The following is a 57671-nucleotide window of genomic DNA, read 5'->3' as shown; positions in this document are numbered from 1 at the left end:
ACGCCATCACTCTGAAGCTCTTGTTGTTCATGCCTGAAAACGACACTTTGGGCGACTGGTATCCACAAGGAAATGCCGATGATCTTTGAAACCTTCACCACATTCAACGGTATTTACCACGGGTATCGTGCCCCCCAAAGTGGCGCTCCAACGCTGGTCTTTTCAAACTCGCTGGGGACCGACCTAAGGGTTTGGGACCGCGTCATTCATCGCCTGCCAAACAGCTGGGGCATTTTGCGGTCCGACAAGCGGGGTCATGGACTTAGTACAATGGCTGAAACGCTGAGCATTGAAACGATGACAGACGATGTTGAAATCTTGTTGGATCACCACAACATTGGCCCCTTTATCGGCGTCGGTCTGTCCGTCGGTGGGCTGATCATGCAGCGCCTTGCGGTGCGCCGCACACAGGGCGCGCAGGCCATGACCCATCTGGTTTTGTCAGATACAGCCGCTCAAATCGGCTCACCCGAGGTGTGGAATCCACGTATAGAGACGGTTCTGACCGATGGGATTGCCGCGATTGGGGATACGATTTTATCGCGCTGGTTTGCCCCTGCTTATCGCGAGACCGAAGATTTCGCGATGTGGCGCATGATGTTAGAGCGCACCCCTGCCAAAGGTTATGCTCAGGTCTGCGCCGCCATTCGCGACGCAGACTATAGGGACGCGCTGGCAGATATCGCGCAACCCACGCTGGTACTTGTTGGTGCGCAAGACAGTTCGACTCCGCCCGCATTGGTGAAAGCGACTGCGGATGCCATTCAAACGGCAACATTTTGCGAAATTGACACCGCTGGGCATTTGCCATGCGTCGAACAGCCCGATGTTTTTGCGACCCTGTTGAAATCGCATATCGGCGCTTAAACTGGGCTTTCAACATCTGAGTTGAAACGACAAAGGCCCCGTCAGTCTAAACCTCTAGGGCTTGCATCTGCGCGACTATAATTGTGCTCATGGCCTTTCCAACATCAGTTAACGCATCTGGATCGCGGCAGAACAGCGAGAGCGATGTGGAAAAATGTGCCAGAGACAGCGGGATGAAACACAGCTCGCCCTTTTTGACCTCTTCACGCACATCTAACTCGGTCAAGATGCACAGCCCCATCCCGTCCTGAACCAAGGTTTTGATCGAAGCGATGGAATTTGCGCTGGCGATTTTGCGGACCGAGGCATGTTGGCGCAAGAAAATGCTTTCGGTCAGCGATCCGATGGTCAACGCAGGGTCAGCCGAGACAAAGTCTTGATCCGCGATATCTTCGATTTTTATAGATGTTTTAACTGCCAAAGGGTGTGACGGCGCGACAATAACGCCAAGCGCAAGGTGACTGGTGCACACAATACTGACCCCGCTGTCCTTGGGCGTGTTGAATGCCACGGCAAGATCGACCGTGCCTTTTTTAATGTGACCTAGGATCGCTTCTGTTCCGCCGACCAGCACTTCAAGTTTGACATGGGGAAACCGATTGCGCAGCTCGCGAAACGCCGATGGCAAGAATTCAGCAACCAAGCATTCCATAACACCAACACGAATTGTGCCGTTGTGGTCCGACCGCAATCCGTCAAGTTCCGCATCAATATTGACCGTTTCGAGCTGCCATTTGCGGATTTGTGTGATCAAAATTTTCCCTGCTTTATTGGGGCGCATACCGCGTGGCAGCCGGTCGAACAGCATCTGACCGTATTCATGTTCAAGATTAATAATTTGACGGTTTAAAGCTGAGGGACTGGTGTTCATCAACTCCGCAGCTTTGCGGATCGACCCATGTCGGGCAACCATTTCAAGAGAAATTGCAGCAGTGGTGAGCAGCGGCATAATAGGGTCCAAACTGTCCTAATTTTTAGCACAGTATGGTGCAATATGCATTCTGGTCAAGACAGTCAGATGCCCCTAGCCTTTTCATTAAGCAAAAGGAAAAACCATGACTATAGACATCGCAATCATCAACGGCACAGTGATGCCGATGGGATCAGCAGCGCCAATTGAACGCGGCACGGTGACCATCAAAGGCAGCAAAATCGTGGCGGTCGGCACCGCGGAGAGCATCGATATCTCAGGCGCGACCAAGGTGATTGATGCCAATAACTGTTTGGTTATGCCGGGGTTTTGCGACAGTCACACTCATATCGCATCTAATATGCTGCTGCGCGGCCTGCTTGAAGACGTGCGCCTGTTTGAATGGCTGTCCACCATGTGGCAGTTGAAACAAAACTTTGATCCCGAAACTCTATATTGGGCCAGTATGAACGGCCTTGTCGAGATGGTGAAATCTGGCATCACGTCATTCAACGAACATTTCGATGCTTACGCTGTCGCACCTCAAATTGAAGCACTCAAAGTGATCCCTTTGCGCGCCACGCTTGGCTATGGGTTTGCAGATCGAGGCATCTACGAATCCATCACAGACTGGTCTTGGCAAACCCTGCATGGCTTTGGCGATCTTGTCGTCAAACACCATCACAGCAACGACGGCCTGTTGCAGATCGGACTGTCCCCTCATGCGCCCTATTCGTGCGGCCCTGAGATGTACAAACTGGTGCGCGAAGTCGCGGATGCCCACAAAGTGCCGATCCACACCCATTTGGCAGAAGGTCCGCAAGAAATGGGTTATGTCGCTGAAACCTATGGTACATCCCCCGTGCGCTGGTTGCATTCGCTTGGGTTTTTACAGCCAGATGTCACAGCCGCGCATTGTACGCAACTTGACGATGACGATGCGCGCATTCTCGGCGAGACTGGCACTAAAATCGCCCACTGCCCCGTCTGCAATGCCAAGCTGGCATCAGGCACTTTGCACCTAAAATGCGTGCAAAAACATGGGGTGACGGTCGGTCTTGCCACCGATGGTCCGGCCAGCCACAACACGCTTGATATGTTCCAAGAGATGAAATTTGCAGGGATCATTCACAAAGACAAAACAGGAGACGCACAGTTCCTGAAAACAAGTGAAATTCTTGAGATGGCCACGGCAGAGGGCGCAAAGGCGATGAACAGACCAGAGACGGGCCAATTGGTGCCGGGTCTGGCCGCCGATGTGATCGTGATCAACCTTGATACGACGCACACCATGCCGCTGTACGACCCCGCTGCTGCACTGGTTTATTCAAGCCGTGCTGACGATGTAATCCACACGATTGTTGCAGGTCGCATTCTTATGGAAAACCGCGTGGTGGCAGGCATTGACGAGGCAGAAGTTCGAGCGAGATTTCGCGAGAAAGCACATGCCCTGCGCAAACGCAGCTTAGGGTGATCGGCGTGTCACGTGCCTGCAGTAATGCACGTTGCCTCATCCGCAGTTGAGGTCACTCAACATACACAAAGGATCACACTTATGCGGCGTCCGCTTTTGGCCCAGCAGACGTGCCATAAACACAGCCCTTTTCTTTCAACCAGCGCCGATACGCGATCGAAATAGCATCGGCGCGCGTTGGCGTTTCAATGCGCGGTTCAATCGGCAACAGCACGGGGCGTTGGTTTTCCAAAATGATACGATCTTGCAAAAAAATCACCTGTTGAAACGAAATCAAATCCGCATCACGCGCGCCATCATCAATCAAAAACATCACCGGATGCGCACGGCACAGGCCCGGCTGCATGGGTTGTACAAACAGAGCAATCACATCCCAACGTTCTGAGGCGACGGGGCAGGTTTTATACAGCACAGCCGCGAACGGCGTCGTGACCCGGTACATATATTCGGTTTCGATGGCCCCCTCGGCTGACAAAGCCGCCTTGGGTTGGGTGAATTTACAATCGGTGGCCCAAACTTCATCCACATCGCGGCGAATTTCAGCTTTGTAAGTTAGAACCTCAGTGTGGGGTTCTGACCCAAGAATATCTGTGTGAACGAACGGGAAATGCGCCATATCAAGAAAGTTTTCCACCACACGCGGCCCAGCGGCAGCGACGCGGATCGCACCGCAAGGCACATATCGGCGGTCCGTTTCAATGGTCTCAGGAATATCAAAGACATCGCCCTTTGGCGCACCAAGGCTCGTCCAGATATAGCCATAGCGCAGCTGTGTCGGCAGCGTGCGTCCCTGCGCCGAGACACGTATATCATCGCCATCACGGACAAGATAAATCTGCGTTCCCAGCAACATCGTCACGTCCCCATCAGGGCTAATATCGTCCACCTGCCCAATGCAAAACCACTGGTTCAGTGTTCCAAGGTCAATCGTTTCAGACAGATCATCAAGCATCGTAAATTCGTTCCAAATTGCGCGCATGATCATCCAGCGCCTTTTCAACATCCAGCCGTGTGAATTGCTTTTTCTCTATCACAGGTACGCCGTTGATAAAGGAATAATCGACCTCAAACGGACCACACATCACGAGCGCTGCAAGTGGGTCACGCTGTGTCCCCGCCAACCCCAGTTGGTTCAAATTAATGGCAATTACATCTGCAGATTTACCCGCTGCGATCTGGCCAATATCAGTGCGCCCCAGCAATTTCGCACCGCCGCGCGTTGCCATATTCAACACTTCGCGCACAGACATCGCGGCTGGCGTGCCGCCAAATCCGCCACGCCCCCCCGGAGCTTCGGACAGGTATTGATTGGGCGCAACACGTTGTAGCATCATCCCCATTCGCGCCTCTAGGAACATGTTCGATGTATCGTTGCTGGCCGATCCATCAACGCCAAGCCCCACCGTAACACCCGCATCCAGCATCTCGCGGGCTCGCATAATGCCAAGACCGCAGCGCATGTGGGCCGATGGGCAAAACGTGGCCCCTGTGCCGCTATCAGCAAAGGCTTTTATTTCGGCATCATTGAGAAAAATCGCATGGGCGAACCAAACATCATCACCAAGCCAACCAACACTTTCTGCAAATTCAACCGACCGCATGCCGTACATTTCGTTGCAATAGACCTCTTCATCCAGAACTTCTGCGATATGAGAATGCAAACGCACGCCGTCAAACGAGCGGGCCAATTGTGCTGCCTCTTTCATCAAACCCGGCGTGACGGAAAACGGCGAACACGGCGCCATCACAATGCGTGTCATCGCGTGCTCGGACATATCGTGGTACGTGTGGATCAGGCGCTCTGCATCCTTAAGGATCGCTTCTTCATTCTCGACACAGCTATCAGGCGGAAGCCCGCCCTGACTTTCACCACGCGACATGGCACCGCGCGCAGCATGAAACCGCAACCCCATTTCTTGCGCAACACGGATAGGCGTGTCCAAGGTGCAATCGTTGGGCATGATGTATTGGTGATCGGATGACGTGGTGCACCCAGATGCAATCAGTTCCGCCATCGCCATCCGCGACGTGGTTTCAATCGCTGCATCGTCAATATTGGCCCAGATGGGGTAAAGTGTTTTCAGCCAAACGAAAAGCGGATCATCTTGCACCATCACACGGGTGAGGTTTTGATAGAAATGATGATGCGTGTTCACCATGCCGGGCATAACAACATGGCCCGTCAGATCAATCACACGATCTGCAGTGATATCGGAAAAACCAGCCATCGGGCCGACTTTTTCGATCACATTGTCGCGCATCAAAATGCCAGCATCGGTCAGTTCTGTTCCTGCTCCGCCCGCGTCATCATTGAAACACGCAAGGTGAGAAATATTCTTAAGAAATGTTGTGGTCATCGGTCATCTCGGAAATAAGGTTGTGTCAGCCCTTCTGGGGCAGCCATGATGCGGCGCATTTTTTGCCACGCCAAAACAGGCAAGATCATCAAAGCGATTGTGCCCAAGTACGGCAGCATCGCTAAAACAGAGGCCGCCACAGGCCAATTGCGGGCTTGGCCAACGAACCCAAGGGCTGTGATAAAGCCGAACAGCAGCGCTGCCAGAACGACATTGATAGGGCGAAAGCCGGCGAAAATAACAAGTGCGACGGCGATCCACCCCCGTCCGGAAACGACGCCTTCCGACCAGCTTGGCACAAAGGCAAGCGTCAGATACCCGCCAGCCCCCGCCGCCAAAGACGCACCCAGAGATGTGTACCAAAACCGCATTTTCATGACGGAAATACCCGCGGCGTCCGCTGCGGCAGGGTTTTCACCAACAGCCCGCATGTTCAGTCCATGACGGGTGTAAAACATCACGTAGTGCACCAGAACAGGCAGTGCCAAAAAAATAATATAAACCAAAATGTTATGACTGAATAAGGCCCGCCCCCAAAAAGGTAAATCCGACAAAATTGGAATATCAACTTTGGCAAATGTAGCCGCCGCAGGTGAGCCGGAAAACGGCTTCCCAAGCGTTGCGGCCAGTCCAAGCCCGATATACGTCAAGGCAAGGCCCGCCAGCACCTGATTGGCGCGCACAACAACCGTTGCAAGGGCAAACACCATGCCTGCGACAAGCCCCACAAGCAAGGCGGCTGAAAAGCCAAGCCATGGGACGGGGGCCACAGAAACAACTGCGATGCCGGTCATTGCCCCCAACGCAATCAGCCCCTCAACACCGAGATTCACAACCCCAACTCGTTCGGCCAGAACTTCGCCAAGCGCAGCCAGCGCAAGGACACCGCCCGCAAGAAATGCTGTCTGAATAAGACCTGCCAGTACATCCATGTCCACAGTTCCCTTTGTTTTAATCTTGAGGTTGAATGGTGCGAAGCACGCGGTATCGCGCAAATTCATCACCGATTGCAGCGTACAAAAGGATCAACCCAGTCACGGCCAAAACAGTTTGCGTCGTCAGCCCTTGGGGCTGTAAAATGATCCCGCCATTCAAGACGACAGCCATAAACAAAGCGCTCACGATCACACCCAGCGGTGCAGCGCGCGCCAGAACGGCAACCATAATACCGATATATCCAAAGTTATTTGAAATGCCGCCCTGCAGGCGATGGACCGTCCCCGCGACTTCCATCACGCCGCCCAGTCCCGCAAGAGCGCCAGACAGCAGCATAACAAAGATCAAATGACGGCGTACAGGCATCCCCGCGTACAGCGCATTGCCCGGGTTTGAACCGCCGATGCGCACTTCATAGCCCCATTTGGTGTAGTTAAAGGCAATCGCCAAAACCACAGCCAACCCAAGTGCTACGGGTAATCCCCAATGCACGATATCCCAAATTTCCGGGATCGCCACAGGCAAGCGTGCGGTGGTGGCAAGCGCCATGCCCGAACTGTCAAGCCAAGGGCCAGTTGCGACAAAATACACCAACAAGGTCGCGACGAAATTCATCAAAAGCGTTGTGATCAGCTCACTGACACCCGCATAGGCGCGCGCCAAAGTGGGAATTAAAATCCACAATGCCCCGCCGATCATGCCCGCCAAAACCATCAGCGGCAAGATCAGCACAGGGGGCCCAGCAACAAAAAGACCAACACCCGCAGCTGAAAAAGCGCCAAGGTTAAACTGGCCTTCTGCGCCAATATTCCACACACCGACACGCATCCCGATTGCGACAGCAAGTCCACAATAAAGCAACGGCGAAAACAACAATGCGAGGTCTGCGATCCCAAAGCTGGACCCAAACGTAGATGATATCACCTTGGCACCAAGCGCGAGCGGTTCCATGCCTGCCAGTTTCAAAATTAGGCCCGCTGTCGCAAGCGCTGCTATCACAGACACCAGCCGAGCGGCAAAGGCGACGGCGGGGGATGCGGCGGGCAATCGTTGTAAACGATATGACATCATGTGTTGCGTCTCCCGCCCATCATCAAACCGATGTCTTCGATGTCGACACCTTCACCGGGCACAATGCCCATTATTTCTCCGTGGAACATCACGGCAATTCGATCTGCCAAATTCACCAGCTCTTCCAACTCTTCAGAAATCAAAATCACAGCTACGCCACGGTCCCGCAATTCCACAAAATAATGCATCATGGTGTTGATTGCGCCCACGTCCAATCCACGCGATGGATAGGCCGCGATCAGCACTTTATCCGCGATGCGCATTTCACGCCGCGCCACTAGGCGTTGCTGGTTGCCCCCTGACAGATTGCGTGCGGGCATGGCAAAATCAGGCACCATGACCTCGGCCAGTTTGGCGATTTCTTGGGCCAGATGCAGCGCCTGACGCGGAATATACCACGGCCCCTGGGCCAGTGGCGCGTCTGCGTATTCGCGCAGCACTGTGTTGTCGGTGATCGACAAAGCGGGCGACATGCCTGCGTGCAAACGATCTTCGGGGATATGCCCGACGCCCGCTTCGGCCATCGCGCGCGCGCCACTCATTGACACGTCCACCCCGTCCAGATGCACCTGCCCTGAACTGGGCACAGCCAGCCCTGTTAGCATATGACTAAGTTCGCGTTGCCCATTGCCCGCGACACCCGCGATGCCAAGCACTTCGCCTGCGTGTAAATCCAGCGACACATTTTTAAGCAGCATCGCACCGTGCGATTTTAAACTGACGTCTTTCAGGGACAAAACCGGTGCGCCAATGGTTGCCCCTTTGGGCCGCTCTCGCAGGTTATTCAAGACAATCTCACGTCCGACCATCATTTGAGCGAGACTTTTCTCGGTACAGCTTTCGGTCCATTCCGTCGCGACCTTACGACCACCGCGCAAAATTGTGACACGGTTGGAAATTTCGACCACTTCATCCAATTTGTGACTGATAAAAATAACCGCATTCCCGCGCGCTGTGAACGCGCGCAAAGCCACGAACAGCTCACGCGCTTCGGCGGGGGTCAAAACGGCGGTGGGTTCGTCCAAGATCAACACCTTGGCGTCACGGGCCAGCACTCGCAAAATTTCGACACGTTGCTGTTCCCCTGTGGACAGGTCCGAGACACGTGCGCTGGCATTCACCGTCAAACCTAAATCTTGTGACAGCTTTTGTGTGCGCGCCTCAAGCGTGCGGGCAGAAATGCGCGCGGGGGTTTGCGACCACCCAAGGTGGACATTTTCCGCAACAGTAAACGCATTGACCAGCTTGAAATGTTGGTGAACCATCCCGATCCCTGCTGCAATCGCATCAATCGGAGATGAAAATTCAGCAGTTTCGCCATCGCGCAAAATTTCACCAGCATCCGCTTGATAAATGCCAGTGAGAATGTTCATGAGAGTGGACTTGCCCGCACCGTTTTCACCCAAAAGCGCATGAATTTCGCCGGGGTAAATCGCGAGATCAACGTCTTCGTTTGCGATCACACCTGGAAAATACTTTGCCACGCCGCGCAAAGCCACCAAAGGTGGCGTCCCGGGGGCAAGCCCGAGACGCGATTGTATAGATACGGTCCCCATTGGATCAGCTATCGAGACCAAAGACGCCTTCGACGGACCAGTTCCAATGATACAGTTCTTGCTCTGTCATCGCCTGCCCTGCGGCGACTTTAACGTTGCCTTTGCTGTCTTTGATTTCGCCCACAAACGGGTTCCAACCCTCAGTCAGCATTTTGGTACGTGCCATATCAGCTTTGGCTGCGACTTCGGCAGGCACTGTTGCGCCCCAAGCATCACGATCCACACCACCGGACAATGGCAACAAATCGGCAGTTGGGGTCCACGTGCCTTCAAGACGGCGTCTGACTTGTTCAACGTAGAAGGCTTTGAAATCAACCATCACAGAGGTGATGTACGCATCTGGCCCATAGCGGCGCAGATCCGTGTTCCACATCACAGCCTTTGCGCCACGTTCTTGTGCCACCTGCAAATAGCCCGCTTCGTCCATAATCCCGAACAACACGTCACACCCGTTGTCCAACAAAGCCGTCCCAGCCTGCGTGGCGGCTTGTGGGTCGAACCATGAGTTGATGATGATCGTCTGCAGCGTCGCCTCAGGGTTGACTGTGCGTGCGCCCATCAAAAAGGCGTTGGTGCCTGAATAAACGGATGGCACGGGGAAAGACCCGATATAGCCAAGCTTGCCCGACGCAGACATCGCGCCTGCAGCGATCCCAGCAACGTAAGATGGGTACCAGTGCTGAACGTAATAGTTGCCAAGGTTGTCCAAAGGCGCACGCCCATCGCATTCATAAAATGCAACATCAGGTGCGCGCTTGGCAACGTCATACAAAAAGTCGCCATAGCTGGATGTTGCAAAGACCATGTTTGCGCCCTCAGACACAAATTGGCGAAAAATGCGGGTCGCATCAGCGGAATATGGAATGGATTCGACAAAAGTGGTTTTGATCCCCGGGAATGCCGCTTCGACGGCTTTCATCCCTTGGTCATGCGCCCATGTCCAACCTTCGTCAGATGTCGGACCCGTGTGTCCAAACGCGATCAATGCATCTTCTGCGGCGATAGGGGCCAGTGGGGATGCGGCAGATGCAGGGCGGATCAAACCTGTGCCAGAGAGCAACGCCCCTGCACCGGCCATAGCCCCCATGTTCAAAAAGCCACGGCGGGAAAGATCTTTTGTGCTAAACATTGATGATACCTCTTTGCTGTTGGTGCCTGCCCACTCAAGCGGCGATTTCGCCTCTTTTGGGATGCATAATTTACGGATGCCAAACGGGGCATGAACTGCCACTCTCATGGTCTCCCTCAGAGCTAGCGCAATTTTTTTGCAGGTGCCTAGTCCAGAAAAACCGACGGCAATGTTGCGATTGGCGCAACACTTGACCTTCTTGTGATCCGTTGAATAATTGAATCGAAACCCGTCAATCTTGGCGAAAAAACCAATTATTTAGCAGTTTTTCCCATGAAACCCTTCAAAAACGACAAGCGGAGCATTTGAAATGCAAATCGACACTGTGACGTTTACCTTTGGTGGCGACTTGCCTGTGGCCAGTTTTGCGGAATTCGCGCAACACCGAGCTGCCCGTTTATCGCTCACTTTGGAAACCGTTGCACAAAATTCAGACACAATGACAGTTCGCGTCCATGGGCCGACAGATTTAGTGGATGCTTTTGAGATGGCGATGAGCCTTGGACCTGCAGATTGCATCGTGTCCGATGTGCGCCGAACCGACAATAATCCCAACAGGAGTGAAACCTAATGACAATGACGGGATGGATTCCCCTATCGCTATCGCATGACATCGAAGCTGGCAGTTCAGCGGGCGCCGTTTTGAATGGTGCTGAAGTCGTGGTGTGGCGCGACACAGATGGCCGCCCCCATATTTGGGAAGACCGCTGCCCCCACCGCGGCATGAAACTGAGCTTTGGCTTTGTGCGCGGCGATCATATTGCGTGCCTTTATCATGGCTGGGAGTTTGGCGAGACAGGTCAGTGCCAAAAAATCCCCGCGCATCCAGATTTAGAGGTGCCCAAGTCAATCTGCGCACAGACATATTCAGTTGCCGAGGCTGCTGGCATGATCTGGGTCCATACCCCACTTGAAACTACAGAAGCCAATACATCGCCATCGCCCAGCGCCCCGACCAGTCGAGTGGCCCACTGTGTGCGGTCACTCTATCTAGATGTGCCTCTTGAGCGCGCTTTGGCAGCTTTGCCTGCGGCTTTTGGTGCATCGGTGAAAGTTGAAAACTCTGTTGCGTCCATTAATGCTCCATTGGTCGACCTGCACATCGGGCTGCACCCCGTCACGGACACGCAATGCGCCTTGCATATCACGGCCGAAGGACAGCCCGACACCGCAGTTTTGCTAGATATTCTTGCACGGGCTGAAAAATTGCGCGGATCACTTGAAGCCGAATTGGAAACAGCACGATGACTCTCCCCACCCTTTATAACTTTGATCTAGACGATCATTGCTATCGCCTACGCCTGACCGCATCCATCTGCGGCGTTGATCTGGACATCTTGAATATCAACACGTTTCCCGGGCACGATCATTTGGCCCCTGACTATTTGCTTAAAAATCCACTGGGTCGTGTTCCGACTTTGGAACATGATGGGCTGATTTTGCGTGAAACAGCAGCGATCCAAACCTATATAGCCGCCCTATCCAAAAACAAATCTTTCGTTCCTGAAAGCCTTGTTGAACAGGCAGCTATGACCGATTGGATGATTTTTGCAGACCGCGATCTTGCCTCTGCCAGCGCCGCCCGTGCAACGGCCCTGCTCGATGTGCCGGGGGATGGCCCTGCCCTAACTGCGACAGCGCGCAAGATGCTGCAGATCATGGAAGATCACATGACGCGGCAACGTGTTTTGGGCAAAGCCTTTTTCGTGGCGAACACTGTCACGCTTGCCGACCTTGCCCTGTTTCCGGCCTTTGCGTTGTCGCGTGACTTCAGCATTGATCATGACGCCTTTCCTGCGCTGCGCCGTTGGGCGCGCCAGCTGCGCACGGTCGACGGATTTATAACCATGCCCGGAATACCCGATTACCACTGATCGCTTACATCCCTTACCCCTTACAGGCAGTTTTATGACCCAAACGATCTCTTCCCCCCCTGCACAGAACCCCATCAAGGGACCACACCTCCCCCTCAGTGGCGCGGCACTTTTGGATGTTTGGGCGATCATCTGATGGAATTGCACCGTCTTGGCCTTGTTTCATCCGGCGTTCACCATTTCATGCTTGTTGCGCGCTTGAAATCTATTCGCCAAGCCGCGCTGTATCTCAATGTTGCGCCCTCTTCGATCAGCCGCTCTATCAAACAGTTGGAAGAAAACATCGGCATGCCGCTGTTCGAGCGAACGAAGCAGCGCCTTAGACTGACCTCAGCTGGGGAATTGATGCTGTACCATGTGCAGCAGTCCAGCGTGGAAATGAACCGCGCCATGACCGAGATAGGCGACCTGCAAGGGCTACGACGCGGCACTGTGACGCTTGCCGTGATCGAAAGCGCTGCACGTGGGTTGGTGTCTGATGTTCTGGCAGGCTTTTGGGTGCGTCATCCTGATATATGTGTGGATGTGCGCGTCACCGGTTCGCAAGACGCGGTGGATATGGTCGCGCAAGGGGACGCCGATATCGCCATCGCTTTTGACACCAGCACGCCCCATAGCACACGACGCTTTGCGGTCACGTCGCTGCCCTTGGGGGTTCTGGTCCCCCCTGGTAGTCGCCTCACCAAACACGAAGGGCCGCTGCGAGTTTATGACCTAGCTGGGGAACGGGTCATCCTACCAGATGGGTCTTTGACGCTTGGCAGTTCGGTCGAACAGATCCTGCCGGGGTCTTTTGTCGAATTTTCGCGGCGCACACAGACCAATTCAATCGGATTGATGATCGATCTGGCGATCAAAGGGCTTGGCATCATCATGCAGACCAAAATGGGCGTTCAGGCAGAAATTAGTCGTGGGCAACTTGTGTTCATCCCCTTGAAAGACCCGCGACTGCAAAAACGCAGATTGTCCCTTATTTCGCGTCCTAAAAACGAAGCCTCAGAAGCCACAGAAGCGCTCAGCACCAGCCTTGCCAAAGCGATTGAACGCCTTGGGGCATAGGTGTTGCGTAAAGTCGAACATGACCGTCGAAAATGAGAGACTTTTCGGCACACTTTTGCTCTGACATGCTGTTTGTATTCACAATTGGAAAGTGACCCTGCTATGAAGCAAAGCGCTGTTGATGCGGTTATTCGCGGGTTGAAACGGGCAGGTGTTAGCATCGTATGCTACTTGCCAGATTCGCTCTTTAAAGAACTCTATCCGGCTCTTGATGCCGATCCAGACATTCGCACCATTCAAGTCACAAACGAAGGCGAAGGGGCCGCAATTTGTGGCGGTATTTTCCTGTCAGGCAAGCGTGCCGCACTTATCATGGAAAACTCTGGCCTGCGTGCCTCGGTCGAACCTCTAGCTCGAATGGGGCTTGGCGCGGGTATTCCCGTGGTCATGCTCATGTCCTATCGCGGTGATATGGGCGAAAACAACTGGTGGGCTGTGCCGCACGGCGTCACGATGGAACCTGTCCTGCAAGCCTTGCGCATTCCTTACACAGTTGAGCGCGAAGAAGACAAAATCGAGCAAGCCATATTTGACGCCTACGAATTGGCCTATTCATCTTATTACCACACGGCGGTGGCACTTTCGGGGAGCATCGTACGATGAAACGTTTTGATTGCATGACAAAGCTGGCCGCACGGTTGGAAAATGAACTCGTTATCCTGTCACTCGGCGCATCTGTAGACGAATGGTATAATGCAGCCCCCCATATGCGCAAAGCATCGCTGTTTCAGCAACAACTTGGTTGCGTCACACCGCAAGCTTTTGGTCTTGCTGTAGGTCTACCAGATCGTCAAATTGTGTCGCTTGATACAGACGGTGGGATGCTGTTCAACCTCGGTATTTTGCCCACGCTGGGCAATGAAAGCCCTAAAAATCTGTTTGTTGTGGTTTGGGACAACGAGCAATATCAATCCATCGGTGGACCCAAAACCCACACGGCCTCTGGAACTGTTGATCTTGCCGCGATGGCACAAGGCGCAGGCATTAAAAACGCCTACATCGCCCGCACGGTTGAAGAATTTGATGCCCATTGCGAAGCAGGACTTGCAGCAAACGAGCCTTATGTGGTGATCGCAAAAGTGTCAGGCACCGTGCAGCCCGAAATCAAGCGTAAACATTCAGATGGTCGCGAAGATAAATACATTTTCGTGCGTCATGTCGAAGCCACCGAGGGCATTACAATCATGGGCCCATCGGAGCACAACTGATGAGCACTTACGACTATATTGTCGTCGGCTCAGGCAGCGGTGGTGCCCCTGTGGCACGCCGCTTGCTTGATGCCGGCGCAGACGTCGTCGTCGTTGAAGCGGGCCGTTCAACCTTTGGCGTGCCGGACATAGAAGACCCCGCCAGCTGGTTTGGTTTGCAGTCTGGCGCATGGGATTGGGGCCACCAGTATCAGCCAACACCTCGTGTTTTAGACCGCGACATCTCTATTCCGCGCGGCAAGGGGCTTGGCGGCAGTTCGGCAACCAACGCTATGATGTGGTATCGCGGTGTTCCTGCAGATTATGACCGTTGGGATGCGACTGCGCCGGGATGGGGGTGGGACGACTGTCTGCCTGCATTCCAAGCGTGTGAAACGTGGCATGGCGCAGCGTCGCCAACACGTGGTGCCACTGGCCCGATGCACATCACGCCCCCCGACCCTAATCATCCATTAACCCAAGCCATGCTCGACGGCGGCCGCGATATGGGGCTGCCCGTCAACGCCGATCCCAATGGGCCTGAACCTCTTGGTGTTGCGCTCGCCAATTTCAACATCGCGCCGGACGGCAAACGGTGGACTTCGGCGCAAGGATACCTTGAACCGGTGATGGATAGGCTCACGGTGCTCACGCAAACCACCGCGACAGAAGTGTTGTTTACCGGTGATCGTGCCACTGGCCTGCGGGTTTTTCGCAATGGCACCGAACAGATTTTGACTGCGCGCAAAGGTGTTGTTCTATCTGCCGGAGCGCTGGAAACACCGCGCATTTTGATGCTGTCTGGTATTGGACCAGAGGCAGAACTGGCGCGCCATAGATTGAAATGCCGTGTTCTCGCGCAAGGCGTGGGCGACAACCTACAAGACCACCCTTTGGTGCGGGCACTGAACTTTCGCGCAAACCGACCGCTTGGCCCAATGAAAGGCAATGGAGGCGGCACCCTGACCATTTGGAAATCAGACGATGCACTTGCGCAAGCAGACCTTTTAGCTTTTCCAGTGCAAGGGCGCTCAGGCGTACCTGCCCTTTGGGACGCGTACGATCTGGACGGAGACGTTTTTGCCATCGGCCTTGGCGTGATGCGGTCGTTTTCCAAAGGCTATGTGCGACTGACAGGCACAGCACCAGATGCACCTTTAGAGGTACAACCAAACCTTTTGGCCGATCCGCGTGACCTCAAAGCGCTGATGTCAGGGGTTGAATTCCTACAAGACATGGTGGCCACCCAAGGCTTTGCGCCTCTGTTTAAAGACTACGCCGCCCCTGACACGAAAGTCAGCGGCAAAGACACTGAAACCTTTGTACGCCGTGCATGTTCCACGTTTTTTCACTGCGTTGGCACCGCACGCATGGGGGCAGACGACGATGCCCCTGTAACTCCACGCCTCGCGGTGCGCGGCACGACGGGTCTGTGGGTCGCGGATGCTTCGGTGATCCCTGAAATCCCTGCCTGCCACACGCACGCGCCTGTCACGATGATCGGCGAACGCGCCGCCCAATTCATACTGGAGACCATATGAGCACTCTCATCCTAACAGCCGAAGCCGTTGTCACCATGGACGATGCATTGACCGTCATCCCCAACGGCGCCATTGCCATCAGCGCAGATACGATCACAGCCGTGGGCAAAAAGGCCGATATTCTAGCCGCCTATCCCGATGCCAAAGTCAAAGATCTGGGGCGCGCCGTTTTGATGCCCGGTTTGATTAACACCCATGCGCATTCCGGCTTTTTGCGGGGCACAGCCGAACAACTACCAGTGTGGGATTGGCTGAGCCAGCACATCAACCCGATGCACCGCATGTTGCAACCTGAAGAAGCCGAGGCCTCAAGCTATCTTGCCTACGGGGAAAGTTTGCTGGGTGGCACGACAACTTTGGTGGATATGTGGCGTTATATGGATGGGTCCGCACGCGCCGCTGAAGTTCTGGGTAACAGGCTGATCGCCGTGCCTTATGTGGGCGAACACCCTGATTACAACTATTTCGATACGCTTGATATGAACGAAGCCCTGATCAACGATTGGCATGGCCAAGCAGACGGGCGGGTCAATGTTTGGGTCGGGCTTGAGCATCTGTTTTATTCCGATGAAGCAGGCCAACAGCGCGCTATTAATATGGCGAAAAAATACAACACAGGCTTTCACACCCACTCGTCTGAGGCCAAGATCGAAAAACAGGCCTATGTGGATCGATACGGTAAGAAGCCGATGCATGTCTTTGAAGACTTGGGGTTTTTCGAAACACCGTGGACTCTGTTTGCTCATGCCGTCTGGTTGGATCAAGACGAAATTGAATTGATCTCACAGCACAACGTATCCGTCGCGCACAACCCTGTATCGAATATGAAACTCGCCTCAGGGATCGCGCCTATTTCCGATATGCTGGCGCTTGGCGTGCCTGTGGGCATTGGCACCGATGGCGAAAAAGAAAACAATAACTTTGATATGTTCGAAGAGATGAAAGTCACGTCTCTTTTGGGCAAGCTGCGCCATCACGATGCGGCAGCTATGGACAGTTGGCAGGTTCTTAAAATGGCAACGTCTCTTGGGGCCAAAGCCGTGGGGCTTGGCGATGTAACTGGCTCAATCGAAATTGGGAAAAAGGCCGATATCATTGCTGTTAATGGCAACCAACCGCGGATGACCCCTTTTCATCCCGATGGTCCGTGGTTCAACCTTCAACACAATCTCGTTCATGCGGTGCGGGGCAGCGATGTGACGATGACCATGGTCAACGGCCAGATTGTTGTGGACGACGGAAAACTGGTCACTGGCGATATGGATGAAATCATTGATCGGGTGCACTTCCTGTCACCCGGCTTGTTCACCCGCCGCGCAAAATGGCTGGCCGAAAACGATGGCGCAACCAAACAATGGACAGATGATTGATATGGCCCGCACCACAGACAAAGCCGCGCTGAATGAATGGTACGCCGTTGCATCGCTAACGGATTTAGACACATCCGAAGACACGCTTTTGCTTGGGCAAAAGATCACCGTAGGTCCGGGGCAAAGCGTCACCTGTGACGGCGCGCCCCTTGCGGTGCGTGAAAAATACGGCTGTCTTTGGACCACACTTGGCACGCCTAATGGCGAAATCTTTGACATCGAAGAAGCGGCAGAGACCACACGCCGATTTGTGCCTTGTGGTTGGGTCAAAATGCGCGCTTCTGGCTTGCGTGTCGTGGAAAACTTTCTCGATATGGCGCATTTCCCTTTCGTGCACGCAGATATTCTTGGGTCAGAGCCGCATACCGAAGTGTTACATTACACCACCGAAATCCGTCGCGATGTCGATGAGGTCTGGGCCACAAACTGCAAGTTCTTTCAACCCCAGATGACCGCCACACGGCCAGAGGGCGAGTTTGCTCAATTGGTCTACCGCGTCCCTGCCCCGTTTATCGTCATGCTCTACCGAACAGTGCCTGACACCGACGGAATGCAAGATGCGATAGCGCTGTTCATCCAACCTATGGAAGAGGGCCTGTGCCGTGCGCAACCCGTCATGTATTTGACGGATCAAGCATCAACGCACACCGAATTGCTGCGCTTTGAACAGGTCATCTTTTTACAAGACCGCATCATTGTTGAAAACCAACGCCCTCTACTGTTGCCAATGGAACCTCGCAGCGAAATACCCACACGCGCAGACGGATCATCCATCGCGTATCGTCGTTGGCTTAAAGAAAAGGGCCTGACATACGGCACAACACTGCCAGAAACTGATGTAGCATGAAAATACTCCACCCAAAAACGCTGGATGCTACCTTGGACGCGATCAAAGCAGGCGCAACACCGGTTGCTGGCGGCACAGCTTTACAGATGCAATGGTCGCAAGGGGCTGAGCGCCCTGAAATTATGGTCAACATCGGCCCACTTTTGCCCTGTGGCATCAGCCATGCCGACGATGGAAACATCACCATCGGTGCCGCCACAACGCTAGACGCCATCCGGCAAGGCCGCGTGCCTTTGCTGTCAGATGCAGCCCGCGATGTGGCGGCCCCCAATATCCGCCGTTTGGCGACACTTGGTGGCACCATCGGCTTTGGCGCTGGTTGCCTTTTGCCCGCGCTGCTGGTGCTGGATGCAAAGGTCACGACGACACAAGGAACACTGCCTCTTTGTGACTATTTGACCGCGCCCACTGGGCTAATCTTGTCGATCACGATCACCCCCGCGCAACGCCATTTCTGGTGCAAAACCGGACTTAGGGCCGCGTTCACCCCTGCGATTATCGTTTCCGCGGGGGCTTTGGACATTTCAGATGGTGTTATTGTCAAATCCCGTCTTGCTGTTGGGGGCGGAGTGGTGACCCCGCAGCGTTTGAACACCGTCGAACACTGGCTTGTTGGTCAGTGCCCCGATGATTTGGACCCTGCCGCGCTGTGCGAACGGATAGACCAAAACGTTCAAGCCCCAAGTTGTGCCTTTCGCACGGCCACCTATCGCCGCCGCGTTGCTGCGCTCGCGCTGGCTGAAGGTATTCTGCACGGCACTGCCAAGGCCACAAAGCGCAAACCCCCAGCTCGCCCTTTGCCGCATCCTGATGTGAAAACACCACCCGTTTTGACCACTTTATCACGCAACGCTGGCGGGGATCGTTGGCACACCCGACCAGACATGCCCGCCAAAGTGCGCGGCACCATGCCGTATCTTACAGATCACCGCGAAGACGGAATGTTGATCGCGCGCATTCTACGTGCTGCACACCCTCATGCTAAAATACGATCCATCGACACCACAGCCGCGCAAGCTTTGCCTGGTGTGCATGCCGTCATCACCCATAAAGACGTACGCGGTCTCAATCGGTTTGGTATTTTGATGCAAGACCAACCCGCTTTTTGCTCTGACAAAGTCCGCTATATCGGTGATACAGTTGCCGCTGTTGCGGCTGAAACAGCGGCCATAGCCGAGGCCGCTTTGGCGTTGATCAAAGTTGACTATGAACCGCTTGCGCTTGTCACTGATCCCGAAGCGGCGCTGATGGATGATGCCCCAAAAGTTCATTCAGACAGCAATCTTATCAATGATATCAAGCTAGAACGCGGTGATGTCGATGCAGCCTTTGCGACGGCTGCGCATGTTGTTGAAGACACCTATGTGACCCCACGCCAGATGCATGGGTTTATGGAAACCGAAGGCGGCTGGGCCGCGCCAGATAAAGATGGGTTGCTCGTCTGTGTTGGTGGCCAACATGGCGCACGTGATCGATTGCAACTGGCGCGCATTTTGGACATTCCACAAGAAAAACTGCGCATCATCACCTCGCCCATTGGCGGTGGATTTGGCGGAAAAGACGAGTTGACGGTTCAGCCTGCTCTTGCCCTCTTGGCACAAAAAACGGGCCGAAAAGTGCGCCTACAACTATCACGCGCTGAAAGTGTTGCGGCAGGCACCAAACGCAATCCGATGCGTATCCGAATGCGCACGGCATGCGACGCCAAAGGCAAACTTGTTGCACAGCAGGTCGATCTTATCTCGGATTGCGGCGCCTATGCGTCTTTGTCGCCCAGCGTGACTGAAACCGCTATGGAACATTGTGCAGGCCCTTATGAAATCCCGAACATCCGCACACGCGGGCGCACCGTATATACAAACAACGGGGCTGGAGGGGCGTTTCGCGGATTTGGCAGCAACCAGATGACATTTGCGGTCGAATGCCAACTTGACCGTTTGGCTCAAAAGGTTGGGCAAGACCCCGCAAAGATACGCCGCCTCAACATGCGCATGCCGGGCACGCCAGGGTATTTGGGGCAAACGATCGCCCCAACCGAACGGTTGCATGAAATGCTGGATGCAGCACAAGCCTCTGATATTTGGAACGATTTCGATGTTGAGCCAGATGAAATTGCGGGCGTTGGCATGGCTTTGATGATGCAAGGCACGGGGCTGGGCACCATTCCCGATGACACAGCGCATTTTGCTCTGCGTCTGCAAGATGGCAAGATCGAAGCCCTCTGCGGTCTTGACGAAATGGGGCAAGGTTTGATCGTGTCTTTACATGCCGCTGTGTCAGATAAAATCGGGTGCGACCGTGCAGATATACGGGCTGTTTTTGGCGACACGGGGCGCGCGCCAGACAGCGGATCGACCACTGCTGCGCGCGGTGGTTATGTGGTGTGGCGCGGAGTTGAAAACACCGCCCCAACTCTTGCAACCAAAATCATCACTGCGGCGTCTGATCGGTTGGGCTTGTCGCCCGAACGGCTCAAAATCGTCCCAGGCGGAGTAGCGGACATCACCGCCAATGCTCCAATTCCGCTTGTGAGCTTTAGCGAGCTTGGGGACTTGGAGGCTGTCGAAACCTTTTTTGAATTTCCTAAATCCGATTACACCAAATCCAATGCCCGCTTTATTTTTACCTATGCCGTGACTTTAGCACGCGTGGCTGTGAATCGCATAAACGGCACCGTGCGCATCGCGCGGCTTGACCTTCACACAGCCGCGGGTCCCGTGATTGATATGGCCGCCTATCTTGGGCAGATGGAAGGCGCTTTGGTACAAGGTGCGGGCATGACCCTAACCGAAGATGCTATGATGCAAGATGGGCAAATGGTGACGAAAAACTTTGACACCTATACCATGCCATCCATCCGCGACACGCCCAGCGAAATCGTCGTGACCGCCCATGAAAGCTTGGACGCAGGCGATCCTTTCGGCCCGCGTGGTGTCGGCGAATTGGGGATCACGGGCGTGACGGCTGCAATCGCAAATGCAGTGGCTGACGCTGTGGGACAATGGCCGACGGTTACGCCCTTTGCGCCACAAGATATCCTAACCATGATGACAAAGGGCGCGCGCACATGAGCATCACCTTTACCCTCAATGGATCCCCTGCAACTTTGCAACAAGATGAAACCCTTGCCAGTGCCCTGCGCGAGCGACTAGGTGACACGGCTGCCATCAAAGTGGCCTGTGACATCGGACGATGTGGTGCCTGTACGGTGTTGCTTGACGGTGCCCCCATGAACGGATGCCTTTTGATGTCTTGGCACGTTGCAGGGCGCGAAGTCACCACAATCCAAGCACTGGACACCCTTCCCATCGGGGCCACACTCGCGCAAGCAATGACCGAAGAAAATGCATTTCAATGCGGGTATTGCGCCCCCGGTGTAATGATGAGCCTTGCCGGACTTTTCACAACCACGCCAGACGCCAGCGACGAGGTCATCCGCGAAGCGCTTGAGGGAAATATATGTCGCTGCACAGGGTATCATTCCATTCTACGCGGCGCTGCGCGGGCCCGTGATCTCATCAAGGAAATAAAATGAATTTTAGTCTCAATCCACAGTCTCCAAAAACCGAAGCAGCGCGCCAGTTCTTGAAAACCGGCCCTAAATCGGTGTTGATCGGTGCCGAGTGGCAGGTGCTAGATGACCAATTCGACACCTTTGATCCCGCCACAGGCACCCGTCTTGCCACTTTGTCACGCGCTGGCGCATCACATGCTGACGCGGCTGTGGCGGCAGCGCAGGCGGCATTGGAATGTCCAGATTGGGCAAACATGCTGCCTGCCGCACGGCAAGCGTTGCTGTGGAAGATCGCCGATCTTATTGATGCCAACGCAGATGAATTGGCCGAACTGGAAAGCCTTGATCAAGGCAAAACATACGCCACGGCCCGTTTTGCGGAAATCCCAGCCTCGGCTGCGCAATTTCGCTATTACGCTGGTTTTGCAACAAAAATACACGGTCAAACCATCACCCCATCGATAGGGTACGCCCCAAAGGGCAAACAGGTCATGGCCTATACTCGCCCAGAGCCTATCGGTGTGGTCGCCGCCATTACACCGTGGAATTCACCCCTGTTGATGGCTGCAATGAAACTGGCCCCCGCCCTTTGTGCCGGTTGCACTGTCATTTTGAAGCCTGCGGAAGAAACGTCTTTGACCGCAATACGACTGGTGGAACTGATGGTTCAAGCGGGCCTGCCATCTGGAGTCGTGAATTTACTAACCGGCTATGGTCATGATCTTGGAGATGCTCTGGCGAAACACCCCGGCGTGGCCAAGGTGGCGTTTACCGGATCAACGGACGTTGGGCGTATTTTGCTTAACTCGGCGCGTGGAAACTTGAAAAAGCTCACATTGGAACTGGGCGGAAAATCCCCCGCCATCGTCATGCCGGACGCAGATATGTCGCTGACGGTGCTGGGCGTGGCGCGCGGTATTTTTGCAAACTCTGGTCAAGTGTGTGTCGCCGGATCACGCATATACGTGCACCGCTCGGTCGCCGATCAATTCACCGAACAATTGGCAGCCCAAGCGGATGCTTTGACACTCGGTCACGGCCTTGATCCCAAAAGCGACCTTGGCCCATTGGTCAATGAACAACAGGCGCAACGCGTTGCACGATATGTTGATGCGGGGCGTGCGGCAGGGGCGGAAATTATCGCAGGCGGCACGCGCATCCCAGATGCACCAGCCTTTTATCGCCCCACAGTGATCGCAAATGTATCCCCTGACATGCCTTTGATGCGCGAAGAAATATTTGGCCCCGTGACCGCAATCACTCCGTTTGATGAGGTCGATGAAGTTCTCGCGCTCGCAAATGACACGGACTACGGCTTGGCCGCCTCAGTCTGGACCCAAGACCTTTCCGCCGCGCACCGCCTGTCCGCAGGCATCCGCGCGGGAACAGTATGGGTCAATTGTCACAGCTATTTCTCGCCAGAATTGCCCAAAGGTGGCTTTAAGGCCTCAGGATGGGGCGCTGAAAACAACGCGGCAGGCCTATCCAATTATCTCGAAGAAAAAACGGTTTGCATGGTGATTTGACCCACAATGGTGATTTAACCCACATATGTCGCGATCAAATCATCAATCTCGACCGCCCAATTTTTTGCCAGTGCGACACGCTGATCTTGCGACAGCCAACTGCCTTGGATGCCTTGCAGAATTGACGCTTTAATATCCGCCAAGGTGAACCCCATATCACGGTAAGCGATCTCATATTCTTGCGCCAATGTGGTGAAGAAAAACGGCGGATCATCAGAATTGATCGTTACATTTAGTCCAGCCTCTTTCATCTTGCGGATAGGGTGATCGGGGTCGGTGAGATCGCGCCAATGCGTTGTGTATTTTGTCGTACTTGGGCAGCACGTAAACAAGATTTGCGCCTCGCGACATCGTGCCACCAAGGCTGGATCATCCATCACCGCATAACCGTGATCTATCCGGCGGCATCCAAGTGCATCCATCGCCCCCGCAACATAGGCGGCAGGCCCACCTTCACCGGCATGGGCCGTCACCTGATATCCCGCAGCACGCGCACGATCATAAAGCGGCGCAAAGGGATCAGGCGGATACGGCGCTTCGAAATAATCCAGCCCCACGCCCGCCATGTCATCCCCGCCCAATTGTGCACAGGTATCGAAATAGACTTCGGCGGCCTCAGGCCCCAATTCACGATTGATCCCTGGCGCCATGAAACACGATATACCCAACGCATCACGTGCCTCAGCCATGCCACGACGGATACCGCGAAATTGTACATCGAAAGAGACATCATGCGCGTGGGGACTGATGAAAAACTCAACATGGCGCGCCCCCGATACTGCGCAATCCTCAAGCATTTCATAGGTAACGCGATGGAAATCATCCGCACTTAAAACGACGCCTGCGATGGCCGTGTAGGCGTTTAAAAACTTGGCCAAATCATCATAATCGTACAAATCGGCAAGGTCTTGCCCCGGTTTGAGCAACGCCACACCATTCTTCTGCGCCAACTCAAACGCAGTCTCAGGCCGAATTGATCCCTCAAGATGAAGGTGCAATTCAGCTTTTGGCAATCGGCGAAAAAAGTCGGTTGAGATATCAATCATGTTGGCTTTGTCCTGTTAAAGCATACCTTGCGATACACACTGACACGGACAGAATTCTAGCCAAAACAAAATAGTCTATAATATTAGCTTCGCCTGATAAATGACTGCTTTTGTTGCGATATCAATCAAATTTCAAGCAATTTCATACATGTCAAACAGCACGAACACTGACATGCGACAGGTGCTAAACCTCAAGTATGTCACAGGTCGTTTCTTGCGCGGCGCGATGTAAATTTTCGGGCAATTTTCCGCCGCAAATGACACGCTCCATCGCATGAAGTTGCCCCCAGCGGTGTGGCGCTTTTCGACCGCACTTTGCATGATCAATGACAAGGGTTCGCTCTTGCGCACAGCCTGAAATTGCTTGACGCGCGCGAATTTCATCAAGATTAAAATCAAGCAGATCGCCTGTCTCTGAGATCCCACCAACTGAAAAGACGGCATGATCGAACTGCAATCCTTCAAAAAACTCACGGCTTTCAGCACCGATAAAATCCATATCGCGCAGCCGCACATCGCCTCCTGCGAGCATAATTTTGATGTCTTCCGCCATTCTGAGCGCCATCACCACATGAATATTATTGGTCGCGACAGTCAGACCAACGTGCCCGACAAGTGCCCGTGCCACGGCTTCAACCGTCGTTCCTGTCCCGAGCGCCACAGTGGACCCGTTTGGGATAAGCTTTGCCATCGCCGCACCGATCCGCGCTTTTTCATCGCGCGAGACGGTCAAACGTGGTTGATAATCAATGTTTTCGCTCGCGGTCGCTAAGGTCACCCCACCGTGGCGACGGCGGACAAGACGTGCTTCATCAAGAGCGCGCAAGTCCGTGCGTAGCGTTTGAACCGTGACCTCCAACATGTCAGACAGAGCAGATGTAGACAGCTCTCCGTAACTTGAAAGCAAGTTTACAATGCGGTCGCGTCGACGTGCTGTCTCAGAAATACTCATGTTCGTTCGAAACCTATAAAATTGCAGTGTGAACAGTGTTTCATTCCCTTCGAATGAATTGCAATGTTCTTTTTTTATATATTTTAGCAAGTGTCATAGAGTTGTTATAAACGCGGTCTAGGTAGCCGATGAGAAACAAAACCACTTCAATTTCTCTTTCGAACGAAAGTAACAAATCAGGAGACTCTGATGTCACGTTCCCTTTTGACTGCCGCCATTGCCTTGGCGATCCCGACCTTGGCCAGTGCTGACACTTTAACGTTGTACACGTCACAACCCAATGCCGATGCGCAAATGACGGTTGACGCGTTTGAAGCGGCTAATCCGAATATTGACGTTGAATGGGTGCGCGATGGCACCACCAAATTGATGTCACGGGTCGCTGCCGAAATCGAAGCGGGTCAACCGCAGGCAGACGTTCTCTTGATTTCAGATATGGTGACACTTGAAGGTCTGGCCCAAGAAGGAAAATTGGCTGCTTATTCTTCAACTGAAGATGCCGCATATGACGCGTCCCTTTACAGTGCCGATGGCTATTACCACTCGACCAAATTGATCACGACAGGCATCGTTTACAACACTGGCGCGGACATGGTGCCAAGCTCTTGGGCTGATCTGGTTAAGCCTGAGATGGCAAATCTTGTTGCGATGCCATCACCACTTTATTCTGGTGCAGCTTTGATCCACCTCGCGACCCTGACGGGCACAGAGGGTCTTGGTTGGGAATACTATGAAGCTTTGGCCGCAAACAACACCCGCGCCGAAGGCGGCAATGGCGGCACATTCAAAGCCGTCGCAGCTGGTGAAAAACCTTATGGTGTGCTGGTCGACTTTTTGGCAATCCGCGCCAAAGCAGACGGTTCCCCCGTTGACTTCGTGATCCCCGAAGAGGGCGTGTCTTATGTGACCGAACCTGTCGCAATCATGGCGGGCACACAGCACATGGATGCAGCCGAAAAGTTTGTCGACTTCTTGCTCAGCGAAGCAGGTCAAAACCTTGTCGTTGACATGGGTTACATTCCGGCCCGCGACGGTGTCGATAGCCCCGAAGGGTTCCCTGCGCGCGGTGACATCAACTTGATGTCATTTGATCCAGCGCAGGCATTGGCAGACGCGCAAAGCAACAAAGAACGCTTTGCCAAGGTCTTTGGCGTTCAATGAACACGCTGCCTTTAACACGGAAAAGCAGCCGGTCTTTGGATCGGCTGCTGCCACTTATTTTTCTGCCCGTCGCTTTGATTGCGCTTGGGCCTGTCGTGCGCCTGTTACTAGAAGGCATCGGATTTGGCGATGGCTTTACCACCTCGCATCTGACGACGGTTCTGGCGCGCCCATCAACGGGAACAGCGCTCAACCATTCGCTGATCACAGCAGGCGGCGGAACGCTTTTGTCGATCTTGATCGGTGGGGCGTTTGCCTACCTTGTCGCGCTGACAGATATCCGTGGCAAAGGCGCTTTGGTCTTTTGCCTTATGGTGCCGATGATGATCCCGCCACAGATCACTGCACTGGCATGGATGCAAATGGCGGGTCCCTCGTCGACCCTGCTTAAAGTGGTTGGTCTTGCACCGCCCTTAGGCAGTCCTCAGCCACTGCATTCCCCCAGTGGCATCATTCTTTTGCTGGGTATTCAACATGCCTCTTTGGTCTTTTTGACCCTACGCGCCGGACTGCGCATGATCCCCGCCGATCTGGTCGAAGCCGCCCGCATGTCTGGCGCAGGACCTATGCGTGTTTGGGTTCAAACCGTTTTGCCGCTATCTATGCCCGCGCTCATCGCAGGCGGTGCTATGGCGTTTGTGACCGCTTTGGGCAATTTTGGCATTCCTGCGATGCTGGGTATTCCTGCAGGCTATGCGACGCTTCCGACCCTTATTTATCAAAGACTTGTCGGAATGGGCCCCTCTGTTTTGCCCGAAGTCGCTGTGCTTGCATTGCTCATCGGCGCGGTCGCCATTGTCGGCGTTTTGTTCAGTCGGTTTGTGTTGTCACGCCGTGGGTTCGGCCTTGTCGGGTTATCTGGTACTCCGCTGGCTCTTAACCTTGGTGCGGCGCGGCAGCCCGTTGAAATCGGGCTTTGGGTGTTCATCTTTGTGATCCTTGCCCTGCCCTTGCTTGCGCTTTTGGCGACGTCCTTGATCCCGGCCTATGGTGTGACGCTGAACTTTGGCAATGCCACGCTTGAGGCATGGAAAGAGGTCTTGATCACGCAACCTGTCACGCGGCGCGCCTATGGAAACTCGTTGATCCTTGCGACCTCTGCTGCTGCGGTTTTGTTGGCGATTTGTCTGCCTTTGGCGTGGTTGATGGAACGTCGAGCCACCCGTCTCAGTCGCCTTTTAGATGCGCTGATTGATTTGCCCTATGCCCTGCCCGGCGTTGTATTGTCGATCGCCTGTATCCTGACATTCTTGAACTTGCCGTTCACTGACCTGACACTCTATGGCACGATTTGGATCATTTTAATGGCCTATCTCGCGCGGTTCTTTGTGGTGATGCTGCGCCCGATCCAAGCCAGCATTGCGCAGCTGGACCCCGCGATGGAAGAAGCCGCCGCCAGTGTTGGTGCACATTTGGGACGGCGCTTGCGCGACATCGTGTTGCCGCTCGCAGCGCCCTCTGCGGCAGCAGGCGCAATCTTGGTGTTTCTCACTGCGGTCAATGAACTCACTGTATCCGCGCTGTTGTGGTCATCGGGCACAGAAACCTTGGGCGTGGTGATCTACAATCTAGAAGACAGCGGCGAAACGGTTATGGCTTCGGCCTTGGCTATGTCCATCGTGCTTCTCATCATTGTGCTTATGGGGCTGGTTCAGGCCGGATCAAACAAATTTCCAAAAGGGGTTATCCCATGGCAGAGCTGAATTTTTCCAATCTCTCAAAACAGTTCGACGGCGTCCCTGCGCTGCAAGACATCAATGCTCAGATTGCCTCGGGGGAATTTGTGGCACTGCTCGGCCCCTCAGGGTGTGGTAAAACCACGTTGCTGCGTTTGACAGCGGGGTTTGAACAACCCAGTGCTGGCACCATTGATCTTGGCGGTCAAACTGTGGCGGGGGAGCGCCAATTTGTGCCACCAGAAGACCGCGAGATTGGCATCGTATTTCAATCTTATGCGCTTTGGCCACACAAAAGCGTGGCAGCCAATGTAGCGTATCCTTTGGAAGTGCGCCGTGTGCCGCGCGCAGAGCGACAAAACCGCGTTTCTGAGGCTTTGACCTTAACGGGTCTCAGTGACTTTGCGGACCGTATGCCGTCGCAACTGTCGGGCGGACAACGTCAACGTGTCGCACTGGCCCGCTGTCTGGTGTTTGATCCCCGCGCTGTTTTGCTGGACGAACCGCTGGCCAATCTGGATTTAGCCCTGCGTGCCTCGATGCACGATGTGTTTTCAATGTTCCATCGCCGCACCAAAGCCACTATGCTTTATGTCACGCATGATCAGGGCGAAGCTTTGGCTTTGGCTGACCGTGTGGCCGTGATGCAAGCGGGTAAAATCCGGCAATTCGCAGCCCCCGAAACCCTTTACCGCGAACCTGTAGATTGCTTTGTGGCGGGGTTTGTCGGCGATGGGGCTGTGGTGCCTGTGCGGCGCACTGGCCGCGTCGATGGACACCAACCCGTTGTGAACGTTTTTGGTCAAGATGTGCGCGCGCGCAGCGCGACGACCGAGCCAAGCCATGTCAGCATCCGCCCCGAATCCATCACATTGCGTGATGATGCCGCAATCCGTGGACGTGTGATCAGTTGCACGTATCTGGGCGGGCGCTTTCGGTTGAGCTTGGACACTGCGGGCGAAACACTTGTCGCTTTTGCCACGCGCCGCGCCGCTATTGGCGAAACGGTTGGTATACACCTAGATGATCTGTGGGCATTTCATGATCCTGACAGCAACAGTTTGATGGCCAAGAGTTTGGCTTATGCGTGACACCAGCATAACAACCGCATGGATCGAAGTTCTGTCTGGTCTTGGCGAAAAAGGGCCCGCCTGCATCCGTCTGTGGACGGGGCAATCGTTATGGGTTCTGGATGTCGGCGTAGGTCCTGAAGAAACGTCCCCCTTCAATCCCAACTGGCTTGAGGGTGCGGATCGGGTGTTTATTTCACATGATCATATTGATCACATCGGCGGGGCGTCGCATGTCATTGCGGCCAACATTCCGATCCACTGTACCGCGCAAACCGCGCGTGCCCTGCCAGCGGGTGCGACCGTCGAAGTGCTGCCAGAAATCGGGCAAACGCGTATCGACAATGTGACCCTGACGACAGGGCGCAATGGTCACGCTTTGGGCGGTGTATGGTTTCATTTCGACTTGGGCGACGGGTTGTTTTTTTCCGGTGACTGGTCCGAAGAAAGTGAGTGGTTCGCTTTTGACACGCCGCCTCTTGCGCGCACGGCGCTTATCGATGCGTCCTATCATCTTGATGATGTTCCACAAAGCCAACGTCGTATTGCATTAGATCAAATGCTGACCCAAAACGCAGGACGCAAAATCCTATTCCCTGTGCCGCCATCAGGTCGTGCAGGGGAATTGGCCTTGCATTTGATGCGCCTTGGGAATGTGTCTTTGGATGAGACGTGCAAACAGGCAATCACCTGCGCTTTGCAAAGTGGCACCTTAAGCAGTGCAGCGCATCAGTTGGCCCCGTTGCTTGAACGCTGCTTTGACCCAACCGCACAGTTTTTGATCTGCGACACCCCCAATGCGGATGCAGGCATGGCTTGGCACATCGTACAAACATGGCGCGACGCGGGCCGTTTGGGACAGGATGCAACGGTAATTTTCACCGGACATATGACAGCCCATGCGCGTGACATCGCGGCACAGGGCGGGCATTTTTTGCGCTGGAATGTACATCCCCCACTGTCGGATCAAATCAAGATGATCCGCAACCTTGGCGCGCATCAGTATGCGCCGCTGTTTTGTTCCCAACCCGAAGAGTACGCGCTTGAACCACGCATCAAGGCGCGGCTTTTGCTGCATGAAAGATGTGTTTTATGATGCATCTGAAAACTGCATTCGTTGTAATCCGTCATGGTCAGACCGACGCCAATCGAGACGGGCGTATCGCGGGTCGAATTGAAGCGCAATTGACGCCTGAGGGTCGCAGTGCCGCATGCGCCCTGCCCGACTGGATGTGGCCCAAAACCATTTTGTTGTTTTCAAGCCCACAACAACGTGCCCGCGACACTGCACACCTTGGGTTTCCAGAACACGACCCCATTGTTTTAAACGGGTTGCGTGAACGAGATTGGGGGGTGTTTGAAGGACGCCCCGTGTCCGAACTTCCACCGCGAGACCAAACGCCCAAGGGCGGTGAGCCGTGGCCCGATATGTTGCAGCGTGTTGCGGATGCGGTGACGTTTGCCACCACCGAGGCGCAGCGGCACGGGCCATCTTGCTTGCCCGTTTTGGTTGCTCATTCAGGGGTTATTCGGGCCGTCCGTCATTTGACTGGTGGCACTGCGCATGGCCCTTCGCCGGTCAATACAACACCTTATCTTTTCGCCCCCGGCCTTGATGACTGGGATGCGCGCATACCAGACAAGAAAGACAAATCATGGATTGTGTAATTTTCGATATCGATGGCACTTTGGCAGAATTTGATGCCGATCGCTTGGGGCATCTTGTCCATGGGGACAACAAACAATGGCAGAGCTTTCACGAAGAGATGGCAACAGCGGCATTGATCGAACCTGTGGCACGGTTGCTGCATAAACTCAAAGCGCAGGGCGAGGCGATTGTGCTGTGCACAGGTCGTCCAGAAGGTTGGCGCGCCTTTACCCGCGCGTGGCTTGATCAGGTTGGGATCGCACATGATGCGCTATATCTGCGCAAGCCAGACGAAGACCATGCAAGTGATCCCGATGTGAAACGCTCGGCGTTGGAACGCATTCACTCAGATGGCTACCGCCCATGGCTTGTTGTTGATGACCGCAGTTCAGTTGTAACATTTTGGCGCGACGCTGGGCTGACCTGTCTTCAATGCGCCCCCGGTGATTTTTAAAACCACGGCATCCGATGCCAAGAATGTAGCCTGTCACAAAAGTTTCTCAAAGCAGATACAAAAGTGAAGCATACCATGACTATCGAGCCCCTAACACGGGGGTAACGCAATGTTGCGATTTGACAATATCACGAAAACATTTGGCGCAAATACCGCCGTTAAGGCTGCAAGCTTTGTTGTAGATAAGCCGATGATGATCGGCATTATCGGTCGGTCTGGCGCAGGCAAATCTACGCTGCTGCGTATCTTGAATAAACTGACAGATTCTACCTCGGGTGAGATTACGTTTGATGGCTTGAGCGTGACAGACTTGCGCGGAGCCGCAAAGCGCAACTGGCAATCACAATGTGCGATGATTTTCCAACAGTTTAATTTGGTGCCGCGCATGGACGTCGTATCCAACGTGCTGCACGGGACTTTGAACAGACGCTCGACAATGTCCACAATGTTCAACCTGTACCCAGACGAAGACATCCACAGCGCTATCGATATCTTAGAGCGCTTGGGCATTGCAGAACATGCGCCGAAACGCGCCGAGGCCCTGTCTGGCGGCCAGCAACAGCGCGTCGCGATTGCACGCGCTTTGATGCAAGATCCTCGCATTATTCTAGCGGATGAACCGATTGCATCGCTTGACCCAATGAACGCGCAGGTCGTGATGCAATCCTTGCGCGACATTCACGAACAAGACAACCGCATGGTGATCGCCAATCTACACACGCTCGATACTGCGCGACGCTATTGCGACCGCGTCATCGGTATGCGGGACGGCAAGATCGTTTTTGACGGAACACCAGAGCAGCTGACCACTGGCGCTGCGCGTGACATCTATGGAGCCGATGCAAGCTTCTCAGAAGCAACGACCTCCACCCAGATAGAAACAACGGAACCGGGCAATAAATTATTGGCCGACATCGCGGCGCATTAGTGCCAATCGTTTTACCTTTGCCCTCGCTTGGGGTGCCTTTAACCAAAGAGAGATCACAGATGAAAAAGATCATCGCACTTGCACTTATGACAACCACACTGTCCCACGCAGCTTTTGCTGATGGCCAAGCCATCGATGAATTCCGCATCGGCATTTTGGGTGGTGAAAACGCTCAAGACCGCATGAACAGCAACGAATGTTTGCGCAGCATGATCGAAGACGCTCTTGGCGTGCCAACAAAATTGTTTGCGCCAGCTGACTACAACGGCGTTATCCAAGGTCTTTTGGGTGGGACGATCGATTTGTCATTGATGGGCCCATCGTCTTATGCAGCGGTCCACATTGCTGACGAAAATGCAGTGTCTCCGATCCTTATCAAAGTGAACACAGACGGTTCCACCGGCTACTATTCAGTGGGCTTTGCGCGCGTTGATAGCGGCGTGAAATCACTCGAAGACATGCAAGGCAAAGTCTTTGGTTTTGGTGATCCAAATTCCACATCTGGTTACTTGATCCCATCCGTCGAAATCCCAACAACGACGGGCGCTTCAATGGAAAACGGTGCATACTTTGGTGAAGTTAAATTCACTGGCGGTCACGAACAAACAATCGTTGCTGTGAACAATGGCGACGTTGATGCCGGCGTGACTTGGACTGACGGCCAAGGCGAATGGGAAGACGGCTACACTTTCGGTGCGCTTCGCAAAGCCGTTGATGCGGGCTTGGTCGACATGAACGATCTGGTCGAAATCTGGCGTTCAAAATTGATCCCAGGCGAACCTGTTGTTCTACGCAACGCATTGCCAGATGACGTGCGCGCGACTGTGACAGGTATCATCGATACATTGGGTGAAACCGATCCTGATTGCGCAACAGCTCTTGCTGGTGGCGAAGTCAGCGGTTTCGATCCGATCACACACGATGCCTACACATCTATTGTTGCGGCACGTCTGGCAAAATCCAACTAAGTCGTTCGGTTTTATGAAACCTTCCGCTGGCTCTGGGCACTCCAGAGCCAGCACTTTTTGCAAGGGCAACACATGGCACCTAATACAGCACCGCGCGCCACCGAGACGCGTTTGAGCGATGCATATCTTGCACAGATCAAATCCAAACGGTTGATGAACTTTATCATGCTGGTGCTGTTTCTCGCATTGCTGGCCTCTGGTTTTTACACAGCTGACAGTCGCAATGCAGGCGGGTTTTGGGATGGGCTTGGCAATATATTCGACTTCCCTGCCGCGATGTTTGGCGAGGCGATTGAACGCGCCTATTTGATGCCAGCTCACCTGATAAGATACATTCCCTCATTGATCGAAACGATCAATATCGCTGCGGCGTCGACTCTGATTGGGGCTATGTTGGGACTTGTGATGTCCCTGTTGGTGACACGTGGTCTTGCGCCTATTCCATGGTTGGTTGGTCCGTTGCGGCGAATTCTTGATATTTTGCGCGCGGTGCCAGAAATCGTAATAGCGCTGGTCTTGATTTTCATGTTGGGCGGCGGCCCTGTGCCTGCCATGATCGCCATTGCGCTGCACACCGTTGGGGCCATAGGAAAACTGTTTTCCGAGGTCAATGAAAACGCATCTTTGAAACCTGTTGAAGGGCTGGCATCTGTCGGCGCCAACTGGACGCAACGCATGTGGTTGGGTGTCATCCCCCAAGTCGCCCCGAACTACCTAAGTTATGCGCTTTTGCGGTTCGAAATAAACATCCGCGCGTCGGCTATTCTAGGATTTGTCGGTGCGGGTGGCATCGGCTACGACCTGCGCAACACCATGAGCTGGGGCAACGGAAAATATGACGAAGCCGCTGCGATTTTCATTCTACTCTTCTTGACGATTGTTGTGGTTGATCAGCTATCAAGCCTGCTGCGAAACCGCCTAACCCACGGCACGCCGATGACAGAGGTGACCTCATGACCGCCGCAACCTTGCACGCCGCCACCATCACGCAATTCAGCCGAAAAAAGCGGATCACGATTGCAGTGCCTTTGATCATCATTGCCTATTTCGCGTATATTTTCGTGTCTTTCGATGTGGCTGGACTTGGCGATAGGATCAATTTGAACAACGCCCGAACGCTGGTATCAGACACCTATAGTTACAAAACCCATGTCGCGCGCGACAACCGCACAGACACGCTTACCATTGCGATAGAGGGCGAAAGAAAAGGCACATACCCCAAAGGCAGCGCCCCTGATTGGGTCACGCTTGGCGACACCACTTTGGTTGATTTGGGCCACGGACACTTGATCACGCTGGGGCCGCAGGTCAGCTATGACATTCCAGACTATGGGATTGTGACGGCGCGTCCAGGCACCAATGGCGTTAATGCTGAATTCCCAAGCGGGGACTTGCCGGATTTCATCAGTGCGTCCAAAAACCGAGTTATGATCAACACCGATGCAGGCAGGTTCACCATCACCCGCTCGCGTGCTGAGGTTTTCAAATACAGCTATGGTTGGGAGTTATTCTTTTTCACGCTCGACAGCCCTTATTATGGCATGGGACCGAGCGCGTTGCTGTCTCATGCTCTGGACGGCGAATTCGGTGCCATCTGGCAAGGCTTTTGGACCAACAAAATGTGGCGGCATGGCGACGTATTTTGGGCGCTGTTTGAAACCCTGTTGATGGCGTTTTTGGGCACCTTTGGGGCTGCAATTATCGCGCTGCCACTGGCATTTCTCGCCGCGCGCAACTTTTCTCCGCTGGGCGCTCTCCGGTTTACGGCCCGACGCGTCTTTGATTTCTTGCGGGGTGTAGATGGGTTGATTTGGACCATCGTTTTGAGCCGCGCTTTTGGCCCAGGACCATTAACTGGCGCGCTTGCGATCTTACTGACAGACACTGGATCTTTCGGCAAAATGTTCTCGGAAGCTCTTGAGAATGTCGATGAAAAACAGATCGAAGGCATCACATCGACAGGCGCCAAACCACTGCAACGCTACCGCTTTGGAGTGATCCCACAAATCATGCCAGTTCTGCTCAGTCAGGTGCTCTATTATTTCGAATCCAACACCAGATCAGCAACGATTATCGGGGCGATCACTGGCGGCGGCATCGGATTGCTGTTGACCCAAGCCATTGCGACCCAAAAGGACTGGGAAGAAGTCACGTACTACATCGTTTTGATTATCTTGTTGGTGATGGCGATGGACACTTTGTCAGGCTGGCTGCGCCGCAAGTTGATCACAGGTGATGAGGGCGGACACTGATGGCACGTTTAAAGGCCGATACACCTTTCATTCACCCCGACTGCGAAGTGAGCGATACAACGTTTGGCGCTTTTAATGAAATCGGCCGTGGCACCCGTTTGGCCCACAGCCATTTCGACGATTACGCCTATTGCGATCGATACTGTGACATTGCCAACGCCACCGTGGGCAAGTTTTCGAACATCGCAGCGTTTGTGCGGATCGGGGCCACAGATCACCCGATGGACAAGGCCAGTTTGCATCATTTTCACTATCGCTCGGCAGACTACTTTGACGATGAAACGCAAGATGATGACTGGTTTGCCCACAGGCGGACCCGACGTAGCGTGATTGGCAACGACACTTGGTTGGGTCACGGCGTACAGGTGCGGCCAGACGTGACGATTGGACACGGTGCCGTCATTGCAGGCGGAGCCATCGTGACCAAGGATGTGCCCTCTTATATGATTGTTGCAGGCATTCCGGCTGTCCCGTTGCGACCACGCTTTGCCCCCGACATTGTCGAGCGGTTATTGGCTTTGGCGTGGTGGGATTGGCCTCATGAACAACTGCGTCAGGCCTTAGGTGATTTTCGCGCATTGAGTGCTGCGGCATTCTTAGAGCGGTATGAATAAGGACGGCGCGAGATCAAAGATCCGCAAGTGTCAACGTCACTTTATCCCCCGCAAACCAAGTGCGCCCCACTTCAATCGGACTGCCATCGGCGGCGCTGTTAATGCTGATGGTACGCAGTATGGGCGCGTGTTCGGAAATCTGCAGATGCAGCGCTTGGGTTGCCGTCGCCAGTTTCGCATTCACCCGAGTTGATGTGCGCGTGTAGTCATGCACGCCGTACTGCGCCAAGGCTGCGGTCACCGATGGGTTGGCCTCGAGATGCGTCAACATCTCTGGGAACCGCGCGGCGGGAAAAAGACTGCGAAACAACGCAATGGGGCGATTTTCCGCCAAAGACAACCCTTCATAAACATGGACCAGTGACCCGTCTGCCAACTCTAGAGCCTCGGATTCCCGAGCGCTTGCCACACGGGTTTCCAGTAACAGAACTGTCTTGGCCGGCGTGCGCCCTGCAGCGCGCAGATTTTGGTGAAACCGCACGCGACGGCCAATCGGATAATCGGTTGGCGTTGTCGCGACAAAAACCCCAGCGCCGCGTCTGGCGTAAACAAGCCCCTCATCCGCTAAAGCAGTCAGGGCATGACGCACAGTATGGCGGTTCACACCAAAGCGCGCGGCAAGCACGGCTTCTGTAGGAAGCTTACCACCAGCGCCATACATGCCCTCAGCAATATCACTTCGCAACGACAGGGCGATGGCTTTCCAGATTGGGGTGCGCTGGGTCATGTCACTAAAACTTCACACTTCAAGGGATTGGCAGGACGAGAGCCCTACCCTATTATTTGTATAGTTGTATAGTATATGCGGAAGATGTCTAGATGAATATAATGAGCGATCCAAACGCCGCCCGAAAAGGTTGGTTGGGTTTACTGGCCAAGTCGCCTGCGGCGGATGTCGCTCGGCTTTGGGCAGCTTTACAGGTTGCGTCTGATCACACCATTTTGCGTGCCCCCGAGATCGGCAGCGTCATGGTGCGCGGGCGCGCAGGTGCCGTTGGTGCGGCCTTTAATTTGGGTGAAATGACCGTCACCCGCGCCTCAGTGAAATTGGCCGATGGCACGGTTGGCCATGGATATGTGCAAGGCCGTGACAAAGATCATGCACTGCAAGCTGCATGCGTTGACGCGCTCATGCAGACGGATGCGGCCACGTCAGTCAATGCGGGGCTTTTGATGCCTCTGCAGACCATGGCCGACAAATATAAATCCGACCGTGCTGCCAAAGCTGCGGCAACAAAAGTCGATTTCTTTACGATGGTGCGGGGAGAAGATTGATGCAAGCGCAAGTTCTAGAAGGCGGTTTTGCAGATGTGCCCGTCGATGCATCGCACGCGTTTCGTGCCGTGATGACCGCAATGGCACGTCCGGGTGAAATTTTTACTATCAGTGGCGCACAACCACCCGCCCCTCTGTCCCCCGCAAGTGGTGCGGTGCTGCTGACGTTGTGCGATCCAGAAACGCCGCTCTATTTGGCAGCCAGCCATGACACGCCAAAGGTCCGAGACTGGATAACCTTTCACACGGGCGCACCTTTTGTTGCTGCGCAAAATGCGATGTTTGCCATCGGAGCATGGGATGACCTGCCCCTATCAGACTTTGCGATTGGCACGCCAGAATACCCTGATCGATCCGCCACCTTAATTGTCGAGCGCCCTACGTTATCCAACACAGGCGCCACCTTGCGCGGACCAGGGATCAAAAATCAGGCGCAATTGTCGTTGCCTAAGGTGCAATCTTTTCAAGACAATGCGCAGCTGTTCCCATTGGGGCTTGATTTCATTTTCACAAGCGGTGACCGCCTTGCGGCCTTGCCCCGAACGACAAAGGTGACCTGATGTATGTTGCTGTAAAAGGTGGTGAACGCGCCATCGACAACGCTCACGCATGGCTTGCAGAAGAACGGCGCGGTGACAAAGCGGTTCCCGAGCTAAGTGTTCCGCAAATTCGTGAACAGATGGCATTGGCTGTCAATCGTGTCATGGCAGAAGGTTCGCTTTACGACCCTGATCTTGCCGCTTTGGCAATCAAGCAAGCGCGCGGAGATTTGATCGAAGCAATCTTTTTGATCCGCGCCTATCGCACCACGCTGCCACGGTTTGGTGGGTCAAACCCGATTGAGACCGAGACGATGACCTGCGATCGTCGCGTCTCGGCCACCTTTAAAGATGCGCCGGGCGGACAAGTGCTTGGGCCAACCTTCGATTACACGCATCGGTTGCTAGATTTCAAACTGGCCGCTGATGGTGACGTGGATGACGCCCCACTCGGGACGCCACATCCAGATGCCACACCTCATATTATGTCGTTTCTGGATCAAGAAGATCTGATCCAAAGCGAACCTCAGGGCGCTGAAACCCCCGCCGATTTAACCCGTACACCATTGGAACTGCCCGCAAGCCGTGCTTTGCGTTTGCAATCCCTGACGCGCGGCGACGAAGGCTTTATCCTTGGCATGGCCTATTCCACCCAGCGCGGTTACGCTCGAAACCATGCTTTTGTTGCCGAGTTGCGCATCGGGGCCGTTGCCGTGGAAATGGACATACCTGAACTGGGTTTTGCCATTGAGATCGGCGAAATCACAGTGACGGAAAGTGAAACAGTTAACCAATTTCAAGGCTCCAAAACACAACCGCCACAATTCACACGGGGCTATGGATTGGTGTTCGGAATGACCGAACGCAAAGCAATTTCCATGGCTTTGGTGGACCGCGCATTGCGCTGGAAAGAACTGGGCGAAGACAATGTTGGCGCCCCCGCACAAGACGAAGAATTTGTTTTATATCATAGTGATAACATTCAAGCGACTGGATTTTTGGAACATATCAAATTGCCACACTATGTTGACTTCCAATCCGAGCTAGAACTCATCCGAAAACTGCGCCGCGAAGCGCAAGAAAACATCATGCAGGAGGCGGCAGAATGAGCGATTACAACTTTGCCTATCTGGACGAACAGACCAAACGCATGATCCGCCGTGCGATCCTGAAAGGTCTCGCGATACCCGGCTATCAGGTGCCCTTTGCAAGCCGCGAAATGCCGATGCCGTATGGTTGGGGCACAGGCGGGGTGCAGGTCTCTGCCGCAGTTTTGACGCCTGATGACACGTATAAAGTGATCGACCAAGGTGCTGATGATACGACAAACGCGGTTTCTATCAGGCGCTTTTTTCAAAAAACCGCTGGCGTTGACGTGACCGAGGCCACATCTGAGGCGAGCGTGATCCAGACCCGCCACCGCATTCCTGAACAAGATTTGCGCGATGATCAAATCCTTGTCTATCAAGTCCCTATTCCTGAACCTCTGCGTTTTTTGGAACCGTCCGAGGTGGAAACCCGCAAGATGCACAGCCTTGAAGAATACGGGTTAATGCATGTAAAATTATACGAAGACATCAGTCAGCACGGCGATATCGCCACCGCTTACGCCTATCCCGTCAAAGTCGAAGGACGCTATGTGATGGACCCCTCGCCCATCCCGAAATTCGACAATCCCAAATTGGAAATGGCGGGCATTCAGTTGTTTGGCGCAGGTCGCGAACAGCGCATCTACGCGATCCCGCCCTATACTCAAGTGGTCAGTCTTGATTTTGACGACTATCCTTTCCAGCCCACCAAAGCCGATCACGCCTGCGATCTTTGCGACGCGACGGACAGCTACCTAGACGAGTTGATCGTGGATGATGCAGGGGGTCGCTTGTTTATGTGCTCTGACACGGATTATTGCGCCACACGCCGCAAACAGGGCCACATCGGCGCCCAAGGCGTACCATATGGGGAGGACGCGGCATGACCCCGCTTTTGCAAGTTGAAAACATCGCCAAATTCTATGGCGCGCGGATTGGGTGTACGGATGTTGCGTTTGATCTGTACCCCGGTGAAGTCATGGGAATTGTTGGCGAAAGCGGATCGGGCAAATCCACTTTGCTGAATTGCCTAGCGGGACATTTAACACCGGACCGCGGGGCTGTGCGCTTTGACACCCGCACCCAAGGTTTGCGTGATACGGTCACCATGTCAGAGCCTGAACGCCGCATGTTAAGCCGCACCGATTGGGCATTTGTTCATCAACACGCCCGCGATGGGTTGCGGATGAATGTCAGTGCTGGCGGCAATGTTGGGGAACGATTGATGGCCGTGAATGCGCGTCATTACGGGGATATTCGCGCCAAGGCCATTGATTGGCTGGGCCGTGTCGAAATCACCGAAGATCGGATTGATGACCGCCCCACTGCATTTTCTGGCGGGATGCAGCAACGCCTGCAAATCGCACGTAATTTGGTGACCGCCCCGCGTCTTGTGTTTATGGATGAACCGACAGGTGGTTTGGATGTATCGGTGCAAGCGCGACTGCTTGATTTGCTGCGGGGCCTTGTGCGCGAAATGAATCTTAGCGCGATTATCGTGACCCATGATCTTGCCGTTGTGCGCCTGTTGGCGGACAGATTGATGGTTATGAAAGACGGGCATGTGATTGAAACCGGTCTGACTGATCAAGTTCTGGATGACCCACAACATGCCTATACTCAGCTTTTAGTTTCCTCAGTTTTGCAGGTGTGACGCGATGATTTCTATTGAAAATGTTTCTAAATCCTTTGTCCTTCACAATCAGGGCGCTGCGCAAATCCCCGTTATGCAAGGTGCATCGCTTCGTGTTGCGGTTGGCGAATGTGTTGCATTGGTCGGGGCCTCTGGAGCTGGGAAATCCACGCTGATGCGGATGATATATGGGAACTATCTGACAGCTTCGGGCCGGATTATGATTGGCGACGTCGACGTGGCCACGGCGGCCCCGCGCGACATCATTCAATTGCGCCGTAACACGCTTGGCTATGTCAGTCAGTTCTTGCGGGTCGTGCCGCGCGTCTCAACGTTGGACGTTGTTGCCGAACCATTACTTGCAACGGGAACAGCATACGACGACGCGATCAACACGGCACAACAGCTGTTGGCACGACTCAACATTCCGCAGCGGCTTTGGGCGCTCAGTCCCACGACATTTTCGGGCGGCGAACAGCAACGGGTGAACATCGCACGGGGATTTGCCTATCCATATCCGGCGTTGCTATTGGATGAACCAACCGCAAGCCTTGATCCAACGAACCGCGCGACGGTGCTTGAGATGATCAACGAGGCCAAAGGCAGAGGCGCAGCCATCATCGGTATTTTCCACGATCACGCCGCGCGCGATGCGATTTGCGACCGCCAGCTTGATGTGACCAAATACACACCGGGATTGGCAGCATGACGGGGCGTTTTATTGCTGTCGTCGGACCATCGGGAGTGGGCAAAGACAGCGTGATGGAGGCCATGGCCAACCGTGATCCGCGCATCGGTTTGGCCAAGCGCGTGATCACCCGCCCCAGCACTGCAGGTGGTGAGCGGTTTAATGGTGTCACCGAAGCAGAATTTCAAACCCGAAAAGCCGCAGGGCAATTTGCGCTGAGCTGGGCCGCGCATGGGTTACACTATGCGATACCGGTTTCTGTCAAAGCGCAGCTGCAAAACGGGCAAGATGTTTTGGCTAATCTGTCTCGCGCCGCTTTGATCGACTCTAAAGCGTGTTTTGCACAATTTGATGTGTTCAATCTTACGGCTGACCGCGCGGTGCTTGCCCATCGTCTTGAAGCCAGAGGTCGGGAAACGGCCGAACAGATTGCCCGCCGACTTGACCGCGCCTCTGCACAATTACCCGACGGTATTGAAGCCTTCGATATCGACAACAGTGACGCGCTGGAACAGACGGTGCAAATTGCACTCAACCATCTTTATCCGGTTAAGGCGTAGCGATGGATTTGATGAAACATACCGTCCTGATCCTGCCCCATCAGCGTGATCGCATCCATGCACAACGGTTGCGGCACGACTGGGTCCACAAGGGTTTGCAGCGCTTTGATCACCGTCTTTGCTTGAGCAGGCGACACCGTGCCACTCAGGGTCAGATGAAAATAGAAATCATCAAAGATGAACGGGTATCCCCACTCAAGCATCTGCTGATCCTGCCGGGCATTCAGCCCCGCGCTTCTACGGCGGGCAATATCCGCATCGCTCAACGGTGCGCGAAATGGATCAAACGCCTTGACCGTCGCGCTTGCAAAATCGCGCAATTCACCAGACTGCTTTTTAGGGCGCAAAGCCACAAAGCCATTGTCATGTCGCAGTTCGACCTCGCCCATATCAAAGGCGGCATGCTGGGCCGCAAAGTCAGCGGCAGCGCGTTGCAATTGCGTCAAAGTCGCGCCTTGGGCGAGCCGAAATGGGGCTTTCAACGTGCCGTGCAGGCCGTACTTACGTGGCGTGGCCGTGATATGAGGCACATCAATTCCACTTACATCTATATGCGGCACGGCGCACCCTTGTGCGTTGTCCCACCCCAGCCAAGCAGCGCCAAACGTCGCCAGACCTTCGGTTGGGGTGTAAAAAATAGCAAATCGTTCAAACATTCATTTTCCTTCGCAGAGAACCTCTTTGCCAAAACCGCGTGACACTTACATGACAAAACAAACTATTTTTGCCAACGCAAAGCTGATCTTAAACGACGACGTCATCAATGGATCGTTGGTTATCACAGACGGCGTTATCACCGATATCGACAGCGGCACCACCGTTTCCAAGGATGCAATCGATGTACAGGGCGACTATCTGGCCCCTGGCTTGGTCGAGCTGCACACAGATAATCTTGAACGTCACCTAAGCCCGCGCCCGAAAGTGGACTGGCCCTACCGCGCCGCCATTCTGGCCCATGACCGCGAGCTCGCAGGCACTGGGATCACAACCGTTTTTGATGCTATCCGCGTCGGGTCTATCGTGTCGGGGACCAGCAAACGCTATGGGAAATACGCGCGTCAGATGGCCGATGAAATACACACCCTGCGTGAAGCTGAATTGCTTAGGATCAGCCACCATATTCACTTGCGGGCTGAAATTTGTTCAGAAACGCTTGTGGATGAGTTTGCTGAATTTACGGCAAAGGACCGGATTGGCATCGTATCGATGATGGATCATACCCCCGGCCAACGCCAATTCACCGATCTTTCAAAATTTGAGACATACATCCGTGGCAAATACCCGTTTGGCGATCAAGAATACCGCGATTACGTCGATTTTCTCTACGAACTTCAGTCGAAATTCGGGGCAAGCCACGAAGCCGAGACAGTTAAAGCGGCCCAACAATTGGGGGCCACACTGGCAAGCCACGACGACACAACCGCAGATCAGGTTGCCGCGAGTCAGGCCTATGGCGTCAAGATGGCCGAATTTCCGACCACTGTTGCTGCGGCTCAGGCCTGTCATGTGCATGGCATCGCCACAATCATGGGCGCGCCCAATCTTATTCGTGGGGGGTCTCATTCAGGCAATGTTGCCGCTGCCGAATTAGCGCAACTTGATCGCTTGGACATCTTGTCTTCAGACTATGTGCCATCAGGGTTGTTGATGGCAGCGGTGCAACTGGGCGATCTTTGGGGAGACTTGCCACGCGGCATAGCAACCGTAACCGCACGCCCAGCACAGGCTGTTGGCCTGACAGATCGCGGATCGTTGCGTATTGGACAACGGGCAGATGTGATCCGCTTCGCCCTATCGGCAGGGACCCCTGTTCTTAACGAGACATGGAGCGCGGGATCGCGTGTCTTTTAAAAGCAGCATGGAGAACTAAAAACAGAGTGGCCAATAATGGGATTTAGAGGTGGTTTTCGATACCATCGGTCCCAGTCCGCCATGCCGTGGCTTTCCTTAAAGAACATCAACGGCAACTCTCCGCTCATGGCCCTATGACAGCATCTTGCCCCGCCCCATAAGCTGGGCGTAACGTGCCGGCGAAAACAGGGAAACGTTTATGAGCAGTTCAGCTATTCTTCCAGCCAACCAAAAACGCCGCATCAACACTCTCAGAGTGGTCATGTTGGTCATGATCCCCTTGGTGTTATTCACCCGCCCGGGATTGCCGCTTTACGGTGGACTTATGGACTTTATCGAGAGCGTTGGCATGTTGCTGGTGATCGGTGGTGTTCTGGGACGTTTCTGGTCAATTCTTTATATCGGCAGCCGCAAGAACGCCTTGGTAATGCGTGATGGGCCGTATTCCATCTGTCGCCATCCATTGTATCTGTTCTCGACGATATCGGTCTTTGGGTTTGGTTTGATGCTTGGTTCGCTTGTCTTGACGATGGTCATGACCGCGTTGATCTTTTACGTACTCAACGACATTGCCAGCAAAGAAGAGCAGTTTTTGCGGTCTGAATTTGGCCCAGCTTATGAAGAATATGCAGCCGTCACCCCACGCATCATGCCTAAGTTTAGCCAGTTTTCATCCCCAGCTACGGTGACTTTTGACACGGGCACATTGCGCCGGAACTTTTTTGATGCGCTGGTGTTCCTAAGCTTGCTTCCCATTGGGGAAATGACAGAGCATTTCAAAGACATAGGCGCATTGCCCACGTTCCCGTTGTTCTGATAACATGATCAAGTTCATCAAAAGATCTGCCATTTTAGCAGTCGTCTTGTTGTGCCTGCTGATAGGGTATCTCGCGTATCTTCAAATCAGCGGAAACTTCTATGAAGTGTCCTCTGGCACGGTGTATAGAGCCGCCCAAATGGATGGCCAAAAACTATCCAAGTGGAAACGTGAAAATGGCATCGCCAGCATCCTCAACTTGCGCGGTGAGGCCAATGGCGCGGATTGGTATGAGACTGAGCGTGCGGTGGCAGATCGTTTGGGCATCGAACACATCAACTTTGCGATGTCTGAACACAAAGAGATGACCGATGATGAAGTCAAAGCATTGGTCGAAGTGATGCGAGATGCGCCCAAACCTCTTCTGATCCATTGTCGCGCTGGAGCCGATCGCACGGGCATCGCATCCGCACTTTACCTTGCTGGCATTGAGGGAAAACGAGAAGGCGAAGCAGAACGACATCTGTCGATCTGGTACGGTCACATAGGCTTGCCTTATGTTAGTAAAGCATGGGCCATGAATGTAACTTGGGAACGCATTGAACCTTGGCTGGGCTACCCTGACAGCTAAGCTTTGGAACGGCGGCTAAGGCGTATCGCGCACAGCACTGGCCACCCGCGCGCCTTTTGGCTGAACACGAATTTGCAGCCCCAATTTCAAATGGAATGACCAGAATACATTGAGCTTTTAAAAGACAGGATCAGACCAAACTTCACGCTTGCATGTGCATTGATAAATATAATCGTCGGGACTACTTATTTCGACTTACTGTCTTCTATGCGCTCAGAGGGCGATGAGGACAGGATCAAACCCTCTCAGTGATGACGGCTCGTTTCGCGATTGCGCGACCCGCAGTAATATGATGCCAAGACAAAAGAACAGCAGCTGCGCCAATCGCAAAAACGATAACAAACGGGGTTTTCCACAAGATCAAGACTGCCAAGAGAAGCCTCAACGCGACTTCTGGTCCATTGATTTTTGCTCTGTCGAACCGCGCCAAGGCTGAGGCCAGCAAGTAGAGCGACAGGGTTAGACGCAGCAGAAGTAGACTTAAATGGCCCCAATCCGTTTGGCTGGAATATCCCTCCAAAAGAACCTTTTGGCCGGCATCGTTGGTGATCGTTACAGCCTCTTCGATTAACAGGATTTCAGGATACCATGCGAAGACGAAGGGAATGGCAAACATGACAATCCCGACGCGCACCGCGGCAACACCTGTGCGCATGGGTTCCCCACCTGTAATGGACGCGGCGGCAAATGCGGCGACTGCGACGGGTGGCGTGATGGCCGACGCAACAGCGAAATAGAACACGAACATATGCGCGGTGAAGAAACTGACGCCAAGATTCGCAAGCAATGGCCCCAAGAGAAGCGCGACATTCACATAAGCGGGAACTGTCGGCATACCCATTCCCAGCAAAATCGCGCAAAACATCGCACAGGTCAGCGCCAGCATCAGATAGACCCCACCGACAATCGGTATTTCCAAGCCAAACAAGCGCAGCATGTCTGCGTTTTCCAACCAGGTGGTCACGGCGCGGGTCAATTCGCCTGTTAAGCCGCTTTCATTGAGGAACGCCGCGATGATCGAAACTGCAAACAACAGCAAGAAAAGGCGCGAGATTAAAATCCCGCCGTCGCCGAGCGAAACAAGTATCTTAGAGGGTTCGGCGCGCGTTTGGGGATCAAGGAATAGTAAAGGTATTAAGACGGCGACCGCCCACCACCCCGCAGAGGTCGCATCACCTGTGGCATTGACGATGGTTTGCAGAACACCGCTCCGCTCGGTCACAACACGCACGCCGTTGCGCAGCTCGGTTTCAGCGCCCAGAATCCAGCCCATCGGCCCCGCGCCAACTGCATCTTTGTTGCCAAGCAGCAAAAGCAGGATCGTCAAAATGGGTATGAAAATGATGGTTAGGTTTATCCAATCCTGACGGTGCATAATCAAATCGTCAGGCACGACACGCATGGCTTCAACCTTTTCGCGACGCGCTTGGAACATCACGGCCAAGAATATAGAGAAGAAAAAACACATGGCAGGCAAAAACGCTGCCGTAATAACTTTGGTATACGGCACGGCCGTTAACGCCACGAGCACGAAGGCCGCGACCCCCATAACGGGTGGCATGATTTGCCCGCCGGATGAAGCGGCGGCCTCGACCCCGCCTGCGAAGTATTTGTTGAACCCGTTGCGGCGCATCATCGGGATGGTCAGCCGCCCTGTGGACAGAACGTTCGTCACAGGGCCACCTGTAATCGTGCCAAACATCGCTGAAGAAACGATTGCGGCATGGGCCGGACCGCCGCGCAGATTGCGGGTCAATCGAACGGCCAGTTTAATGAGGGACGTGCCTCCGGCGGATGTCCCGAACAAGGCACCTAAGATCAAATAGGGGAAGACTTGATTCACGACGATATCCATAAACCGCCCCATGAACCCGTCGGGTGAAATAAAGATATTCGTCGCCTTCTGCGTCGCAGCGGCAATCACATCACCACCGTCAGCACCGAGCTTGGTTAGAAGAAAATTGTTGTCGGACAGGTCGAACACCCAGAACAGGGTGGTGGCGACAGTATACAGCACGACAACGCTGGCCACGGCCACCAGTGGCACCCCCCAAACCCGCACGTTATATAGGAAGAACAGCGTGATGATGGTGAACAGCAACGGGATCGTCCAACCGCCAAATCGCGACTGGCAGGACGGAACTTCTGCGTCAAAAGAAATACCCGGGATGACATTGGACCGCTCCGCGGCATCTGCGATTAGCCGTGCGCGTTCGCCTGTGATCTGGTCAATCAGACAAACACTGTCAATTTCGACAAGATAGCCGAACGCACCAAGGGCCGCGCCGAGCAATAAGCCCGCATCTAGCAATAGGCCAAGCCAGGCCTTGTTCGGCTTCTCGACCTTCCACGCGCGATAGATGCTGGCGTCAAAAACAACGATAGTCATCATCAGCATGAACATCGGTGGGAAGAAATACTCGGTCGGAAAACCCGAGACACGGAAAAACGGTTGTCCTGTAACGTCGCGCGCCCAATTTTGTAGCCCCGCGATTTCGGGCATCGTGTTTAACAAACCGAAGAAAACCAGAACCAGCGCTAATACGATGGCTATGTTTTTAGAGGTGGTGCGTTGGGGACTCGTGGCATCGGTCACGGTGAGCTTCCTGTTCGGTAATGGGGCGCGTGCGGATGGTCCGGCGAACGACGCCGGACCATATTTATGAACGCAGGCAGTCGGAAACCGTATGGCCAGCGGCCTCGTAGGCGCGAATGGCACCGGGGTGCATTTTAACCTGCACCGCTCCGCATGCGCCTTGGCTAACACCGTTAATGTCGCCAAACGTCAGCGCGAGGTTCGGTCCGATTGGGGATCCCTGCTCAAAGCGGTCTTGCGCTTCAAGAAAGGCAGTCACGATGTCAAACGCTAACTGTTCATCCATACTGTCAGACGTAATTTCAGCGAATGCCGTGACATAGCTGTCAAATGTATCATCGTCGGTGACGATGGTGATGTCATTGCCAGCATACGCCGCGCGGTACTCTTCAACTGGCATCGAAAACGGCGCATGCCCCGGGGCCGCAACAATCTGCTGGCCAAGTTCGCTCGCCAACAAATCTGATGGCACGTCATAAAGCGTGATCCCACCTGCGGCTGCCAACTGGATTTGGCGACCGGACGGGATGCCATCGGGGGATGTCCATGCGTCAACACCACCGCCAGTGATGGTCGCAACTGTGTCGGGCCAAGGGGTTTGAATACCTTCGTAGGCCTCTCCATCTTTCAAACCAGACAACAGCTGCACCATGGCGCGACCGGATGTCAGGGCAGCACCGCGTGGCGGGCCGTTCCAAATACGCAAACCTTCAAGGTTGCGGATATCTTCAATCGGTGCCGAATTGTAGTGGCCAAATATCTGGTGCGATCCGGCGTGGAAAAACAGAACCCGAATACCCGAGGCCAGTTTGGCGCCTTCTTCTACGCCAACGCCACTGTATGGGCCAATGCCGCGCGACAGCAGGAACGGCAGGATCATCGGTGCAGAGGCCATATCAAGGCGGCCTTCAGCGACAGCCTGAACTGAATTGGTCAGCGTTGCACCTTCGGTTACCTGAACAGTTGCCACGCCCGCGCTGTCAAGAACCGCAGCCAATGTCGTGTCCACGTAATGCGGCGAAGACCCCACGCTTGAAGTTTCAGATGTCAGTGTGACCTGCGCGGCCACGGCAAATGGTGCCAATGCGATGGCGACACCCGCCAATGCAGATTTCATCATTTTTTTCTCTCCCTGATATGCGCCCCTCCCGAGACGCAGCACCCCCTATCCAAGGCCGCTGATAAAAACGTTGCAGAAAGTATATGACTTGTCACGCATTATTTTTCGGTGTTTAACTTTGGTAGGGAGATATTGACGATGCAAACACCGACAGAACCTCAGGCAGAACGTATTAAACAGCGGCGCTTGCGCGAGAAAAACAATCTGTTTTCGCGCCTTCCGGCGACCTATGCGGCGTCACGCCTGCAGGGCCAACGTATCCTTCAAAAGGCAAGCGGCTTATCGATTGTTGAGTGGCGGGTGCTTTGGGATTTGTCCGAAGCAGGGCCGATGACGATCCGCGACTTGGCTGAAATTCAGCGCATTGACCATTCCCAACTCAGCCGTGCGCTGCCGGCCATGCGGGACAAGGGATATGTAACAATGGCGCGCAATGGCCAAGACGGTCGTCAGGTTTTGGTGTCACTGGCCCCTGCTGGCATCGCTGCCTATGCACAAAGCGCGCCTGTGATGAAGCAACGGCGTGACGCGCTCAAGGCGACCTTTACAGATGAAGAATTAAAGACCTTTATTGACCTTCTCGACCGCCTTGAAGATTTCTTTCGTCAGCCAATTGATTCAATACTTGAAAGTGAACCTGACCAGTGACCGATACGCCGAACGTTTTGTGGATTATGGCAGACCAATTGCGGTTCGATTACCTGAGCTGCTATGGCCACCCGCATTTGCACACCCCCCACATTGATGCGCTGGCAAAGCGCGGCGTGCAATTCAACAAGGCCTATGTACAGTCGCCCGTCTGCGGCCCATCGCGTATGTCTGCCTATACGGGCCGATACGTGCGCAGCCACGGTTCCACCTGGAACGGGATGCCGCTGCGCGTAGGAGAGCCGACACTTGGTGATCACCTACGCGAGGCAGGCGCGCGCGCTGTGCTTGTTGGTAAGACCCACATGACCGCCGATCAGGAAGGCATGGCGTGGTTAGGTATCGACCCAAAATCCGAAATCGGCGTGCGCGTGTCCGAATGCGGGTTCGAAGCGTTTGAGCGAGACGACGGATTACACCCTGACAGCGCACGGCAGAAATGGTCGGCGTATGATGATTATTTGGTCAACTTAGGCTACACATCCGAAAACCCGTGGGAAGATTTCGCAAACTCAGGCGTAGATGCAGATGGTGAACTTTTGTCCGCGTGGTTGCTGAAGAATTCCCGCCTTGCGGCGAATGTTCCCGAAGAACATTCCGAAACCGCCTATATGACTGACCGCGCAATGGATTTCATGACCCAAGCACAGACCGACGGTCAGCCGTGGATGTGCCATCTCAGCTATATCAAACCCCATTGGCCCTACATCGTTCCCGCGCCCTATCATGACATGTACGGACCAGAGCATATCATCGACCCGATCCGCTCAGACGCTGAGCGCGATGTGGACCATCCCTTGTTACGTGCCTATCAAAACGCCCGCGTCTGCAAAAGTTTCAGCCGCGATCATGTGCGCGAACACGTCATTCCGGCCTACATGGGGTTGATCAAACAGCTTGATGACAATCTTGGCCGGCTGTTTGCGTGGATGGATGAAACAGGGATAAGCGAGAACACGATCATCGCATTTACGTCTGACCACGGCGATTACATGGGCGATCACTGGATGGGTGATAAAGATTTTTATCACGAGGTTGCGGCCAAGGTACCGTTGATCATTTGTGATCCACGCCCAAAGGCAGATTCAACCCGCGGTACGGTGACGGATGAATTGGTCGAAATGATCGACCTTGCGCCAACGTTTCTGAACGCCCTTGGGGGAGAGCCAAAACCGCACATCCTTGAGGGGCGAAATCTTACACCACTGCTGCACGGCACATCAGGGTTTTCGCGTCGCTATGCGATCAGCGAGCATGACAATTCCAGCTTTGAAATGGCGCAAGAACTTGACGTGCCGCAAGAGGATGCCCGCACCGTCATGATCCACGATGGACGTTGGAAATATATCCGCTGCGAGGGCTTCGCCCCCGTGATGTTCGATCTCGAGACCGACCCGCAAGAACTGTGCAACATTGGCAGTTCAGATGACGATGAACATATCGCCGCACGCGCTGAAATGGAGCAAGCCTTGACCGCGTGGTCCTTACAACACCACACCCGTATAACAGCGACAGCAAAAGTATTGGCCGGACAGCGCAAGGCGGCAGAGACCGGTATTTTAATCGGATTCTGGGACGAGGCCGAATATGAGGCTGCCACAGGCAAACCGTTTGATGCACTAATACCGGCCGGCAAGCCAGACAAAACCTAGGAGGCGACGACGTTTGAGAGAGATGGATGATTGCAACCTTCGATCAAAATCGCGCCGCCCGTAATAGACTGGTCGCGATAGATCTGCTTAGCGTCAAATGAGCTATATCTTAAAGTTGTTGGCTAATTTTGCAGGGCTTCTCGCGCCACAGCGTAATTGAAAACGAGCCATTCTTTTACAAGGTTGATCTTGTTGGACATTGCCCGCGTTTGGCTGGGTAAACGTCAAGTACTTTTCGGACTCAGTTTATCATATCCGATTCCTCGGGGCAGATCACTTTCCTCGTTGAAACAGTTTTGTACTGATCTTTCCAAAAAGCCCTTTTCCTTTAATTCCTTAGCCACATCGTGAGCGATATTATGGAAAGAGTAATGGTGGACGTTGTCTTTCACTGGGAATAGCTTTGCGTGCCTATCATCTGCCCCCATGCTACCAGAAAATATAAAGTATCTTGTTTTATCATTTATGAAATTTTTAACGCTTTCAAAGCGATACTCTTTAATCTTCGAGGTGTACTTTTTCCATCGCCTTTCCCAAGGAACGATTGAAGGGTTTACACTGTATTGAGGAACAAACGATACGCACACGTCTGTTGGCATGTAGCTTGTTGATATAATGGAGTTAAATCCACCCATACTATTGCCGATGGAGTAGATGCTTCTATCTCCAACGTATGGAGCAATAGTTTCTTTTATGAATTTGAAATCTAACTGGTTCCCCCAAGATCTGGTTTTATCAGTTATAAATATTATATTGTCGAAAGAACGGCCTGCTCCAAAGAACTCTGGATTTTGAACATCTATCCCCCCCATCCCATGACCGATGCCAGTGAAAGACAAGAGGATAGTATTTTTATTGTCATTACTCTGTTTTTGACGAGAGGTGATTTTTAGGTAATCGTCTTCAAAAACTGAAATAAGCATAAATTTGTCTTTCTAATTCTTGTGTCTTTTGAATACCATAAAACTCGTTCAACCTACAATTAATCATGAACGTTTTTCAGCACCTCCAAAAACGACCGCTTGTTGAACGATTAGAGTAGCGGTCGCTAAGGCGCCTATTTCACGAAAGCAGTCATCGGCCCTACCAAGACCAATATCCATTTTATCCCGCACAGCGGGCCTTTGCACACACCGCAGCGAATGCACAATTTCCGCCCGTTGTGTTGGCCGACATGAACAGCCCTAAGCCGACCTTCGTTCGAAACGCGTCCAATGCCCGTTCCCAGCCCAAAGCGAAAGTGTCACTGACAGCAAAGCAGTAAAAAAATCAACCTTCGACGTGCGTTCCATGAATTGGCAAGTGGCGGAGACCACGGGATTTTGCTGCGTTTTCACACACGGGCGCCATGCGCAGCGTGTTACTTTCGATGTGCTATTCGGGTATTTGGGGCTTTGATGCACTTATTGCGTAGCGATGTTCGGATCGCCGCAAAAGTGTTTTTCGCCAGTCAAATTGCGTGGCCTGTGCGCGGTGAATCGGCGCAAGTCGTTTGTCGATTGTAATCTCGCGGTATCCGCTGGAATACAACAATGCAGCCACTTGATCGGCCCGTGCCCCACCGCTGAAATGCACATTGGCGAGGATATCCTTGTGGCGCGCGGCATTGATAGCGGAAATAGCACTGTGTGATCCATTTGGCACCATACGCTGAAATATCTTGCCCAGCAGACTGCGGGATACAAAATCGCCATCCACAATCAGCAGTTTTCCTTCTGGCTTGAGCACACGGAACCATTCGGCAAAGGCTGCCATCGGGTCCACCAAGGTCCAGACCAGATGGCGCGTGACGATCACATCCATGCTTGCCGAGGGCAGCGTCGTACGCTCTGCATCGGCCTGTAGAAATGTCACGTCCGGCAGTTTCCCGCGCGCACGTTCCAGCATCGGTTCTGCCCAATCAAGGCCCGTCACAGCAAACCCCAACCGCTGACACAAACGCGCGATTTCTCCAGTACCTGACGCAAGATCGAGAAGTGCGCGCCCATCTCCATCGCCAAGGTGACGTCCAAACAAAACTTCCCATGCCGCCATTTCGGCACCGTCATCAATACGATGGCCAGGATCATCGTCAAAAGTGGCTGCGCGGTCTGACCAGTAGTCGCGAATTTCGTCGCGTAAATCTCGGTTGCTTAATGTCATGGCGTTACTTTGTTTGGGTTATCCCCGTTTTAGATAAATGAGTAAAACTGTCAACTTTTTAATTGACTAAATTAGTCAGAAATATTAGGCGACCCGAAGATATCATTCTTCAGGAGCTTTATATGACTCTTCGTCCCCTTCTCTGCGCCAGTGCGCTGAGTCTTTTCGCAGCCAGCCTTGCGCAAGCCGATCCCATCACCCTGACCGACATCGCCGGTCGCGAGGTTACGGTCGACGCACCGGTCGAGCGCGTTATTCTGGGCGAGGGTCGGCAGGTTTTCTTTACCGCCGTATTGGACAGCGAAAATCCGTTTGAACGCGTAGTGGGTTGGCGCGACGATTTCCGCCAAGCCTCGCCGGAAAGCTATGATATTTACGCAGAAAAATTTCCGCAATTGAAGGACATCCCGACCTTCGGTGGGTTCAAGGACGGATCTTTTGACATCGAGCAAGCCGTGTCGTTGAACCCCGACGTATTGATCATGAACCTTGAAGCCAAAGCTGCGACGGACGAAGCAGGGTACGAGGCTAAGTTGGCCAAGGTCGGCATTCCTATCGTATACGTAGACTTTCGTGAAAAGCCATTTGAGCACACCACGCAGTCCATGAATATCGTCGGGAAACTCTTTGGCGAAGACGATAAAGCTGCGGAATTCCAGGCCTTCTACGAGGATCAGCTTGCGCGCGTCACTGATGTTATCGCGGCGCAAAAGGATCTACACCGCCCGCTGGTCTTCGTCGAGCGCGCCGGGGGCTATTCCGAGGATTGCTGCATGTCCTTTGGTGATGGTAACTTTGGCCGTTTCGTTGAACTTGCAGGGGGCACCAACATGGGGTCAGAATTCATTCCCGGCACCTTTGGCACGGTGAACGCAGAACAAGTTATCGCTTCGGACCCGGATCAGATCGTGGTTACGGGCGGCAATTGGGATGCTTATGTACCCGGCGGCGCATGGATTGGCATGGGGCCCGGCTCGGACATGGCTGTAGCAGAGGGGAAACTTGCAGCCCTGATGGAGCGGCCCGCGTATACAGGGGTGAAAGCGGTTAATAACGGCCAAGTTCATGGCATTTGGCACCAGTTTTACAACTCGCCTTACAGCTTCATCGCGGTGCAAAGGTTGGCAACATGGCTTCACCCTGACCTGTTTGCCGATCTGGACCCCGAAGCGACGCTGAAAGAGCTGCATACCCGCTTTTTGCCAGTGGATTACAGCCCAGGCTATTGGGTTTCTCTGGGCGACACAGCCAACAACTAAGTCCGTTCTTATCTAAACTGGGCGGCCCTCAACGGGCCGCCAAATACCATTGGAAACACGATGACAACCGCCGAATTAGATCCATCCGAATCCGCAAGCGTGCAAAGTTACCGTGGATTGGTGGCCCGCCGCATCGCGATCCTTGTCGGATTGAGCGTGGCGTTGGTGTTATCGGTGGCGGTGGACGTCTCACTTGGGCCTGCGCGCTATGCCGTAGGGGACGTTCTGAAAACACTTTTTGCGCCGGGAACGGCAGACTTGCAGATACGCGTCGTCGTCTGGGATATTCGGATGCCGATGGCGTTGCTCGCTGTTACGGTTGGGGCAAGTCTGTCGCTGGCCGGCGCGCAGATGCAGACGATTTTGGCAAATCCATTAGCCAGTCCCTTTACCTTGGGCCTTTCAGCGGCGGCAAGTTTCGGAGCGGCCTTGGCGATGGTACTAGGCGTTTCTTTGTTTCCGGGCGCAATTTCTTTAATGGTTCCGATCAATGCTTTTGCTATGGCTATGGCAGCTTCTCTTTTGATTTTTGGCCTATCGACGCTTAGGGGCGTGACTGTGGAAACGATCGTATTACTGGGCATCGCATTGGTGTTTTCCTTTAATGCGGCGCTGGCTTTGCTTCAATATTTTGCCTCTGAACAAGCGCTGTCGGCGGTGGTGTTTTGGACCATGGGAAGCCTGTCCAAGGCGACTTGGGGGAAGGTCGCAGTCACAGCGATCATTCTGGCGATCTGCACGCCGCTATTTGCCCGACGCGCTTGGGCGCTAACCGCAATACGACTTGGCGAAGTTCGGGCCTCGGCTATGGGGGTGCCCGTGAAACGACTGCGGCTTGAGGCCTTGGTGTTGGTCTCGGTTCTTGCCGCGGTGCCGATAAGCTTTGTCGGCACGATCGGCTTCATCGGCATCGTCGGGCCCCATGTGGCGCGGCTGCTTTTGGGCGAAGACCAGCGGTTTTTCCTGCCCGGTTCGATGCTGTCCGGCGCAGTAATTCTTTCGGCCACGTCAGTTCTGTCCAAGGCAATCCTGCCCGGCGCCGTGCTTCCTATTGGGATTATCACCGCCCTTGTAGGGGTGCCGTTCTTTGCGGCACTGATCCTGACGAAGGGGCGCAAATCATGGTAAGCTTGACCTTGGACAAAGTTGGCGCGCGCTATGGCCGACGTCAAATCCTGTTTGATGCCTCAGCCAGCTTGCAGGGCGGTGTGTTGACGGCATTGGTGGGGGCTAATGCAGCCGGAAAATCCACCCTATTTCGCCGCATCGCAGGGCATCTACGTGGCGCGGGTGCCGTCCAATTAGAAGGGGCCCATGACCATGAGCTGCGTTATATGCCCCAAGACACCGGCATGACCGCCGCACTAACGGTCTATGAATCAATTATACTATCCCTGAAACAGGGTAGCGGTGGCTGGCGGCTGAGTACTGAAGAACTGCGCGCCGTTGACGAGACCGTGCGCCGCTTCAACATCTCGCACTTGGTGGACCAACAACTGTCAGAGCTTTCCGGCGGGCAGCGACAGGCGGTTTCGATTGCACAGACGCTCGTGAGCCGTCCTAAAGTGGTTCTCATGGACGAACCAACCTCTGCGCTTGACCTCAACCGCCAGTATGAAGTGTTAGAGTCCCTGCGCCTTTATGCCGAGGAAACGCAAGCGGTGTTGATTTTGGCTATGCACGACTTGAATCAGGTGATGCGCTGCTGCTCTACAACCATAGCACTGGCCGAAGGACGCACCCTTGCCTTTGGCCCCACCCTCGAAGTGTTGACCCCTGCCCTGATCCGTCGCCTTTACGGTATCGAAAGCCGGGTCGAACGTTGCTCACGCGGCGCCCCTATTATGATCGTGGACGGACCCGCTGTGCAGGATGCAATCTGATCGTTTGGCGGCGTAGCGTTGAAAGCATGAAACGTTCTCACTTTTGCCCAATGCATTTTAAGAGATGACGAGCAAGTATAACCGTCCTTATACAATTTGGCCTTAGCTTCGTTGAGTTCGCCGATGCGCTGCTTTGGACTTGCCCCGCTTACGTTCCGGTCTCTCAACTCATTTATGCGGCCCTTGGCGCGCTTACTCATAATCCGCCCCCTCAAAAAGCGCGGATGTCTTCAGCTTTCCACACGGTTGTGCGGGGGTCTAGCTTTTGCGGCTTGGGGAAAATACGCATGCTAAGAGCCGTTCGTGTTGATCGACACTTCGGGCGGGAAGCATGCGTAATTGGGCTGACCCTGCACTTTGGTCGAGCTCCCGATAGGATCACAGCATAGCTGTGAATAAGGGAGACAGAAAATGGAATATTATGTTGGATTAGATGTGTCGCTTCGGTCTTGTCGATGTGCATTGTGGATGGCAAGGGCAAGGTTTACCTTGAGCGAGAGTTGCCATGCGAAGTCGAGGACATCGCCGACTGTCTTGCAGCTTTTGCGCGTTGGCTTTGAAGTCGTATACATGGAAGCTCGGCCAGTAAGTGCCGCCTTATCTGCGATGCGAAACAAAACCGACAAGACAGATGCAAAGGGCGTTGCTCAAATCCTACGAACAGGCTGGTTCAGTCCGGTTCATATGAAGAGCCGAGAAGCCCACGGGCTGAGGGCGCTATTGAGCACGCGTAAAGCTTTGCTCAAGAAGACAATGGATCTGGCTAACGAGGTTCGGGGTCTTCTGAAAATCTTCGGCGTACGATTGCCCCGAACAGTGAAACACGGATCTTTTGATGGCTGGTAAGGCAGGAGATCGAAATGTTCGTGCAACTCTTTATGCTGCTGCCAACGCATTACTGATGCGAACGATGGCAGGGTCACAGATTAAATCATGGGGCATGCGATTGATGCGCACCAAAGGTCGCCGACGCGCAGTTGTTGCCGTCGCCCGCAAACTTGCCGTTCTGCTCCACCGTATGTGGATCGACGGCAGTGAATTCCGTCAGGAACAAGTTGGAGGCACGGCATGAACAAGTAGCCTACCACCTAACCTGACGGGATCGTCCAATCCGGACGAGGTTCGTGCCCTCTCGGGCATGTAAACATGCCCTGTCTGGTAATAGACGAAGCCGAAAATGTCTGGTGCGCAACTAGAAGCGCGCCGGAAAGCGGGGCTCTCCACTTCCAATCCGACACATGCATGCAGCGGCGCCATTTCGAACGCCAAACCAGACTGCGAAGAGAAGCGTGACCCGGATAAACGATCCTTGATCATTCAAAAGAAGGAAAACGAGCTTGACCCTGACACCCAATTAGAGAA

The 57671-nt window shown here is 54.0% G+C and carries 56 protein-coding genes and 1 pseudogene; 42 read left to right on the top strand and 15 right to left on the bottom strand.

All coding sequences use genetic code 11. From position 1 onward, the window contains the following. Positions 1–78 precede the first annotated feature (78 nt). Positions 79–867, top strand: coding sequence for a 3-oxoadipate enol-lactonase (gene pcaD, locus BM025_RS15760; protein ID WP_085850021.1), 789 nt, complete (start codon positions 79–81; stop codon positions 865–867). A 46-nt stretch (positions 868–913) separates the two neighbouring features. Here pcaD and BM025_RS15755 read toward each other — a convergent pair whose 3' ends face one another. Beyond that, entirely contained in the window at positions 914–1816 is a 903-nt protein-coding gene (locus tag BM025_RS15755; RefSeq protein WP_085850020.1) for a LysR family transcriptional regulator, read from the bottom strand. Positions 1817–1922: 106 nt separating this feature from the next. On the opposite strand from BM025_RS15755, the gene BM025_RS15750 reads away from it, so the two are divergent. Then, the gene (locus tag BM025_RS15750) at positions 1923–3251 is read left to right on the top strand and encodes an amidohydrolase family protein (RefSeq protein WP_211753580.1); all 1329 of its coding nucleotides are present in this window, start codon (positions 1923–1925) and stop codon (positions 3249–3251) included. A gap of 79 nt (positions 3252–3330) precedes the next feature. On the opposite strand, the gene BM025_RS15745 is transcribed toward BM025_RS15750, so the two are convergent. Genes BM025_RS15745 through BM025_RS15720 form a run of 6 tightly spaced genes read right to left on the bottom strand, consistent with a single transcriptional unit; the run spans position 3331 to position 10300 of the window. Next, positions 3331–4230, bottom strand: coding sequence for an aromatic ring-hydroxylating oxygenase subunit alpha (locus BM025_RS15745; RefSeq protein WP_244515878.1), 900 nt, complete (start codon positions 4228–4230; stop codon positions 3331–3333). Continuing rightward, a complete protein-coding gene (locus BM025_RS15740; RefSeq protein ID WP_085850019.1) occupies positions 4196–5608 on the bottom strand; it encodes an 8-oxoguanine deaminase in 1413 nt (470 codons plus the stop codon). Before BM025_RS15740 ends, BM025_RS15745 begins: the two co-directional genes overlap by 35 nt. Beyond that, entirely contained in the window at positions 5605–6540 is a 936-nt protein-coding gene (locus BM025_RS15735) for an ABC transporter permease (protein ID WP_085850018.1), read from the bottom strand. The genes BM025_RS15740 and BM025_RS15735 overlap by 4 nt, the downstream gene beginning before the upstream one ends. 19 nt (positions 6541–6559) lie before the next feature. Then, the gene (locus BM025_RS15730; RefSeq protein ID WP_244515868.1) at positions 6560–7615 is read right to left on the bottom strand and encodes an ABC transporter permease; all 1056 of its coding nucleotides are present in this window, start codon (positions 7613–7615) and stop codon (positions 6560–6562) included. Continuing rightward, entirely contained in the window at positions 7612–9171 is a 1560-nt protein-coding gene (locus BM025_RS15725; protein ID WP_085850017.1) for an ABC transporter ATP-binding protein, read from the bottom strand. The genes BM025_RS15730 and BM025_RS15725 overlap by 4 nt, the downstream gene beginning before the upstream one ends. 4 nt (positions 9172–9175) lie before the next feature. Beyond that, positions 9176–10300 carry a BMP family ABC transporter substrate-binding protein gene (locus tag BM025_RS15720; protein ID WP_085850069.1) on the bottom strand — a complete coding sequence of 375 codons (1125 nt, stop codon included), beginning with the start codon at positions 10298–10300 and terminating at the stop codon, positions 9176–9178. Positions 10301–10610: 310 nt separating this feature from the next. Between BM025_RS15720 and BM025_RS15715 the strand changes: the two genes are divergently transcribed. The 12 genes from BM025_RS15715 to BM025_RS15660 all read left to right on the top strand — a co-directional run bounded on the left by BM025_RS15715 (position 10611) and on the right by BM025_RS15660 (position 23218). After that, the gene (locus tag BM025_RS15715) at positions 10611–10871 is read left to right on the top strand and encodes a hypothetical protein (protein ID WP_085850016.1); all 261 of its coding nucleotides are present in this window, start codon (positions 10611–10613) and stop codon (positions 10869–10871) included. Then, positions 10871–11548 (top strand): Rieske (2Fe-2S) protein, encoded by a 678-nt coding sequence (locus tag BM025_RS15710; protein WP_085850015.1) that lies wholly within the window; start codon positions 10871–10873, stop codon positions 11546–11548. The genes BM025_RS15715 and BM025_RS15710 overlap by 1 nt, the downstream gene beginning before the upstream one ends. Continuing rightward, positions 11545–12174, top strand: coding sequence for a glutathione S-transferase family protein (locus tag BM025_RS15705; protein WP_085850014.1), 630 nt, complete (start codon positions 11545–11547; stop codon positions 12172–12174). Before BM025_RS15710 ends, BM025_RS15705 begins: the two co-directional genes overlap by 4 nt. Positions 12175–12309: 135 nt before the next feature. Next, positions 12310–13233, top strand: a complete 924-nt coding sequence (locus BM025_RS15700) for a LysR family transcriptional regulator (protein WP_085850013.1) — start codon at positions 12310–12312, stop codon at positions 13231–13233. A 102-nt stretch (positions 13234–13335) separates the two neighbouring features. Next, positions 13336–13836: a thiamine pyrophosphate-binding protein gene (locus BM025_RS15695; RefSeq protein ID WP_085850012.1), complete on the top strand. Its 501-nt coding sequence runs from the start codon at positions 13336–13338 to the stop codon at positions 13834–13836. Next, positions 13833–14441 (top strand): thiamine pyrophosphate-dependent enzyme, encoded by a 609-nt coding sequence (locus tag BM025_RS15690; protein ID WP_085850011.1) that lies wholly within the window; start codon positions 13833–13835, stop codon positions 14439–14441. Before BM025_RS15695 ends, BM025_RS15690 begins: the two co-directional genes overlap by 4 nt. After that, positions 14441–15961 (top strand): GMC family oxidoreductase, encoded by a 1521-nt coding sequence (locus BM025_RS15685; RefSeq protein ID WP_085850010.1) that lies wholly within the window; start codon positions 14441–14443, stop codon positions 15959–15961. The genes BM025_RS15690 and BM025_RS15685 overlap by 1 nt, the downstream gene beginning before the upstream one ends. Continuing rightward, positions 15958–17331 carry an amidohydrolase family protein gene (locus BM025_RS15680; protein ID WP_085850009.1) on the top strand — a complete coding sequence of 458 codons (1374 nt, stop codon included), beginning with the start codon at positions 15958–15960 and terminating at the stop codon, positions 17329–17331. Before BM025_RS15685 ends, BM025_RS15680 begins: the two co-directional genes overlap by 4 nt. Then, positions 17300–18178, top strand: coding sequence for an aromatic ring-hydroxylating dioxygenase subunit alpha (locus BM025_RS15675; protein ID WP_244515865.1), 879 nt, complete (start codon positions 17300–17302; stop codon positions 18176–18178). Before BM025_RS15680 ends, BM025_RS15675 begins: the two co-directional genes overlap by 32 nt. Next, entirely contained in the window at positions 18175–21249 is a 3075-nt protein-coding gene (locus tag BM025_RS15670) for a molybdopterin cofactor-binding domain-containing protein (protein ID WP_085850008.1), read from the top strand. Before BM025_RS15675 ends, BM025_RS15670 begins: the two co-directional genes overlap by 4 nt. Continuing rightward, positions 21246–21713 (top strand): (2Fe-2S)-binding protein, encoded by a 468-nt coding sequence (locus BM025_RS15665; RefSeq protein ID WP_085850007.1) that lies wholly within the window; start codon positions 21246–21248, stop codon positions 21711–21713. The genes BM025_RS15670 and BM025_RS15665 overlap by 4 nt, the downstream gene beginning before the upstream one ends. Continuing rightward, positions 21710–23218: an aldehyde dehydrogenase family protein gene (locus BM025_RS15660; RefSeq protein WP_085850006.1), complete on the top strand. Its 1509-nt coding sequence runs from the start codon at positions 21710–21712 to the stop codon at positions 23216–23218. The genes BM025_RS15665 and BM025_RS15660 overlap by 4 nt, the downstream gene beginning before the upstream one ends. A gap of 14 nt (positions 23219–23232) precedes the next feature. Here the strand turns inward: BM025_RS15660 and add are convergent, their stop codons facing one another. Both add and BM025_RS15650 read right to left on the bottom strand, forming a co-directional pair. Next, entirely contained in the window at positions 23233–24264 is a 1032-nt protein-coding gene (add, locus tag BM025_RS15655) for an adenosine deaminase (protein WP_085850005.1), read from the bottom strand. A gap of 184 nt (positions 24265–24448) precedes the next feature. Then, positions 24449–25216 carry a DeoR/GlpR family DNA-binding transcription regulator gene (locus BM025_RS15650; RefSeq protein WP_085850004.1) on the bottom strand — a complete coding sequence of 256 codons (768 nt, stop codon included), beginning with the start codon at positions 25214–25216 and terminating at the stop codon, positions 24449–24451. Between the two features lie 189 nt (positions 25217–25405). On the opposite strand from BM025_RS15650, the gene BM025_RS15645 reads away from it, so the two are divergent. The 11 genes from BM025_RS15645 to BM025_RS15595 all read left to right on the top strand — a co-directional run bounded on the left by BM025_RS15645 (position 25406) and on the right by BM025_RS15595 (position 35987). Then, entirely contained in the window at positions 25406–26377 is a 972-nt protein-coding gene (locus BM025_RS15645) for an ABC transporter substrate-binding protein (protein ID WP_085850003.1), read from the top strand. Further along, positions 26374–28080, top strand: coding sequence for an ABC transporter permease (locus tag BM025_RS15640; RefSeq protein ID WP_085850002.1), 1707 nt, complete (start codon positions 26374–26376; stop codon positions 28078–28080). Before BM025_RS15645 ends, BM025_RS15640 begins: the two co-directional genes overlap by 4 nt. Continuing rightward, a complete protein-coding gene (locus tag BM025_RS15635) occupies positions 28068–29144 on the top strand; it encodes an ABC transporter ATP-binding protein (protein WP_085850001.1) in 1077 nt (358 codons plus the stop codon). Before BM025_RS15640 ends, BM025_RS15635 begins: the two co-directional genes overlap by 13 nt. Continuing rightward, positions 29137–30219 (top strand): MBL fold metallo-hydrolase, encoded by a 1083-nt coding sequence (locus tag BM025_RS15630; RefSeq protein WP_170842208.1) that lies wholly within the window; start codon positions 29137–29139, stop codon positions 30217–30219. Before BM025_RS15635 ends, BM025_RS15630 begins: the two co-directional genes overlap by 8 nt. After that, positions 30216–30791, top strand: coding sequence for a histidine phosphatase family protein (locus tag BM025_RS15625; RefSeq protein WP_244515863.1), 576 nt, complete (start codon positions 30216–30218; stop codon positions 30789–30791). The genes BM025_RS15630 and BM025_RS15625 overlap by 4 nt, the downstream gene beginning before the upstream one ends. Then, positions 30779–31225, top strand: coding sequence for a phosphatase domain-containing protein (locus BM025_RS15620; protein ID WP_085849999.1), 447 nt, complete (start codon positions 30779–30781; stop codon positions 31223–31225). Before BM025_RS15625 ends, BM025_RS15620 begins: the two co-directional genes overlap by 13 nt. A 109-nt stretch (positions 31226–31334) precedes the next feature. Then, a complete protein-coding gene (gene phnC / locus BM025_RS15615; protein WP_085849998.1) occupies positions 31335–32153 on the top strand; it encodes a phosphonate ABC transporter ATP-binding protein in 819 nt (272 codons plus the stop codon). A 59-nt stretch (positions 32154–32212) separates the two neighbouring features. Beyond that, a complete protein-coding gene (gene phnD / locus BM025_RS15610; protein ID WP_085849997.1) occupies positions 32213–33121 on the top strand; it encodes a phosphonate ABC transporter substrate-binding protein in 909 nt (302 codons plus the stop codon). A gap of 72 nt (positions 33122–33193) precedes the next feature. Then, the gene (gene phnE, locus BM025_RS15605; protein ID WP_085849996.1) at positions 33194–34078 is read left to right on the top strand and encodes a phosphonate ABC transporter, permease protein PhnE; all 885 of its coding nucleotides are present in this window, start codon (positions 33194–33196) and stop codon (positions 34076–34078) included. Further along, positions 34075–35373 (top strand): phosphonate ABC transporter, permease protein PhnE, encoded by a 1299-nt coding sequence (phnE, locus tag BM025_RS15600; RefSeq protein WP_085849995.1) that lies wholly within the window; start codon positions 34075–34077, stop codon positions 35371–35373. Before phnE (BM025_RS15605) ends, phnE (BM025_RS15600) begins: the two co-directional genes overlap by 4 nt. Then, positions 35373–35987 carry an LbetaH domain-containing protein gene (locus BM025_RS15595; protein WP_085849994.1) on the top strand — a complete coding sequence of 205 codons (615 nt, stop codon included), beginning with the start codon at positions 35373–35375 and terminating at the stop codon, positions 35985–35987. Before phnE (BM025_RS15600) ends, BM025_RS15595 begins: the two co-directional genes overlap by 1 nt. 13 nt (positions 35988–36000) lie before the next feature. Here the strand turns inward: BM025_RS15595 and phnF are convergent, their stop codons facing one another. Next, a complete protein-coding gene (gene phnF, locus BM025_RS15590) occupies positions 36001–36714 on the bottom strand; it encodes a phosphonate metabolism transcriptional regulator PhnF (protein ID WP_085849993.1) in 714 nt (237 codons plus the stop codon). Positions 36715–36806: 92 nt separating this feature from the next. On the opposite strand from phnF, the gene phnG reads away from it, so the two are divergent. From phnG to phnN, 7 genes are read left to right on the top strand one after another with little or no spacing between them, the layout of a single operon-like run. Further along, positions 36807–37262, top strand: a complete 456-nt coding sequence (phnG, locus tag BM025_RS15585) for a phosphonate C-P lyase system protein PhnG (RefSeq protein ID WP_085849992.1) — start codon at positions 36807–36809, stop codon at positions 37260–37262. Further along, on the top strand, positions 37262–37822 hold the full coding sequence (phnH, locus tag BM025_RS15580; protein WP_085849991.1) for a phosphonate C-P lyase system protein PhnH: 561 nt from the start codon (positions 37262–37264) through the stop codon (positions 37820–37822). Before phnG ends, phnH begins: the two co-directional genes overlap by 1 nt. Continuing rightward, complete coding sequence (locus BM025_RS15575; protein WP_085849990.1) at positions 37822–38910, top strand: carbon-phosphorus lyase complex subunit; 1089 nt, start codon at positions 37822–37824, stop codon at positions 38908–38910. Before phnH ends, BM025_RS15575 begins: the two co-directional genes overlap by 1 nt. Beyond that, positions 38907–39776, top strand: a complete 870-nt coding sequence (locus BM025_RS15570) for an alpha-D-ribose 1-methylphosphonate 5-phosphate C-P-lyase PhnJ (RefSeq protein WP_085849989.1) — start codon at positions 38907–38909, stop codon at positions 39774–39776. Before BM025_RS15575 ends, BM025_RS15570 begins: the two co-directional genes overlap by 4 nt. Further along, positions 39773–40543 carry a phosphonate C-P lyase system protein PhnK gene (phnK, locus tag BM025_RS15565; RefSeq protein ID WP_085849988.1) on the top strand — a complete coding sequence of 257 codons (771 nt, stop codon included), beginning with the start codon at positions 39773–39775 and terminating at the stop codon, positions 40541–40543. Before BM025_RS15570 ends, phnK begins: the two co-directional genes overlap by 4 nt. A 4-nt stretch (positions 40544–40547) precedes the next feature. Further along, positions 40548–41231: a phosphonate C-P lyase system protein PhnL gene (phnL, locus tag BM025_RS15560; RefSeq protein ID WP_085849987.1), complete on the top strand. Its 684-nt coding sequence runs from the start codon at positions 40548–40550 to the stop codon at positions 41229–41231. Further along, positions 41228–41770: a phosphonate metabolism protein/1,5-bisphosphokinase (PRPP-forming) PhnN gene (phnN, locus tag BM025_RS15555; protein WP_085849986.1), complete on the top strand. Its 543-nt coding sequence runs from the start codon at positions 41228–41230 to the stop codon at positions 41768–41770. The genes phnL and phnN overlap by 4 nt, the downstream gene beginning before the upstream one ends. Here the strand turns inward: phnN and BM025_RS15550 are convergent. After that, positions 41752–42426, bottom strand: coding sequence for a DUF1045 domain-containing protein (locus BM025_RS15550; protein ID WP_085849985.1), 675 nt, complete (start codon positions 42424–42426; stop codon positions 41752–41754). The two genes, phnN and BM025_RS15550, sit on opposite strands and share 19 nt — an antisense overlap. A gap of 49 nt (positions 42427–42475) precedes the next feature. On the opposite strand from BM025_RS15550, the gene BM025_RS15545 reads away from it, so the two are divergent. The 3 genes from BM025_RS15545 (at position 42476) to BM025_RS15535 (ending at position 45009) form a co-directional block, all read left to right on the top strand. Continuing rightward, complete coding sequence (locus tag BM025_RS15545; RefSeq protein WP_085849984.1) at positions 42476–43621, top strand: alpha-D-ribose 1-methylphosphonate 5-triphosphate diphosphatase; 1146 nt, start codon at positions 42476–42478, stop codon at positions 43619–43621. Between the two features lie 199 nt (positions 43622–43820). Beyond that, entirely contained in the window at positions 43821–44438 is a 618-nt protein-coding gene (locus BM025_RS15540) for a methyltransferase family protein (protein ID WP_085849983.1), read from the top strand. A 4-nt stretch (positions 44439–44442) separates the two neighbouring features. Beyond that, on the top strand, positions 44443–45009 hold the full coding sequence (locus BM025_RS15535) for a tyrosine-protein phosphatase (RefSeq protein WP_085849982.1): 567 nt from the start codon (positions 44443–44445) through the stop codon (positions 45007–45009). Between the two features lie 235 nt (positions 45010–45244). Here BM025_RS15535 and BM025_RS15530 read toward each other — a convergent pair whose 3' ends face one another. Beyond that, positions 45245–47605 carry a TRAP transporter fused permease subunit gene (locus tag BM025_RS15530; RefSeq protein WP_244515861.1) on the bottom strand — a complete coding sequence of 787 codons (2361 nt, stop codon included), beginning with the start codon at positions 47603–47605 and terminating at the stop codon, positions 45245–45247. Between the two features lie 64 nt (positions 47606–47669). Continuing rightward, on the bottom strand, positions 47670–48725 hold the full coding sequence (locus BM025_RS15525; RefSeq protein ID WP_085849981.1) for a TAXI family TRAP transporter solute-binding subunit: 1056 nt from the start codon (positions 48723–48725) through the stop codon (positions 47670–47672). Positions 48726–48863: 138 nt separating this feature from the next. Between BM025_RS15525 and BM025_RS15520 the strand changes: the two genes are divergently transcribed. Both BM025_RS15520 and BM025_RS15515 read left to right on the top strand, forming a co-directional pair. Then, positions 48864–49373, top strand: coding sequence for a MarR family winged helix-turn-helix transcriptional regulator (locus tag BM025_RS15520; protein ID WP_085849980.1), 510 nt, complete (start codon positions 48864–48866; stop codon positions 49371–49373). After that, complete coding sequence (locus BM025_RS15515; protein ID WP_085849979.1) at positions 49370–51025, top strand: sulfatase-like hydrolase/transferase; 1656 nt, start codon at positions 49370–49372, stop codon at positions 51023–51025. Before BM025_RS15520 ends, BM025_RS15515 begins: the two co-directional genes overlap by 4 nt. A gap of 224 nt (positions 51026–51249) precedes the next feature. Here the strand turns inward: BM025_RS15515 and BM025_RS15510 are convergent, their stop codons facing one another. Next, entirely contained in the window at positions 51250–51948 is a 699-nt protein-coding gene (locus tag BM025_RS15510; protein WP_085849978.1) for a hypothetical protein, read from the bottom strand. A gap of 451 nt (positions 51949–52399) precedes the next feature. Continuing rightward, complete coding sequence (locus BM025_RS15505; protein WP_085849977.1) at positions 52400–53167, bottom strand: class I SAM-dependent methyltransferase; 768 nt, start codon at positions 53165–53167, stop codon at positions 52400–52402. A 122-nt stretch (positions 53168–53289) separates the two neighbouring features. Between BM025_RS15505 and BM025_RS15500 the strand changes: the two genes are divergently transcribed. The 5 genes and pseudogenes from BM025_RS15500 to BM025_RS19385 form a co-directional block, all read left to right on the top strand. Continuing rightward, complete coding sequence (locus BM025_RS15500) at positions 53290–54426, top strand: ABC transporter substrate-binding protein (RefSeq protein ID WP_085849976.1); 1137 nt, start codon at positions 53290–53292, stop codon at positions 54424–54426. A gap of 60 nt (positions 54427–54486) precedes the next feature. Further along, entirely contained in the window at positions 54487–55554 is a 1068-nt protein-coding gene (locus BM025_RS15495; protein ID WP_085849975.1) for a FecCD family ABC transporter permease, read from the top strand. Then, positions 55548–56309: an ABC transporter ATP-binding protein gene (locus BM025_RS15490; RefSeq protein ID WP_085849974.1), complete on the top strand. Its 762-nt coding sequence runs from the start codon at positions 55548–55550 to the stop codon at positions 56307–56309. The genes BM025_RS15495 and BM025_RS15490 overlap by 7 nt, the downstream gene beginning before the upstream one ends. A gap of 411 nt (positions 56310–56720) precedes the next feature. After that, positions 56721–57381: pseudogene (locus BM025_RS19665) on the top strand (IS110 family transposase). Positions 57382–57486: 105 nt separating this feature from the next. Then, on the top strand, positions 57487–57671 hold a 185-nt coding region (locus BM025_RS19385; protein WP_211753579.1), incomplete at its 3' end, for a hypothetical protein.

Source organism: Pacificibacter marinus (genome assembly GCF_900109555.1).
Taxonomy (GTDB): Bacteria; Pseudomonadota; Alphaproteobacteria; order Rhodobacterales; family Rhodobacteraceae; genus Celeribacter; species Celeribacter marinus_C.
This window is presented reverse-complemented; position numbering and strand designations above follow the sequence as displayed.

What these genes read in the sequence shown, in the direction of transcription:
- BM025_RS15730 (WP_244515868.1), bottom strand. Translation starts at nt 7,615, where the DNA reads ATGATGTCATATCGTTTACAACGATTGCCCGCCGCATCCCCCGCCGTC.
- BM025_RS15720 (WP_085850069.1), bottom strand. Translation starts at nt 10,300, where the DNA reads ATGTTTAGCACAAAAGATCTTTCCCGCCGTGGCTTTTTGAACATGGGG.
- add (WP_085850005.1), bottom strand. Translation starts at nt 24,264, where the DNA reads ATGATTGATATCTCAACCGACTTTTTTCGCCGATTGCCAAAAGCTGAA.
- phnH (WP_085849991.1), top strand. Translation starts at nt 37,262, where the DNA reads ATGCAAGCGCAAGTTCTAGAAGGCGGTTTTGCAGATGTGCCCGTCGAT.
- BM025_RS15575 (WP_085849990.1), top strand. Translation starts at nt 37,822, where the DNA reads ATGTATGTTGCTGTAAAAGGTGGTGAACGCGCCATCGACAACGCTCAC.
- BM025_RS15550 (WP_085849985.1), bottom strand. Translation starts at nt 42,426, where the DNA reads ATGTTTGAACGATTTGCTATTTTTTACACCCCAACCGAAGGTCTGGCG.
- BM025_RS15500 (WP_085849976.1), top strand. Translation starts at nt 53,290, where the DNA reads ATGACTCTTCGTCCCCTTCTCTGCGCCAGTGCGCTGAGTCTTTTCGCA.
- phnG (WP_085849992.1), top strand. Translation starts at nt 36,807, where the DNA reads ATGAATATAATGAGCGATCCAAACGCCGCCCGAAAAGGTTGGTTGGGT.
- BM025_RS15680 (WP_085850009.1), top strand. Translation starts at nt 15,958, where the DNA reads ATGAGCACTCTCATCCTAACAGCCGAAGCCGTTGTCACCATGGACGAT.
- BM025_RS15670 (WP_085850008.1), top strand. Translation starts at nt 18,175, where the DNA reads ATGAAAATACTCCACCCAAAAACGCTGGATGCTACCTTGGACGCGATC.
- pcaD (WP_085850021.1), top strand. Translation starts at nt 79, where the DNA reads ATGATCTTTGAAACCTTCACCACATTCAACGGTATTTACCACGGGTAT.
- phnK (WP_085849988.1), top strand. Translation starts at nt 39,773, where the DNA reads ATGACCCCGCTTTTGCAAGTTGAAAACATCGCCAAATTCTATGGCGCG.
- BM025_RS15510 (WP_085849978.1), bottom strand. Translation starts at nt 51,948, where the DNA reads ATGCTTATTTCAGTTTTTGAAGACGATTACCTAAAAATCACCTCTCGT.
- phnF (WP_085849993.1), bottom strand. Translation starts at nt 36,714, where the DNA reads ATGACCCAGCGCACCCCAATCTGGAAAGCCATCGCCCTGTCGTTGCGA.
- BM025_RS15745 (WP_244515878.1), bottom strand. Translation starts at nt 4,230, where the DNA reads ATGCGCGCAATTTGGAACGAATTTACGATGCTTGATGATCTGTCTGAA.
- BM025_RS15625 (WP_244515863.1), top strand. Translation starts at nt 30,216, where the DNA reads ATGATGCATCTGAAAACTGCATTCGTTGTAATCCGTCATGGTCAGACC.
- BM025_RS15650 (WP_085850004.1), bottom strand. Translation starts at nt 25,216, where the DNA reads ATGAGTATTTCTGAGACAGCACGTCGACGCGACCGCATTGTAAACTTG.
- BM025_RS15520 (WP_085849980.1), top strand. Translation starts at nt 48,864, where the DNA reads ATGCAAACACCGACAGAACCTCAGGCAGAACGTATTAAACAGCGGCGC.
- BM025_RS15490 (WP_085849974.1), top strand. Translation starts at nt 55,548, where the DNA reads ATGGTAAGCTTGACCTTGGACAAAGTTGGCGCGCGCTATGGCCGACGT.
- phnE (WP_085849996.1), top strand. Translation starts at nt 33,194, where the DNA reads ATGGCACCTAATACAGCACCGCGCGCCACCGAGACGCGTTTGAGCGAT.
- BM025_RS15570 (WP_085849989.1), top strand. Translation starts at nt 38,907, where the DNA reads ATGAGCGATTACAACTTTGCCTATCTGGACGAACAGACCAAACGCATG.
- BM025_RS15660 (WP_085850006.1), top strand. Translation starts at nt 21,710, where the DNA reads ATGAATTTTAGTCTCAATCCACAGTCTCCAAAAACCGAAGCAGCGCGC.
- phnN (WP_085849986.1), top strand. Translation starts at nt 41,228, where the DNA reads ATGACGGGGCGTTTTATTGCTGTCGTCGGACCATCGGGAGTGGGCAAA.
- phnE (WP_085849995.1), top strand. Translation starts at nt 34,075, where the DNA reads ATGACCGCCGCAACCTTGCACGCCGCCACCATCACGCAATTCAGCCGA.
- BM025_RS15755 (WP_085850020.1), bottom strand. Translation starts at nt 1,816, where the DNA reads ATGCCGCTGCTCACCACTGCTGCAATTTCTCTTGAAATGGTTGCCCGA.
- BM025_RS15690 (WP_085850011.1), top strand. Translation starts at nt 13,833, where the DNA reads ATGAAACGTTTTGATTGCATGACAAAGCTGGCCGCACGGTTGGAAAAT.
- BM025_RS15675 (WP_244515865.1), top strand. Translation starts at nt 17,300, where the DNA reads ATGGCGCAACCAAACAATGGACAGATGATTGATATGGCCCGCACCACA.
- phnL (WP_085849987.1), top strand. Translation starts at nt 40,548, where the DNA reads ATGATTTCTATTGAAAATGTTTCTAAATCCTTTGTCCTTCACAATCAG.
- BM025_RS15525 (WP_085849981.1), bottom strand. Translation starts at nt 48,725, where the DNA reads ATGATGAAATCTGCATTGGCGGGTGTCGCCATCGCATTGGCACCATTT.
- BM025_RS15635 (WP_085850001.1), top strand. Translation starts at nt 28,068, where the DNA reads ATGGCAGAGCTGAATTTTTCCAATCTCTCAAAACAGTTCGACGGCGTC.
- BM025_RS15695 (WP_085850012.1), top strand. Translation starts at nt 13,336, where the DNA reads ATGAAGCAAAGCGCTGTTGATGCGGTTATTCGCGGGTTGAAACGGGCA.
- BM025_RS15620 (WP_085849999.1), top strand. Translation starts at nt 30,779, where the DNA reads ATGGATTGTGTAATTTTCGATATCGATGGCACTTTGGCAGAATTTGAT.
- BM025_RS15540 (WP_085849983.1), top strand. Translation starts at nt 43,821, where the DNA reads ATGAGCAGTTCAGCTATTCTTCCAGCCAACCAAAAACGCCGCATCAAC.
- BM025_RS15645 (WP_085850003.1), top strand. Translation starts at nt 25,406, where the DNA reads ATGTCACGTTCCCTTTTGACTGCCGCCATTGCCTTGGCGATCCCGACC.
- BM025_RS15710 (WP_085850015.1), top strand. Translation starts at nt 10,871, where the DNA reads ATGACAATGACGGGATGGATTCCCCTATCGCTATCGCATGACATCGAA.
- phnD (WP_085849997.1), top strand. Translation starts at nt 32,213, where the DNA reads ATGAAAAAGATCATCGCACTTGCACTTATGACAACCACACTGTCCCAC.
- BM025_RS15725 (WP_085850017.1), bottom strand. Translation starts at nt 9,171, where the DNA reads ATGGGGACCGTATCTATACAATCGCGTCTCGGGCTTGCCCCCGGGACG.
- BM025_RS15750 (WP_211753580.1), top strand. Translation starts at nt 1,923, where the DNA reads ATGACTATAGACATCGCAATCATCAACGGCACAGTGATGCCGATGGGA.
- BM025_RS15705 (WP_085850014.1), top strand. Translation starts at nt 11,545, where the DNA reads ATGACTCTCCCCACCCTTTATAACTTTGATCTAGACGATCATTGCTAT.
- BM025_RS15665 (WP_085850007.1), top strand. Translation starts at nt 21,246, where the DNA reads ATGAGCATCACCTTTACCCTCAATGGATCCCCTGCAACTTTGCAACAA.
- BM025_RS15505 (WP_085849977.1), bottom strand. Translation starts at nt 53,167, where the DNA reads ATGACATTAAGCAACCGAGATTTACGCGACGAAATTCGCGACTACTGG.
- BM025_RS15595 (WP_085849994.1), top strand. Translation starts at nt 35,373, where the DNA reads ATGGCACGTTTAAAGGCCGATACACCTTTCATTCACCCCGACTGCGAA.
- BM025_RS15740 (WP_085850019.1), bottom strand. Translation starts at nt 5,608, where the DNA reads ATGACCACAACATTTCTTAAGAATATTTCTCACCTTGCGTGTTTCAAT.
- phnC (WP_085849998.1), top strand. Translation starts at nt 31,335, where the DNA reads ATGTTGCGATTTGACAATATCACGAAAACATTTGGCGCAAATACCGCC.
- BM025_RS15495 (WP_085849975.1), top strand. Translation starts at nt 54,487, where the DNA reads ATGACAACCGCCGAATTAGATCCATCCGAATCCGCAAGCGTGCAAAGT.
- BM025_RS15735 (WP_085850018.1), bottom strand. Translation starts at nt 6,540, where the DNA reads ATGGATGTACTGGCAGGTCTTATTCAGACAGCATTTCTTGCGGGCGGT.
- BM025_RS15545 (WP_085849984.1), top strand. Translation starts at nt 42,476, where the DNA reads ATGACAAAACAAACTATTTTTGCCAACGCAAAGCTGATCTTAAACGAC.
- BM025_RS15715 (WP_085850016.1), top strand. Translation starts at nt 10,611, where the DNA reads ATGCAAATCGACACTGTGACGTTTACCTTTGGTGGCGACTTGCCTGTG.
- BM025_RS15685 (WP_085850010.1), top strand. Translation starts at nt 14,441, where the DNA reads ATGAGCACTTACGACTATATTGTCGTCGGCTCAGGCAGCGGTGGTGCC.
- BM025_RS15630 (WP_170842208.1), top strand. Translation starts at nt 29,137, where the DNA reads ATGCGTGACACCAGCATAACAACCGCATGGATCGAAGTTCTGTCTGGT.
- BM025_RS15640 (WP_085850002.1), top strand. Translation starts at nt 26,374, where the DNA reads ATGAACACGCTGCCTTTAACACGGAAAAGCAGCCGGTCTTTGGATCGG.
- BM025_RS15700 (WP_085850013.1), top strand. Translation starts at nt 12,310, where the DNA reads ATGGAATTGCACCGTCTTGGCCTTGTTTCATCCGGCGTTCACCATTTC.
- BM025_RS15535 (WP_085849982.1), top strand. Translation starts at nt 44,443, where the DNA reads ATGATCAAGTTCATCAAAAGATCTGCCATTTTAGCAGTCGTCTTGTTG.